Source organism: Haemophilus parainfluenzae (assembly GCF_900450995.1).
GTDB classification, from domain to species: Bacteria; Pseudomonadota; Gammaproteobacteria; order Enterobacterales; family Pasteurellaceae; genus Haemophilus_D; species Haemophilus_D parainfluenzae_O.
Window position 1 is genome coordinate 115,343 of the sequence record NZ_UGHY01000002.1, and the last position, 57,671, is coordinate 173,013.

Consider the following 57,671-nt stretch of genomic DNA (forward strand, 5'->3'; position numbering starts at 1 on the left):
CAGGTACTGAGGCAACCATGACTGCTATTCGTCTTGCGCGTGGTTATACAAATAGAAGCAAAATCTTAAAATTTGAAGGTTGTTACCACGGCCATTCTGATTCACTTCTAGTAAAAGCAGGTTCGGGCGCGTTAACACTTGGTCAACCAAGCTCACCAGGTGTGCCTGAAGATTTTGCAAAACATACTTTAACCGCAGAATATAACAATCTTGATTCTGTTAAAAAATTATTTGAAGAATTCCCTAACGACATTGCTTGTGTGATTATTGAACCTGTTGCAGGCAACATGAACTGTATTCCGCCAAAAGAAGGATTTTTACAAGGCATTCGTGAAATCTGTGATCAATATGGTGCACTTTTCATTATTGATGAAGTCATGACGGGTTTCCGTGTTTCACTTGCAGGCGCACAAGCTTACTATGGTGTAACACCTGATCTCACCACATTAGGTAAAGTCATTGGCGGCGGTATGCCAGTGGGTGCTGTTGGCGGTAAAAAAGTGATTATGCAACACCTCGCACCAACCGGTCCTGTTTATCAAGCAGGTACTCTTTCTGGTAACCCGATTGCAATGGCTGCCGGTTTAGCCTGTTTAACCGAATTGAAAAAAGCAGGTAACGAACAGCACCTTGCAGAATTAACCATTAAACTTTGTGACGGCTTAAAAGCATTAGCTCAAAAACACAATGTGCCATTTGTGATTAATCATGTAGGCGGCATGTTTGGTATTTTCTTCACTGACCAAAAACAAGTTACCTCTTATGCAGAAGTCATGAAATGTGATACCGAAAAATTCAAAGTGTTCTTCCATAAAATGCTCGATCAAGGCGTTTATCTTGCGCCTTCAGCTTTTGAAGCAGGCTTTATGTCTTTAGCACATACAAATGAAGACATTGAAAAAACGCTTGCTGCCGCTGATATTGCATTTGCCGCAGTGGCTTAAAATATAAAAAAGTGCGGTTAAATTGATCTGCACCCCAAAACCTGGACACCTAATTTGAGGTGCAGATTATGTCCTACCCTTATCAATTTCGTTTGAAAATTATCAAACTCGTCACCGAACAGGATTATGGTATCCGTGAGGTGGCTAAACTTCATCAAATTTCCCACGCTCTCGTCATTTATTGGCTAAAAGCATTTCGGGAAAGAGGGCTTGATGGCGTAAAATCGCCTTATAAAAACCTTCAAACACCGAAAATAGCGAAGCCAAAGATGAAAAAGAAAGACATTGAAATTCCAGAAACCACAGACTTTTCACCTAAAGCGTTTAAAAAGTTACAACGAGAGCTCGCCTTGGCTCGTGCGGAGATTGCTTACCTAAAGGAGTTGGAGAAGCTCGACCGTCAAAAACAACGACAGAAAAAAGAAAAATCATTGAAAGATTGAAGCCAAACTATGCATTAAATAATTTACTTAGTGTGGCTAAAATGCCTCGCTCAAGCTTTTACTATAAAGAGGTTAAGCGAAATTATCACGAGGTAAAAGAGGCTATCTTATCGCTGTATAAAAAGAACAGAAAACGAGATGGTTATCGCCCCATGACGTTTAAATTACGCCAAATGGGTTTTAATTTGAATCATAAAACGGTGTTAAAGCTGATGAACGAGTTAGGTATTCATTCCATTTTACGCAAGAAAAGACATGGAAAACGTGGAAAAACATCGCATATTGCCCCGAATTTGCTGAATCGTGATTTTACAGCAACGGCACTCAATCAAAAATGGGTAACGGATGTAACGGAATTTCATGTTGGTCAAGAAACGCTTTATTTTTCACCGTTGATGGACTTGGCTAACCGAGAAATTATTGCCTATAACTTTGCGACACGCCCGAAGTTTTCATTGGTAAAAAAGATGTTAGAACAAGGGCTTAGTCGGCTTAAACCGACAGAATGCCCGATTATTCATAGTGACCAAGGTGTATTGTATGGCACGGCGGAATGGGTGAAAATGTTGGAAGGTAAAGCGGTTCAAAGTATGAGTCACCGAGGAAATTGCTACGATAATGCGGTGATTGAAAGTTTTTTTGCGATACTAAAATCAGAGTGTTTTTACTCTCGGACTTATCATTCAATTGCTGAATTACAGGCTGAAATTGAAGAATATTTAGTGTATTACAACCAAAAATGCATTAAACTTGCTTTCAAAGGATTGAGCCCAGTGCAATACCGAGCTCAATATTTAAGTTAACTAACCTGTCCAACTTTTTGGGGCAGATCACTTAACAAATTACTGGCGCGCGTTCTTAACGCGTGCTTTTCTTTTTTTTAATAAAACAATGAATTTACAAAAACTTTTATTGACTCGTCGTTTCTTTTCTACCCTTGCATTCTTTTCCATGCAAACGGTATTTTTCATCTATTTACAAGGAAAAGGCTTAAGTAACAGTGAAATAGCCTTTTCACTCTCGTTGCTTTTCTTCTGCAACCAAGCATTAGCGATTTTAGCCGGTATCTGGGGCGATCGTTTTGGACTGGCTAAAATGATGTTACTCGGCTGCTTTTTAGATGTGATCGCCTACATCTTCTTTCTCTCTGCTGACAATTATATTCTGCTTTTAATTGCCACCACCTGTTTTGGCTTAGGCAGCTGTTTGTTTGGTACCAATGCGAAAGCCTGCCTATTGGTGCTCGCGGGTAAAGAATACAAAGAGAAAACTCGATTACAGGGAAAATATTTAAAAGTCACCTCCATGTCGTCTATGTTTGCGCCTTTATTGGTGATTCCATTTATCAAATACAATCACATTGAATCGCTGATTTGGGTCTGCTTTGCGATGGAAGCGATTCTCTTTGCCTTAATGGTTAAACCGTTTTATCAAATCCAAACCTTGCAGACCTTAGTGAAGTTTCGCTTTGCTCAAGTTAAAGAAATCATCACCAAAGAATTTTTATTTGTGCATTTGATGTTGTTTATTCCTCTTTCCATTGCAACATCATTCTTTGTGATCTTCCCGTTTCTTTTTGATAACAAATTAGGCATGCCAGAACACTCCCCCATTGCACTTTTTGTAAATGGTTTGTTGACTGTGTCACTACAAAGTTATTTCTCTCGAAAAATTAATTTAACGATTAAACAAACCCTATGGGTGGCGCCGATCTTGACTGTTGGTATTATCTTGCCTTGGTTTATTACGTTGAAATATATTTCTGTGGTTTCTGCTTATATTTACTTAGTCATCTTCACGGTGATTGAAGTCTATGCCTTAACGGCGATGGCGAATTTATTAGTAAAATTTGATAATGGCACTAACCGAGGTTTTATCTTTGGCTCATCACGATTATTGCTTTCCATCGCGACAGTTATCGTCATGAACTTAGTGCCACATTTATTTTTATTGTAAAAAAACGTATTGAGTAAATATCTCAATACACTTTTGTTAAACTATATCAATATTATACTCTAAATTTTTCTTCAATTTCTCTTAATACCTGAATAGGATCTAAATCAAGTCCTTTGCAATATTCGATGAATTCAAACACATCTAAACGACGATCTCCTGTCTCTACTTTTCCAATAAACGAATGTACAACGCCCAATTTTTCTCCAAATGCGCGTTGTGATAAACCTAGCTCTTTTCTTCGATTAAGCAATAATTCTCTTAACCAAATATATTCATCGGAATGAATAGATAATCTTAATTTTGTCATTGCACCTATTTTAGGTGCAGGTTATACTTGTACCCGTTTTAGGTTCAACCATAAGGAGATGTTATGTCATTTTTATCTAAGACTCTTGGTGGCTTATCAAAAGCTTACTATATTCGTCAATTTTTATTCGGGTTAATCTTTTTCGCATTTATGGTTGTTATGGGATATGACAGCTATAGTCGTACTGGTAACCCATCTATATTTCTTACTAATATAATCCTTGGATTGGTTTGTTTATTCTTATATCCTTATTCTCGATTTGTTTATGAAAGTATTATTGAATATATTTTAGGAAATAATGCTTTCTTTGTTAATGCTGTACTAATGCTTATAATTAAATTTATAACTATGATGCTGTGTTTTATGTTCGCAATATTTATCGCACCAATTGGCTTAACATACCTCTATTTTTATCATTCAAAACAAGAGAAACTTCAAAATCAGACTCAAAATGAAAAACAATAGCAAAAAGGACGCTATAACGCGTCCTTTCCTTTATAAAAAGTTTAATTTTTAACTGCTATTTTACTTCACATCTAATTCGACATTATCAAACAATTTCTTAACCGCATTGTTATCACGCAATCTCTCGGCTTTTTCAACCATTGGTCGGGTTAAGTGTGGAGAGAAAAATTCGATAAAATCGTACATATAGTTGCGTAAGAAAGTACTGTGTTTAAAGGCAATTTGCGTCATACTCGCACGGAACAAATGCCCTGCATCAATCGCCACTAAATCCTTATCTGCTGGAGTATGCGCCATAGATGCCATAATGCCCACACCTAATCCTAAACGCACATAAGTTTTAATCACGTCTGCATCCGTTGCGGTAAACACAATATTCGGCAGAATCCCCGCTCGGTTAAACGCATAGTCCAAATCAGACACGCCGGTAAAACCAAAGGTATAAGTGACTAACGGATATTTCCCCAACTCCTCAACAGTAAGATTTTTCACTTTTGCCAAAGGATGGTCAGGTTTAACAATCACCGAACGATTCCACAAATAGCAAGGCAATTGAATCAAATCATCAAAAAGATATGGTGCTTCTGTCGTAATTGCTAAATCTACTTCACCAGAAATCAACGCATCGTGAATTTGCGTCGGTGAACCTTGATGAATATGCAAGCTCACATCCGGATATTGTTTAGAGAAACGTTCTACCACAGCTGGCAGCATATAACGCGCTTGTGTATTGGTTGTTGCGATGCGTAACACACCATGATTCGGACAAGTATATTCATTGGCTATTGATTTAATGCTTTGCGCTTTCACTAGAAGCTCACGAGCAATAGCGACGATCTTTTTACCCGCCGGCGTGATAGATTTAATGTGTTTACCATTACGCTCAAAAATCTCTAAACCTAATTCATCTTCTAACAAGCGAACTTGTTTACTAATACCAGGTTGAGAGGTGTAAAGCGCATTCGCGGCTTCAGTCACATTTAAATTTTGGTTTACAATCTCAACAATGTAGCGAAGTTGCTGCATTTTCATCGCGAATACCACCTATTTTTTATAGCGTTTACTTAACTCAGTATAACGTTTTACTGCTTTACGAATTTGACCTGATTTTGGTCGGCGACGAGGTTTTGTTACGTCTAATTTGGTTTCGGTTTCTGGTGGTAAGCCCACTAACTCACGTAGATAGTTGACGTTTTCCAGATCCATTTCTTCCCAGCCACCACGCGGTAAGCCTTTCATTAGCTTAATGTTGCCGTAACGAATACGAATTAAGCGACTCACTTGAATACCTTGTGATTCCCATAGGCGACGCACTTCACGGTTACGACCTTCCATTAAGGTCACATCGTACCATTGGTTAATTCCAACACCGCCCGCAAATTTGATTTCTTTGAAATTGGCTGGACCATCTTCCAACTGCACGCCTTTACGTAAACGCGCTAACATGGCATCGTCCACTTGACCAAATACACGCACGGAATACTCTCGCTCAACTTCACGGCTTGGGTGCATTAAACGGTTAGCTAATTCACCATCTGTCGTGAAAAGTAATAAGCCAGAAGTATTAATATCTAAACGACCGACTGCAATCCATCTTGCACCATTTAAGCGTGGCAAACGGTCGAATACAGTTGCGCGACCTTCTGGATCGCTACGAGTACAAAGTTCGCCTTCGGGTTTGTAATACATCAACACTCGGCATACTTCTTTTTGTGCTTGTTGAAGATTGATGATACGACCATCAATACGCACTTTTATACCAGAATGTACATCGATACGATCACCAAGAGTCGCCATTTTGCCATCGACACTCACACGATTTTCAGCAATCATCGCTTCAATTTCACGACGAGAGCCTTGTCCTGCACGCGCAAGCACTTTCTGTAATTTTTCACCTTCTACAGTCGATTGATGAGATGGTTTAGCTACCTTAGCTTTAGGGGTTGATTTGATGTCAGAATTGACCGCTCTTTTACGTTCTTTACGCTCAAAGTTCGGCTGCTTTCCCGCTTGTTTTTCACGTTCTTGTCTGACTGGTTTTTGGATAGGTTTCATCTGTTTTCCTTTGTCGCTTTCCCAAGCGTCTAAAATAAGTTAAATGAAAGGAGCGGTACTACCACTTCCTTCACGTAAAATTACTGGCGATTCTTCCGTTAAATCGACCACCGTTGTTGGCTCTTGACCTAAATAACCACCATGAATAATTAAATCCACTTGACGTTCTAAATATTCACGAATCTCTTCTGGATCGGAATAAGTCATATGTTCATTATCAGGCAACATCAGTGAGCAAGATAGAATCGGCTCACCTAATGCGTTCAATAAATCTAAAGCGATTTGGTTATCCGGCACACGCAAACCAATGGTTTTGCGTTTTGAGGTCATTAATCGACGTGGAAGTTCTTTCGTTGCCGTCAAAATAAAAGTATAACGCCCCGGCGTATTGTTTTTAATTAAACGATAAGCCGAATTGCTCACCGTTGCGTAGGTTGAAAGCTCGGATAAATCGCTACATACCAACGTAAAATTATGCCCTTCTGGCAATTTACGAATCGCCACGATACGATCCATCGCATGTTTATCACCTATCATACAGCCTAAGGCATAGCCCGAATCTGTCGGGTACACAATGATACCACCTTGATGCAAGATTTCTACCGCTTGATTAATCAAACGCGCTTGCGGGTTTTCAGGGTGGATATAGAAAAATTGGCTCATAATTTTGTCCTTAAAAAACTGACGAGATTATACACCGATTTAGATGCAGGTTATAAGAATTTGTTATAAAAAACGACCGCACTTTGAAAACTAATCCAAAGTGCGGTCCATTTTTGAAGTATTTTACTTCAATAATTCACGGAGGGCTGAACCGATTTCAGCAAGACTTCTCACCGTTTTCACGCCAGCCGCTTCAAGTGCAGCAATTTTATCTGCAGCCGTCCCTTTTCCGCCACTGATAATCGCACCTGCGTGTCCCATACGCTTGCCTTTTGGCGCTGTCACACCTGCAATATAAGCCACCACAGGTTTTGTCACATGAGATTTAATGAACGATGCCGCCTCTTCTTCTGCTGAGCCTCCGATTTCACCAATCATCACGATAGCTTCAGTTTCAGGATCTTCTTGGAATCGTTTAAGAATATCAATGAAGTTAGATCCTGGAATAGGATCGCCACCGATCCCTACGCAAGTAGATTGACCAAAACCTTCATCTGTTGTCTGTTGTACCGCCTCATAGGTTAAAGTACCCGAACGAGAAACTATCCCTACTCTGCCTTTTTTATGGATATTGCCCGGCATAATCCCAATCTTGCATTCATCTGGTGTAATCACGCCTGGGCAATTCGGGCCGATCATCACCACACCCGTTTCATTTAACTTTTGTTTTACCAACAGCATATCCAATGTTGGGATACCTTCTGTAATACAGACCACTAATTGAATACCAGCATCAATGGCTTCTAAAATAGCATCTTTACAAAATGGTGCGGGCACATAAATCATAGTTGCCGTAGCCCCTGTAGTTTGCACCGCTTCACGCACTGTATTAAATACCGGCAAACCTAAGTGAGTTGTTCCGCCTTTATTCGGTGAAACGCCACCCACTAACTTTGTGCCATAAGCCAATGCCTGTTCGCTGTGAAATGTCCCTTGGACACCAGTGAAACCTTGGCAAATTACTTTTGTCTCTTTATTAATTAAAATCGCCATAAATTATTCTCCTTTTGCCGCTTTCACTGCCGCTTGTGCTGCTTCTTGTAAACTATGTGCTGCAATTAAATTCACTCCACTTTCGGCTAAAATTGCTCTGCCTTGTGGGGCATTGGTTCCTTCTAATCGAACCACAACAGGCACTTTTACACCGACTTCTTGAATCGCCGCTACGACACCTTCAGCAATAAGATCACAGCGTACAATTCCACCAAAAATATTTACTAAGACTGATTTCACATTTTTATCGGTAAGAATAATCTTGAAGGCTTCAGCAACACGTTCTTTCGTTGCACCGCCACCAACATCAAGGAAGTTTGCAGGGTTACCACCATATAATTTCACGATATCCATTGTACCCATAGCTAGTCCGGCGCCATTAACCATACAGCCGATATCTCCTTCTAAGGCGACATAATTGAGCTGATATTTTTCTGCTTCTGCTTCGCGTGAATCACTTTGATTTAAATCGCGTAAGGCTAACAAATCAGGATGACGATAAAGTGAGTTATCATCAATGCCTACTTTCGCATCGAGACAAATTAAATGACCTTCTTTCGTCACCACGAGTGGATTCACTTCAACTAAAGAAAAATCTTTTTCGATAAAAAGCTGCGATAATTTCACAAAAATAGCAGCAAATTGCTTATTTTGCTCGCCACTTAAACCTAGTTTAAAGGCTAATCCACGACCTTGATATGGCATTCCACCAACCAAAGGATCAATGGCGACTTTATGAATTAGCTCAGGTGTTTCTCTTGCCACATCTTCAATATTCATGCCTCCCGCTGAAGACGCCATAAAAACAACTTTCTGTGAAGCACGATCAATCACCGCACTTAAATAAAGCTCCTTATCAATCTGGCTGGTTTCTTCAATATAAATGCTATTAACGGGTTGGCCTTTTTTATCGGTTTGGAAGGTAACTAAATGTTGGCCAAGCCATTTATGTGCAAAAGCACGCGCTTCTTCTGCATTATGCACGAGCTTCACACCACCGGCTTTTCCGCGGCCACCTGCGTGAACTTGACATTTCGCTATCCAAACATCACCATTCAGCTGAAAAAGTGCCATTTCAGCTTCATCTGGCGTTTGGCACACGACACCCTCACTCACTGGCAGAGCATATTGCTTAAAAAGCTGCTTAGCTTGGTACTCATGTAAATTCATATTTCCTTCCTATTTTTGATGCTGTTTAGCGAAACAAACAAAAATTTGACCGCACTTTGTTTTATTTTAAATCTGGACTTGCCCTTTCTATATTAAGTTATATACTGGGACAGAATAACCACAACGCTTGTTAAGGATAACAACATGCAAACGAAAAAATCAAGCAATCTTGCAATTGCGCTCATTTGGTTTACTGCTGCTATTTCAATGGCAGAAATTCTCACCGGTACTTGGTTTGCGCCACTAGGGTGGCAACAAGGTTTAATTGCCATCGTCGTTGGACACTTTATTGGTGGTTCGATGTTTTTCTGTGCAGGTTACATCGGTGCAAAAACCCAAAAAAGTGCCATGCAAACGGTACAAATATCATTTGGTGAAAAAGGTTCTGCGCTTTTCTCTTTACTCAATGCCATGCAACTGATGGGATGGACTGCTGTCATGATTTATATGGGGGCTGACGTCATTTCTATCTTAAATCAAACAGCTGATGCTTCCATCTTTCCATTCCTAACACTTGGCTTAGGCATACTCATCATACTTTGGCTACTACTCGGCTTCACTAAATTAGGTATCTTCAAAAGCCTCTCACTTGTCACCATGTTTTTACTGATGCTGTGGCTAAGTATTCAAGTAGCTAATAAGCCATTTATTACCATGGATGTTGCACAAAATATTAAATTTGGTACTGCTGTAGAAATTGCTGCCATCATGCCACTTTCTTGGTTACCAGTAGTATCTGACCACACGAAGAACAGCGAAACACCATTTAAAACGACAGCACTTTCAACGCTAACTTATACCGCGACCAGCTGCTGGATGTATGCTCTCGGCTTAGGTGCAGCATTAGTGACCGGTAAATCTGAAATCTCACAAATTCTTTCCCTTGCTGGTGTAAGTGTTATTGGTGTATTAATTGTCATCGCCTCTACCATGATTAACACTGCACTTCCCGCCTATTCCACCGGCATGAGTTTAAACAACATTTTCCCTCAATTAAAAGTCACGCCAGTCTCCGTACTTACCGTGATTGTAGGCATTATATTAGCCTCAACCTTACCAGTGACAGAATACGAACATTTCTTGTTCTTTATTGGTTCAGTATTCGCGCCAATGATCGCTGTGCTTATCGCTGATTTCTTTGTGCTTAAACAGCATGATGTTAAAAAATCTGTTGATAGTATCGGACTCGGCGTTTGGTTTGTCGGCTTCGTACTCTATCGTTTCCTCATGACAAAAGGTTGGGAAACCGATTTAGGTCTGACTTTCCCTGTTATCATCATTACCTTTATCTTAGCAATCTTAGTACGCAAAATAGCTAAATAAAGATCGGATTTTAACTATAGAAAGGCGGGCATTGTTCCCGCCCTTTTATTCACATCAATGTAAAAAAGGCTTTTTCCCTGAAAAGAGAAAAAGCCTATGTGCTTAGATTTCTAATAATAAACGAGTTGGGTCTTCTAATAAGTCTTTAATCGCCACTAAGAAACCGACTGATTCACGACCATCAATTAAGCGGTGGTCATAAGATAAGGCTAAATACATCATCGGACGAATCACCACTTGGCCATCTACCGCAACCGGGCGATCTTTGATGGCATGCATGCCTAAAATTGCACTTTGCGGTGGATTGATAATTGGTGTAGACATTAAAGAACCAAATACACCGCCATTAGTAATGGTGAAGTTACCACCTGTTAAATCTTCAACGGTTAATTTACCATCGCGGCCTTTTTCTGCTAGTGCTTTAATTTGTTTCTCAATATCTGCCATGCTCAGTTTATCGCAGTTGCGTAATACAGGTGTTACCAAACCACGCGGCGTTGAAACGGCAATGCTAATATCAAAATAGTTGTGATACACAATGTCATCACCGTCAATTGAAGCATTCACCTCAGGATAACGTTTTAACGCTTCAACTACGGCTTTAATGTAGAAAGACATAAAGCCTAAACGCACACCATGTTGTTTCTCAAATTTCTCACCGTATGTTTTACGTAATTTCATAATCGGCTGCATATCCACTTCATTGAATGTAGTGAGCATTGCAGTGGTATTTTTCGCTTCCAATAAACGTTCCGCAATACGTTTACGTAAACGGGTCATTGGTACGCGTTTTTCTGAACGAGAGCTATATGCCACGGTGCTAATGGTATTCTGCTCTGTCGCTACATCTTGTTTCGCTTTTTGAGCATCACGTCTTGCTACTTCGCGAGCAATATCTTCACGGGTAATACGGCCTCCCACACCAGAGCCTTGAATTTTCTCTGCATCTAAATCGTGTTCAGCTAATAAACGACGAATAGCTGGACCTTGATCCGCTGAATTATTATGGCTATTTTCAATGGCTGCTCTTTGACGATCGGCTGGTGTTGGCTCATTGTCTTTCACCGTTTCAGTTGAAATATCGCCCGCCTGTTGGGTTGAAAGTTTACCTAAAAGCTGTTTACTTACTACCGTTGCCCCTTCTTCTTGAAGAATTTCAACCACCACACCATCGCTTAATGCCGGCACTTCAAGTACCACTTTATCTGTTTCGATTTCCACTAAAACTTCGTCACGTTTTACGGTATCACCGACTTTTTTATGCCATGTTGCAACAGTTGCATCCGCAACGGATTCTGGTAAATCTGGAACAAGAATTTCGATTGTCATTTTATTTTCCTTTAAATTATTCTTTTTTTTAAATTACTAAAATTTTGACCGCACTTTTACAGTGTCAGTGCATCTTCTACCAATTGTTTTTGCTGTTTGGTGTGTAAAGACATGTAACCTACCGCTGGTGAAGCTGAGGCTGGACGTCCTGCGTATTTTAACTTCACATGCTCAGGAATTGAGCTGTCAAAGTTATGTTTACTGCAATACCAAGCCCCTTGGTTTAATGGCTCTTCTTGACACCACACAAAATCTGTCACATGAGAATAAGGCTCTAGGGCTTTCTTCACATCTTCATGTGGATACGGATAAAGCTGCTCAATACGAATAATCGCCACATCTGTTTGGTTATTCGCTCGACGTTGTTCCAAGAGATCGTAATACACTTTACCTGAGCATAGGACTACGCGTTTAACTTGTTTCGGATCGATGTTATCAATTTCACCAATGACTGTTTGGAATGTGCCATTTACTAATTCATCTAAACTTGACACGGCAAGTGGATGACGTAATAAAGATTTTGGTGAAATACCAATTAATGGACGACGCATTTTACGGATCGCTTGACGACGTAACATGTGGTAAACCTGTGCTGGTGTAGATGGGATACACACTTGCATATTCTGTTCTGCACAAAGTTGTAAATAACGTTCTAAACGAGCTGATGAGTGCTCTGGACCTTGGCCTTCATAACCATGTGGTAATAACATCACTAAACCACACATTCTGCCCCATTTTTGTTCGCCAGAACTAATAAATTGGTCAATCACTATTTGTGCACCATTTGCGAAGTCACCAAATTGTGCTTCCCAAATGGTTAATGTTTTTGGATCTGTCGTCGCATATCCATATTCAAAAGCCAATACGGCTTCTTCGGATAAGACTGAATCCCACACCTCAAAACGACCTTGGTTGGCATGTAAATGTGTTAATGGCACATAACCTGTACCGTCATTTTGATTGTGCACAACCGCATGTCGATGGAAGAACGTACCACGTCCCGCATCTTCACCCGATAAACGAACATTAGCGCCTTCATCTAATAAGGTTGCGTATGCCATAGTTTCCGCCATACCCCAATCGAACAATTTCTCACCTTTTGCCATTTCACGGCGATCTGCATAGATTTTTTCGACACGAGAATGCGCACGCAAGCTTTCTGGATATTCACTGACACGCTCCGCTAAAGTTTGGAAACGCTCTTGCGGGAATTTACTTTCGTAAGGGGATGTCCAGTCATAGTTAAGATATTGCAACCAATCCATTTGGGCGGTATCCATTTCTCGCCATTCTTTCACTACGCGATCACCATTATCTAAGGCATCACGATAGAGATTCATCATTTCAATGGCTTCTTCTTCGGTAATCACCCCTTCAGCAATTAAACGATCTGCATAGACTTTACGTGGCGTTGGATGTTTTTTAATGATGCTATACATCATTGGTTGAGTGGCTAATGGTTCATCAGCCTCATTATGACCATGACGACGATAAGAAATCAGATCAATGAAGATATCGCGTTTGAATAAATTGCGATATTCCACCGCCATTCTCGCGGCAAAAGCAACCGCTTCTGGATCATCACCATTCACATGAATAATCGGTGCCTGAATCATTTTCGCGATATCAGTACAATATTCTGTTGAGCGGGTGTCATTTGGGTTAGAGGTGGTGAAACCAATTTGGTTATTGATCACAATACGGATTGTTCCACCAACGGTATAACCACGTGCATTGGACATATTTAAGGTTTCTTGTACGACACCTTGTCCCGCTACTGCGGAATCCCCATGAACGGTAACCGCTAATACTTGATTACGCTCTGTATCATTCTTTTTCGTTTGACGAGAACGTACCGCACCAATAACCACTGGGCTAACAATTTCTAAGTGCGACGGGTTAAATGCAAGGGTTAAATGCACACGACGCTCACCGACTGCGAAGTCAGAAGAGAAACCTTGGTGGTATTTCACATCACCTGTACGCTCGCCTGAATGTTTACCCGCAAACTCGTCGAAAAGATCTTCTGGTTTCTTACCGAGCACGTTTACTAACATGTTTAAACGACCACGGTGTGCCATACCAAACATCACATCTTTTACGCCTTGTTTGCTCGCATGGCGAATAATTTCTTTCATCAATGGAATAAAGGCATCACTTCCCTCTAAAGAGAAACGTTTTGCCCCTGGGAATTTTGCACCGAGATAACGTTCTAAGCCATCTGCAGCGGTCAATTCGCTTAATAAATTAATTTTTTCTTCTTTGGTAAAGAGCGGTTTATTTAATTGGCTTTCTAATTTGCTTTGTAGCCAACTTTTTTGCTCCATATCCTGAACATGCATAAACTCAAGACCAATTGAGCCACAATAGGTCTCTTTCAGCATTTCAGCTAAATCACCTAATTTGATGTTATCGCGATGATAGACATAGTGATTAATATTGAAGGTTTCATTGAGATCCTGTTCGGTAAAACCATAATAACGGTAATCCAACTCAGGGACGGTGGAGACTTTCCAACGATAATAATTGATTGGGTCAAGTTTTGCTTCTAAATGACCACGGAAGCGATAAGCATTGATAAATTGGAGGACTTTAACTAATTTTGCACTGGCTTCTGGATCGATAACCGTCACGGCTTCTGTTATATTTTCTCTCGCTAAGCGACGGAAATAATCACGGACTGGTGAATGTGGTTGCTCTACTGCGGTTGTTTTCGGCAATGCATCAAATGTAGCTCGCCAACTTTCATCGACTGAAGATGGATCTTCTAAATAACTTTCGTATAACTCTTCAATATACGATTGATTCGCCCCACCTAAAGCAGTTGAAGCCAACCATTCATCAAAGGCATTATAATGCTGCATATCTACCCCTTGTATTACATGATGTTATCTGTACATTATACATAGGATGTAAAAAGAAATAATCCTCCAAATCACACTTTGTTACAATTTTGTGATCTACTTCAATAAAAAAACCGCACAGAAAGTGCGGTCTGTTTTATCTATGTTTTCTTAGAAACTTAAGAATGGTGTGATTTTTTCAATTGTGGCTTCACCGATACTATCAATATTTGAAAGTTCGGCAGCACTTTTGATTTTGCCCACTTTGTTACGATAATCAATAATCGCTTGTGCTTTTTTCTCACCGATACCAGAAAGTTTTTGTAAGGTTTCTGCATCCGCTTTATTGATATTTACTTTTGCAGAAGAAGCCACTTTCTCTTTAGCTGACTCTTTTGTTGAAGCCGCCTTTTCTTTTGCTTCTTTTACTTTATCTGCTGCTTTTGTTTTTGCATCAGTTGCTTTTTCTTTTAGCGCTGATGCTTTCTCTTTTACCGCATCTTTTGCAGAAGTCGCTTTTTCTTTAACCTCTTTTACTTTATCTAATGCAGTTGATTTTGTTGAACTTGCACTATCTGTCATTGATTTAAGCTTATCATTTGCTGCATTTTTCATATCAGCTTTTGTGCTTTCAACCATTGATTTTGAATTTGTTACAACATCTTCTTTTGTTGGCAATACGGCAATATTCGTTGCCAATGCAGAACCTGATACCGCTAATGCGAGTGATGTTAATGTTAAAAATGATTTTAAAGATTTCATAAAAACTCCTGTTTTATTATTGATAGGTTCCACGAGCAAACCTGTATGCTAAGACTTCTCTTCAGAAAATTAGTTCAAAACAAAAAACGCCCCTAATAAGGAGCGTCTTTAAATTTAATACTGACTAGTCATCGCTTGAGAAGATAGAAAGTAATCTTAATAAGCTAATGAACAAGTTGTAAATTGATACATAAATATTCACAGTTGCACGAATATAGTTTGTTTCACCACCGTGAATAATATTGCTGGTTTCATAAAGGATTGTCATCGTTGAGAACACCACAAACAATGCACTGATCCCGACCGCTAGTGCAGGAATTTGGAAGAAGAAGCTTGCCACAATCCCTAACAATAACACGATAAATAATGAGAAAATTGCGGTAGAAAGGAAAGACATATCTTTCTTCGTAGTGAGCACATAAGCTGAACAAGCAAAGAAGACGATTGCTGTACCTGCGAAGGCAAGCATAATTAAATCTTCCATTCCTCTCGCCACATACATGTTTAAAATTGGCCCGATGGTATAGCCCATAAACCCAGTAAATGCGAATGCAGCTAAGATTCCCCACGCACTATTTGCTAAACGGTTTGTGACAAAAAGTAAACCATAAAAACCTACAAGTAACACGATAAGATTTGGATAAGGCAAGTTCAAACTCATAGAAATATAAGCAACAACTGCCGAAAATGCCATCGTTAATCCCAATAAGAAATAAGTATTACGTAGCACTTTATGTGTGCTAAGTAGTGATTCTTCCTGTGAATTAACAACAATGCGAGATTGCATAAAAGCTCCTTATTTTACAAAGAATAAAGTTGATGAAACATCAATCCGTAAAGTAAGGGCTATAGGTCAAAAAGTCAATGGTAAATCAAGAATTTGTTTTAATTTTTAAATTTAAGAAGGTAAAAGTGCGGTCAATTTTAAAGGTTATTTTCTATATGTGTTATAGCAAATAAATTAACTTACTCAACAAGCCGAATTACATTATAATGAACCTCATTTTTACATATATTGTATTCATGTATTTCTAGCATGATTACACTAGTATCTACGACACAAGCATCGTCTAGAAAAAATTGCGCTTAGTTGTCACTATTGAATAATATTTACTAAACATTCATAAAGACAAAGTGCGGTTAATTTCATCATTAAATTTGACCGCACTTTCTTTTGAAAAGGAATAAGATATGCAACTCCCTACCCTACAATCCGCAAAATTAATTCGCCGCTATAAACGCTTTTTAACCGATATTGAATTACCAAATGGCGAAGTGATCACGATTCATTGTGCAAATACTGGTGCAATGACTGGCTGTGGTGAAAAAGGGGATACCGTTTGGTACTCTCATTCTGATAGCCAAACTCGTAAATATCCACACAGTTGGGAATTAACGCAATTAGCAAATGGCCAACTTGTTTGCATTAATACTCACAGATCCAATCAGTTAGTCTTTGAAGCCTTGCAAAATAAACAAATCAAAGAACTCGCTATGTATGATGAAATTTATCCTGAAGTGAAATATGGTGAAGAAAATAGCCGTATCGACTTCTTACTTAAAGGTGAGGGCTTGCCAGATTGTTATGTTGAAGTGAAATCAATCACTTTTGTAAAAGGCACATTAGGGATGTTTCCCGATGCGGTGACTACTCGTGGACAAAAACATGTTCGCGAGCTTTTAGCCATGAAAAAACAAGGACATCGCGCCGTTGTTCTCTTTGCTGGATTACATGATGGCTTCGATCGTTTTAAAATCGCTGAGTTTGTAGACCCTGAATATGATCGTCTTTTAAAGGACGCCAAATCTCAGGGCGTTGAAGCTTATGCTTATGCGGGAAAATTTGACATTTCAGATGGCATTCCGACCGCACTTTCTCTCACAGAAAGTGTACCTTACATCGATTAAAAAATAATTGAGAATTATTTGCATTTTGTTATTGACAAGACATTTGATAATAGTTATCATCTAACTATTCCAAAAACAAACAGATAATCACTCCAACTTCACGCCTATTTCCCCACAAATAGGCGTTTTTTTTCATCTCAATCTTTTCATTTCAGCCATATTCTCTATAATGTAGCCTTTAATATTAAAATAACATTAGGAAATAGAATGACTGATATTAATACCGTTCTCGCAGAACTAAAACGCGGTACTGATGAGATTCTTTCTGAAGCAGATTTAATCGAAAAACTGAAAGAAAATCGCCCACTTAAAATTAAACTTGGTGCAGACCCTACTGCTCCAGATATTCACTTAGGGCATACCGTGGTATTAAACAAACTTCGTCAATTCCAACAATTAGGCCACGAAGTCTATTTCTTAATCGGTGATTTCACGGGGATGGTCGGTGATCCATCTGGTAAAAATACCACTCGCCCACCGCTCAGCCGCGAAGATGTGCTTCGCAATGCGGAAACCTATAAAGAACAGATTTACAAAATTCTAGACCCACAAAAAACGAAAATCGTATTCAACTCTGAATGGTTGGGTAAATTGGGTACTGAAGGGATGATCCGTTTAGCAAGTAACTACACCGTAGCGCGTATGCTAGAACGTGATGACTTCAAAAAACGTTTTGGTAACAATCAACCTATCGCAATTCACGAATTTATTTATCCTTTATTACAAGGTCATGACTCTGTTGCATTAGAAGCTGACGTGGAACTTGGTGGTACTGACCAAAAATTTAACTTACTTGTTGGTCGTGAATTACAAAAATCAGCTGGTCAGAAACCACAAGTAGCGATTACGCTTCCATTACTTGTTGGTTTAGACGGTGAGAAGAAAATGTCTAAATCATTAGGTAACTACATCGGCGTGACAGATGCACCAAGCGATATGTTCGGTAAAATTATGTCGATCTCGGATGAATTAATGTGGGATTGGTATAACTTACTTTCTTTCCGTCCACTCACTGAAATTGCTGAATTAAAAGCAGAAGTAGCAAATGGTAAAAACCCACGTGATGTGAAGATTTTATTAGCCAAAGAAATCATTGCACGTTTCCATGATGAAGCAGCGGCAGAGACGGCTGAGCAAGAATTTATTAACCGTTTCCAAAAAGGTGCAATGCCAGATGAAATGCCTGAATTCACCTTTGAGGGCGAAATGGGTTTAGCAACCTTATTAAAAGAAGCGGGACTGGTTCCTTCTACTTCTGAAGCGATTCGATCAGCGAAACAAGGTGGTGTAAAAATCAATGGCGAAAAAGTCGAAGACATGAAAGCCAATGCGCCAAAAGGTACAAACGTTTACCAAGTCGGTAAACGTAAGTTCGCTCGTGTAACCATCGCATAAAACACCTATGAAAATGACCGCTCTTTTTAAGTGCGGTTATTTTTTAACTGATATCCACAATAGAGGGAAAATAATATGAGCCAAAAAATCTGGGTAACCGGCGATGCGGTTGTCGATCTTATTCCTGACGGTGAAAATCATTATTTACGCTGTGCCGGTGGTGCGCCAGCAAATGTGGCTGTTGGCGTAGCTCGATTAGGCAGCCAAAGTGCCTTTATTGGTCGAGTAGGTAACGATCCGCTTGGCCAATTTATGCAAGATACCTTAAATGCGGAAAATGTGAATACACAACATATGATTTTAGATCCGCAACATCGAACCTCTACGGTTGTGGTTGGTTTAGATAATGGCGAACGCAGCTTTACCTTTATGGTAAATCCAAGTGCAGATCAGTTCTTACAAGCTAGCGATTTACCGTCTTTCCAACAAGGTGAATGGCTACATTGCTGCTCTATCGCGCTGATTAATAATCCATCTCGCGAAGCGACTTTCGAAGCCATTCGTCGTATTAAAGCTGCTGGCGGTTTCTTCTCTTTTGACCCAAATTTACGTGAATCACTTTGGTCTAGCCTAGAAGAAATGAAAACCGTGGTAATGGAAACGGTTGCATCAGCTGATGTATTGAAATTCTCTGAAGAAGAATTAACGCTTTTAACCAATACTGACAGCCTTGAAAAAGCCTTTGAAAAAGTGACCGCACTTTATCCTGAAAAATTGATTATCGTGACCTTAGGTAAAGATGGCGCGCTCTATCACTTAGAAGGTAAAAAAGATGTGATTGCAGGAAAAGCCTTACAACCGATTGATACAACGGGTGCAGGCGATGCCTTTGTTGGCGGCCTGCTTGCAGGACTTTCACAGCATCCAAACTGGAAAGAAAATGATGTGCTTGTGCAAATTATTCGTCAAGCCAATGCTTGTGGTGCCCTTGCTACGACAGCAAAAGGGGCGATGTCTGCACTACCAAATAAAGCACAATTAACAGCGTTCCTAGCCCACTAAGGATCAAAGGTGCAAGTTATTGCACCTTTTACTTACCCGATCACATTAACGAGGCACGATCACGATGATTATTTTCAATAATGGCAAATACAAAAGCATCCTAGCCGCAGAAAAAGGCGAACTCGCAGAAATTGCTGAAACCGTGCAAAAAGACAAAGATTTTCGACCGCACTTTCATATTGCCCCACCAACTGGCTTAATGAATGATCCGAATGGTTTGATCTTTGATGGTGAAAAGTATCATCTGTTCTACCAATGGTTTCCATTCGATGCAATTCACGGGATGAAACATTGGAAGCATTTAATCACGAAAGATTTCCAATATTATCAACCAGCAGATGGTCTGATTCCTTGCGAGCTTTTTGAGTCTCACGGCTGTTATTCTGGTGGCGCTTTAAAAGTTGATGACAAATTGGCCATGTTCTATACCGGCAATACTCGTCGACCAAGTGATAATCAACGCGTGCCTTATCAAAATTTAGCAATGTTTAATCTTAATGGGAAATTGCTTAGCAAACGTCCGTTAATTGAAAATGAGCCTGAAGGCTATACAGAGCATGTTCGTGATCCTAAACCGTATTTTACTGAAGACGGAAAAATCCGTTTTATCTGTGGTGCACAGCGAGAAAACCTCACAGGAACAGCCATTATTTTTGAAATGGACAATCTTGAAGATACGCCTCGTTTATTAGGTGAGCTTTCCTTGCCTGCTTTTGATAATAAAAACGTGTTTATGTGGGAATGCCCTGACCTATTGAAACTCGGTGATAAAGATGTGTTTATTTGGTCACCACAAGGTAAAGATCGAGAAGCACATCAATTCCAAAATAATTATCATGCGACTTATGCTGTGGGTAAATTAACAGATTTAACCTTTGAAGCAGAATATATCGGCGAATTAGATCAGGGCTTTGATTTCTACGCACCACAAACGTTTGGCGGCTTAGATAATCAAACTCATGCCGTGCTTTTCGGTTGGATTGGTTTACCTGATTTAACTTACCCAACAGACAAATTTAAATGGCATTCAGCTTTAACCTTGCCAAGAGAATTGTGCTTAGAAGGGACAAAAATTTATCAACGTCCGATTGCAAAAATATACGAAAATCTGACCGCACTTTCAGCGCGTCATCTTGGTGAGAAAGCGGATATTGCCAATTTAGATCGTGCCTATCTTAAATTTGAGGCAAATAACCAAGCCTTTGACTTAACCTTCTTACAAAATGAAAAAGGACAATCACTGCGCCTATCTTATGAAAATGGCTTGATCTGCTTAGATCGCAGTCAAAGCGAACAAACGGAATTAATGGAGAAATTCGATACAAAACGCTTCTGCGAAATTGAAAATCTTCAGACTGTTGAAATTTTCTTTGATCGCTCAATTATTGAAATTTTCTTTAATCATGGTGAAAAAGCCATGACATCAAGATTTTTCATTGAGAACAGAAAAAATACAATAAGCAGTAGCCGTCCATTGGATTTAACGATCGGTTATTTACCAGCTATTCATTATGACAAATAATCAGCTCAAGTGCGGTTAAAATTAACCGCACTTTGATCTGCACCCCAAAACCTGGACACCTAATTTGAGGTGCAGATTATGTCCTACCCTTATCAATTTCGTTTGAAAATTATCAAACTCGTCACCGAACAGGATTATGGTATCCGTGAGGTGGCTAAACTTCATCAAATTTCCCACGCTCTCGTCATTTATTGGCTAAAAGCATTTCGGGAAAGAGGGCTTGATGGCGTAAAATCGCCTTATAAAAACCTTCAAACACCGAAAATAGCGAAGCCAAAGATGAAAAAGAAAGACATTGAAATTCCAGAAACCACAGACTTTTCACCTAAAGCGTTTAAAAAGTTACAACGAGAGCTCTCCTTGGCTCGTGCGGAGATTGCTTACCTAAAGGAGTTGGAGAAGCTCGACCGTCAAAAACAACGACAGAAAAAAGAAAAATCATTGAAAGATTGAAGCCAAACTATGCATTAAATAATTTACTTAGTGTGGCTAAAATGCCTCGCTCAAGCTTTTACTATAAAGAGGTTAAGCGAAATTATCACGAGGTAAAAGAGGCTATCTTATCGCTGTATAAAAAGAACAGAAAACGAGATGGTTATCGCCCCATGACGTTTAAATTACGCCAAATGGGTTTTAATTTGAATCATAAAACGGTGTTAAAGCTGATGAACGAGTTAGGTATTCATTCCATTTTACGCAAGAAAAGACATGGAAAACGTGGAAAAACATCGCATATTGCCCCGAATTTGCTGAATCGTGATTTTACAGCAACGGCACTCAATCAAAAATGGGTAACGGATGTAACGGAATTTCATGTTGGTCAAGAAACGCTTTATTTTTCACCGTTGATGGACTTGGCTAACCGAGAAATTATTGCCTATAACTTTGCGACACGCCCGAAGTTTTCATTGGTAAAAAAGATGTTAGAACAAGGGCTTAGTCGGCTTAAACCGACAGAATGCCCGATTATTCATAGTGACCAAGGTGTATTGTATGGCACGGCGGAATGGGTGAAAATGTTGGAAGGTAAAGCGGTTCAAAGTATGAGTCGCCGAGGAAATTGCTACGATAATGCGGTGATTGAAAGTTCTTTTGCGATACTAAAATCAGAGTGTTTTTACTCTCGGACTTATCATTCAATTGCTGAATTACAGGCTGAAATTGAAGAATATTTAGTGTATTGATCTGACCCCAAAAAGTTAGACTGTTATTTAAAGGATTGTTTTCGATATTGTATCGGACTCAGTCCTTTTAATTTTAGTTGAATCCGTCGATGATTATAGTAATCCAAATAATCTCTGACAGCATCAACTATCTCTTCTTTTGTTTTAAATTCCCGACCATAAAAACATTCCGTTTTTAATCGCCCAAAGAAACTTTCCATCGCAGCATTGTCCAAGCAATTCCCTTTTCTCGACATACTTTGAATGATGCCATGTTCAGCCAAGATTCGACGATAAGCTACCATTTGATATTGCCAGCCTTGGTCTGAATGTAAAATGCTACCACTTGTTTTATTTAATCGCTTAACCGCTCGCTTTAACATCTTCTCCACCTGTGCCCAGTTTGGGGAATAACTGAGGGTATATGAGACTATCTCATTGTTAAATAAATCTAATATTGGGGATAAGTAGACTTTACTACCATCTTTTGCTTTAAACTCAGTCACATCCGTTACCCACTTTTGGTTCGGCTTGGTAGCCGTAAAATGGCGTTCTAGATGATTGGGTGCGATATGGCCAATCGTCCCTCGATACGTCGTCAAATTTTTGCTTTTTCTTACCCGCACTTGAAGTTCAAGCTCTCGCATTAAACGTTGGATTTTCTTATGATTCACGCTCAGTAAACAGGCGTGAACCCGTCGATAACCATAATCGGGATGCTTTGCTTTAATCTCGATAATCGCAGCTTTAAGTCCTTTATCCTTATCCGGCTTAACCTGGCGTCGAACAAAAAACGTACTGCGCGCTAAGCCTGCAATACCTAATAGCGCTACCTAATAGCGCTTTCAGGGGATAATGGGCTCTTAACTTTTGGATAACTTCCGCTGCCTGGCTTCTTCCTGAAGTCTGAGCTTTCTCAACTCCTTTAGGTAAGCGACCTCCGCTTCAAGCTGTAAAATTCTCAGGCGCAAGCGGTCTTCTTCTGTTTTAGGTGGAGGAGGCATTCTGGCGTATTTAGGTTTCATTGGCGGTCGTCCTGATGGTTTATAAGGAATAAGCCCTTTTATGCCACTTTTTTCAAAGCGTTTCAACCAGGTTCCGACTAATGTGTCAGAGGGAATATTGTAAAAACGAGCTGCTTCTCGAATGCTCATTTTTCCTTTTAGAATAGGTTGAAGGACCTGTAATTTAAATGCTATTATGTCGTATTTACCCATAAAAAATCTGCACCTCAATTGTTGGTTTGTTGAGTCCAACTTTTGGGGTGCAGATCAAATTTAACCGCACTTTTTTATTTCACATTATAATCGCTCATAGAGCACGTTTTCTAACAATCTTCTTTCCTCTTCGGTTAATGCGGTGCCTTTCTCATTTGTTAGAATAAAAAAGTCTTCGGCTTTTTCTCCCACTGTCGTGATTTTTGCATTACAAATATTGAGTTTTAACTCTGTAAAAATTTGACTGATTTGAGCCAATAAACCTGGTTTATCTAAAGCCACCACTTCTAATTCGGTATGCTCTTTTTTAGTTTCTTTCAAAAAACATACATCTGTTTTTACGGTGAAATGTTGCAACTGTCGATTATTTGCAAAAGACATTGACGGCAATTTTTCGCCTAATAAAACAGAAGTTAATACCGTCTCTAATTCTCGGCGACGTTCTGAACGAACCAATTCACCATTTAATTCTGTGATGATAAAGCTGTCGAATACATAGCCATCATCGGATGTTAAAATTTGCGCATCATGAATACTGAATTTTTTCGCACCAATAGTTGAGACCACTTTATTAAACAAATTAGCTTGATCGGGGCAATAAACGAAAATTTCAGTCCCACCGCTAGAAAAACGGTTACTGATTTTAACGAGTACTTCACCATCAAATTCGGTTAATAACTCGGTATGCCACGCAATTTGTTTTGGGCTATTTCGTAAAAAATAATCATCTGGACAACCTTGCCAGAGTGCTAAAATTTTTTCTTCTGATAATTCTGGTTGACCTTCAGATAAAATTGCCAGTGCCAATTGGCGATTTTCAAGGATCTTTTCTTTATTATCTAATAATAAATTCATCCCTTGTCGGAATTGTTGTGACGTATAATCATAGAGTGAGGCAAATAAAGAACGTTTCCAGCTATTCCACAAGGTACCGTTTGTTGCACAAATATCGGCAACAGTCAAACAAGTGAGATAATCTAAACGCACATGATTTTGTACACTTTCCGCAAAGCTCATGACGACTTCAGGATCATGAATATCTCGACGCTGTGCGGTAATTGACATAAGCAAATGCTCTTTCACTAGCCAACCCATAGTTTCAATTTCTCGACGATCAAAACCATGCAAACGGGCAAATTCAACAATATCTTCAGCACCTAGCTCTGCATGCTCCCCTCCTCGACCTTTCGCAATATCATGGAAAAGTGCGGCAACATAAAGCAAAGTGCGGTCAGGAATTTGAGTAAATATTTGATGGCAAATCGGATGGGATTCTGCCTCATCTTCGGCTAAGAAACTTTCCAATTTCAACATCACTCGCAAGGTATGCTCATCCACCGTGTAAATATGGAAGAGATCAAATTGCATCAAGCCTTCAATCCCCTGCCATTTTGGCAAATAAGCCGTTAACACACCATATTGGTGCATTGAGAGGAATGCTCGCTGAATCGCTTTTGGTTGATTAAATAACCGAATAAACTTCTCCCTTGCTTCAGGAATATCACATAATTTCTGTGCCAAACTTTCCAACGCAATCTGTAATTGACGTAATGTTGAAGAATGAATTTCGGCTTGTTCATGCTGCGTAAGATAGAAAAAAAGATCCAAAATACGATCTGGATAACGTAAAAACAGATCGTTTTTACGTAAACACAAACTTTGATTCACTAATTCAAAATTCTCATCCAAAGGATAAATAGAGAGCTCGCCATCTGTTGATAAAAAATGCTCTTTATAATGCTTAATCAGGATATCGGTCAGACGAGAAATCGTGCGTAAAGCTTGGAAAAAACGTTTCATCATTTTTTCGACACCACGGTTTCCCTCGCCTTCAAAACCAAGCATCTTGCTCACTTTAATTTGACGCTCAAACAGTAGTCGGTTGTCATAACGTTTTAAAATCAAGTGTAAAGCGAACCGCACTTTGAATAAAAATTCTTGGCTTTCTAATAATTGTTGGTGTTCTGATGGGTAAATAAAGCCGCTTTCCAAAATGCCATCAAGGGTCATTTCTCCGGTATGACGTAATGCGATCCAATATAAAAGATGAAGATCCCGCAAGCCACCAGGGCTGTATTTTAAATCAGGCTCTAAATTGTAACTGGTGTTGTGATAACGCTGATAACGCTCAATTTGCTCTTGAACTTTAGCATCAAAGAATGGTTTTACCGCCCAAAAATCTGGCTTTTTCAGTATTTCCTCTAAAGCATTGAAAAGGGATACATCTCCCGATAAATAACGAGACTCAAGCAAATTGGTTGCAATGGTAATGTCCTGTTTACCTTCCTTTTCACATTCTTCTAAAGAACGAACACTATGCCCTACGTCGAATCCACAATCCCACAAGAACTGCACAAACTGAGCAATTTTTTCTTCCGTTTCAATGCCTCTTTCTTCTTTTGAAAGAATAAGAACATCTAGGTCAGATAAAGGAAACATTTCTTGTCTGCCATAACCGCCTACCGCAATTAAGGTAAGATAAGCTTTATCTAGTTCAAATTGCTGCCAAAGCTGTTTTAACAAATCATCACAAAATTGTGTACGGTTAGCAATCAGCTCAAAAACAGAATAATCAGAAAAATGCTGACGTTCCAATTTCTTCAAATTTTCACGCTGAATTTTGACCGCACTTGGCGTGAGTGGAGAATCGAAATGATAAGGAAAAAGCATAAGTATTCCACAAACAAAACAATTATAAAAAAAAGCCCACTATCGTAGGCTTTTAGCTGAATTTAAAGGTTATTCATTATACGTTGAATTCGGCCTTCCGCAATTTCTTCATCGCGGATTGTCATGACTTCACAACCGGTTTCGGTCACGACAATTTGGTGTTCATATTGCGCTGAATGGCTACGGTCTTTGGTTTTTACTGTCCAACCATCGCCCATAACGCGTACTTCTTTTTTACCCGCATTGATCATTGGCTCAATGGTGAATACCATGCCAGGTTTTAAAACTACACCACCATCATCAGCATAATAGTGTAATACTTGAGGTTCGCAGTGGAATTCAGTTCCCACGCCGTGGCCACAGTACTCACGTACCACGCTAAAGCCTTGGCTTTCAGTATATTTTTGTACCGCTTTACCAATTTCATTTAAACGAATACCAGGCTTAACCGTACGTAATCCCACATAAAGCGCTTCTTGTGCGGCTTCAACCAATTTTTGGCTACGAATATTGGTTTTACCCACGACATACATCTTAGAGTTGTCTCCGAAATAACCGTCTTTAATCACGGTCACATCAATATTGACAATATCGCCCTGTTTTAATTTTTTATCGTCGCTTGGAATACCATGGCAAACCACCTCATTTATAGAAATACAGGTTGCTTTCGGGAAACCATGATAATTTAAGCAAGCAGGAATCACTTTTTGTACATTCACCATGTAATCATGACAAATGCGATCCAATTCACCTGTGGTAACCCCTTCTTTTACATAAGGTTCGATCATAACCAAAACATCAGACGCTAATTTACACGCTTCACGTAACTTAACAAGTTCTTCTTCAGTTCTTAATGGAATGCCCATTATTTCTCCTTATTTAATTCTGATTTATTCGCATATAATAGCACTAATTCCGTGAAAAATCTTGAATGAATTAACAGGTTATTAGATAATACAAGGATTATTTTTAGGAAAGTGGGGATAGATATATGTCAGATTCAGATATGGCCGTACCGCTAACTTTTACTGATGCGGCAGCCAATAAAGTAAAAAGCTTAATTAGCGAAGAAGAAAACAACGAATTAAAATTACGCGTGTACATCACTGGTGGTGGCTGCAGCGGTTTCCAATATGGTTTTACCTTTGATGATAAAGTCAATGAAGGCGACCTGACGATTGAAAAAGCCGGTGTGCAATTAGTGATTGATCCAATGAGTTTACAATACTTAATTGGCGGCACCGTTGATTACACTGAAGGCTTGGAAGGTTCTCGTTTTGTGGTGAACAACCCAAATGCAACCAGCACCTGTGGTTGTGGTTCTTCATTCAGCATCTAATATGGATTTTCAATTTACCCATTATCTAGGCAATGTGCACGCCAAATGTTCAATGGAACACATTGCGCTAGCCAATTGGTTTAATTCAGAAGTGCGGTCAAATCCTCAAGCGTTTTTGACCGCACTTTCTGCCTGTGAGCAGATTAAAAATAATGATGAAGTCACGCTGATTGGTGCCGAATACACGCTTTTTATCAATACCGATGAAGTGATGATTCGCGCCAATAACCTTGCGATTGAAACAGATGAAATTTTAGAAGACGACTTCCATTATTATGATGAAGAAAGTATTGCCTTCTGCGGTACAACAGACTTCATCCACTTTCTTAATGCCTATTTTGAATTTATTGCTTAACCTCATTCTCTGAAGCTAACTATTATGTCGGAAACGGAAAACACCTCACCTGAACAACAAGAAACACAAGCGCCAGATAAGCGCCGTTCTTGTAAAATCTTTTTAGCTAAAGCAGCCTTTACTTTAGGGACGCTTGCCGTATTTTATGGTGGCTATTTAGACTGGCAAATTCGCTCAAAAATGGATGGCCAAATTTGGCGTTTACCGGCAGAAGTGTATAGTCGTTTAGAAAGCGTAAAACTTTCTGATAACCTTTCTTTTGACGAAGTCATTCAAATCTTACTCGATAACGAATACCGTCAAACGACTATGATTGCAGCACCGGGCGATTTTAAGCTCGAAGAGGATACCATCGTGTTACTTCGTCGTGCGTTCCCTTATCCCGATAAACCTGAACCACAACGTGTATTACGTTTACGTTTTACGGATAACAAACTTTCTCGTATTGAAGACTTGGTCAACGTAAAAGCCGTTGATGAATTCCGTCTTGCGCCTAAATTAATTGCAATGTTGGAATCAGATAATGAAGATCGTTTAGCCATTCCGTTACAGCAATACCCTCGCTTACTCATTGATGCCTTATTACTGACAGAGGATCGCCGTTTTTACGATCATAACGGGATTAACCCTGTCGGTATTATGCGTGCAATGATTGCCAATATAAGAGCGGGTCAAACGGTTCAAGGCGGCAGTACACTGACTCAGCAACTAGTTAAAAACTTGTTCTTATCGAGCGAACGTTCTATTACCCGTAAAGCCAATGAAGCGTTGATGTCATTAGTATTAGATTGGCGATATGATAAAAACCGTATCTTAGAAACCTATCTTAACGAAATTTACCTTGGTCAAAATGGTGATATCCAAATTCACGGTTTTGCATTGGCAAGCCAATTCTATTTTGGTCGTTCTATCCGTGAAATTAGCCTAGACCAAATTGCCCTTTTAGTTGGCATGGTAAAAGGACCATCCCTTTATAATCCATGGCGAAATCCACAATATGCACTCGATCGCCGAAATGTTGTGTTAAAACTGATGCTTGATCACCAAATGATTGGGGATGAGTTGTATGAGATGTTGAGTAAACGTCCATTAGGCGTGCAAGCTAAAGGTCAAATTTCTCGTAAATACCCTGCTTTCATTCAAACATTGCAAGCCGATCTTCGCCGTCAATTAGGGGAAAACAAAACCTCTGCGCTACTTGGTGCGCGTATTTTCTCCACCATGGATTTAAAACAACAGGAACAAGCTGAAAATGCTGTGCTGAATACGGTTAATCAATTACAAATACAAACTAAAAATCCACATTTAGAAGGCGCAATGATTGTCGCGGATTATCACTTGGGTGAAATACGTGCTGTTGTCGGTGGATTACAAACAGAATATGCTGGATTTAACCGAGCCTTAATGTCAAAACGTCAAATTGGTTCTTTGGTAAAACCATCCATTTATTTGACCGCACTGATGAATCCGGAACAATTTCGTTTAAATACTCCAATTCAAAACCAGCCAATCACGATTTATGTTAAAGGTAGCCAACCTTGGCAACCTCGTAACTACGATCGCAAATACAGCGGTTCGGTGATGTTGATGGATGCCCTTGCTCGCTCGCTGAATATTCCAACGGTAAATATTGGAATGAAAGTCGGTTTAAGCAAAGTGATCGATACGCAAAAAGCCATGGGATGGGATAATGTAACGATTCCAAAAGTGCCTGCAACCTTGCTTGGTTCTTATAGTATTTCACCTTATGATGTGACCAAACTCTATCAAACCATTGCAAATCAAGGTGGCAAAATTGAGTTAAGTACTATTCAAAGCATTGCCGATCGTCAAGGGAATATTATTTATGAACACAATACCGTGCCGGATCAAGTGGTGCCGAGAGAAGCAGCTTATCAAACCTTGTATGCAATGCAACAAACCGTAGAACGTGGTACCGCACGTAGCTTACAAAATGATTACGCGGATCTTCGCCTTGCAGGTAAAACAGGCACGACCAATGATGCCCGTGATACTTGGTTTGTCGGTATTGATGGTAAAAATGTCAGCACCATTTGGCTAGGTCGTGATGATAACGGTGAAACCAAATTGACGGGAGCCTCAGGTGCATTACAAATCTATAAAGATTATTTAAACCGTGTCGTTATTGAAAAACTGAAACTCGGTCAACCTTCTACGATTAAATGGGTTGGCATTAATGCTTACGGTAGTTGGAGCTGTGGTAGTAATCGAACAATTCCAGTTTGGGCAAATAAAGATCAAAACTTCTGTGCGTCTGCACAAACAACGAGTACGGCAACTGCTACCGCTGCACAAACTACGCAATCGCCACAACCTGAACAACCAGAATCACCAAAACCAGAAAGTGTATGGGATGTGTTAGATAATAAAGCGCCTGTTGAAGAAGCAGCACCCGCTCAATAAACTCGCTTATTTTTGACCGCACTTTTATATCTCCATAAAGCGCCTAACAAAGGCGCTTTATTCTTTTAAGCATACAATCACCCTCTAGACATTTCCAACTCTTGTGAATTTTTTGATCTCCATCACAAAAATTAAAATTATTTATTGTCATTTCACTGATATCAAAGGATAATTATAAATAGGAGTTAATTTGATTTTAGGTAATGAGGTAAATAGACGATGCTATTCCGTTCTATTCGATTTTTCTTTTTAATTTTTTCACTCGCCTTCTCTTCTTCACTCTTTGCGCAAGACAACTACCAACAGTGGGTTAATGATATTACGTCTCGCTTAGATAAAACGTCTCAACTTATCCAACAAGGCAATACAGATGACGCCCGTACTGAAGTGCAAATGGCTTATTTTGAAGTCTTTGAAAATCTAGAAGGTCCAATTCGTATCAATTTCTCAGCACAAAAAAGCTACCAAATGGAAGCGACTTTTGGCGAGATCCGTAAAATGATCAGTGAAGGCAGTTCACAACAAGAGATTCAGGCTAAAATCGATCAGCTCAAAAAAGAATTACAAGAAGTGTTGCCATCATTGATTGAAGGTCATCAGCTCAATGCCGATGGTCAACATGGTGTTTATGATAATCAAGAGATCGCCCCTTATTGGCAACAAAGTTTTAAAACTATTGATGATTTGCTCGCTCAAGGGCTTGAAGCGTATCAAAATGGTGATCTCGATAACGCAAAAAAATTGTTCCAGCAAGCGCAGTACGATGGCTATAAAAATTCAGAAATGGAAATGTCCATTCGCCAAAATCGCTCTGCAGAAACTTCAGCAGCGATTAATCAACAGTTTTACAACATCATTCGTTTAAGTGAACAAGCCGATCAAATCACAGAAATTGGCTATCAAAGTACGCAATTGTTACAAGATATTGAAGAAAACTTGCCTAACCTGCCAACGACACGTGAAGAACAAAATGTTCAATCCAATGCAGCACAGCAAGCAACAGATAATCAACAAGAGCAAGATTGGAATAAAATTAAACAAGAGATCAACCAACGTATTCAACAAGCTATTACGCTCTATCAACAAGGTGAAAGCAAAAAAGCAATTCTTTCCGTACAAGACACCTATTTCGACGTGTTTGAAAGTACAGGAATGGAAAACAAAGTGGGCTCCCGTGATAGTAACTTTAAAGCGGAACTTGAAGGCTACTTTACTCGTCTCGTCAGTTTAATGAAAGCTGATCAAGGCGATAAATTACAAGCGCAAGCAGATGGTCTAAACCAGAATTTAACTAAAGCAGTTGAAATGTTACAGGGTGAAGAACAAAGCGATTGGTCTATGTTCTTATATAGCCTTTTAATCATTCTTCGTGAAGGTTTAGAAGCCTTATTAATTGTTGCGGCTATTGTGACTTACTTAATTAAAAATAATCACCAAGATAAATTGCCGGTTATCCGTCAATCTGTTTATGTGGCATTAATTGCCAGTGTGATTACCGCATTTATCTTCCAACTTATCTTTGAAAATTCAGGTCAAAACCGCGAATTGCTCGAAGGCTTTACGATGATTTTTGCTGTAGTCATGCTGTTTATGATGAGTTACTGGTTATTGTCTAAAGTCGAAGCACAAAACTGGAAACGTTATTTAGAAGGTAAACTCTCTACGGCCCTCACTACAGGCTCACTCATTGGCTTATGGCTTACCAGCTTCTTAGCCGTATATCGTGAAGGGGCGGAAACCGTATTGTTCTACTATGCCCTCGTGGGTGATGCGAAAAGTGCGGTCAGTTTTATCTATCTTTTCGCAGGTATCATTGTCGGCGCAATTATTCTCACCATTTGCTACTTCGTGATGCGTTATACCGTGGTAAAACTACCACTTAAACCATTCTTTATGTTCACGGGTTCTTTCATGTATTTAATGGCCTTTGTATTCGCCGGCAAATCTGTTTTAGAACTCATTGAAGGCAAACTTTTCGAGCCAACGCTGATTAGCGGTGTGCCTGAAATTTCGTGGTTAGGTATTTATCCTTATATGGAAACCCTAATCCCACAAGCAATCTTACTCATCGCAGCCGTATTTGCTCTGTTCATTATGAAATATCAAAGCAAAAAAGCCGCGTAATACCCAACAATCCTTTAGGAGAAAAACAATGAAAAAAGCACTTTTAGCAACAGCATTATTTGCGGGTATTTTTACCGCGTCTACTGCAAACGCATTCCAAGAGTATCCAATCGGCGAAGCGGTAACCATGAATGAAATGGAAATTGCAGCGGTTTATCTCAAACCAATCGATATGGAACCACGTGGCATGGGTTTACCTGCTGCGAAATCAGATATTCACTTAGAAGCGGATATCCACGCAGTAAAAGGTAACAAAAATGGCTTTGGTGATGGTGAATGGATGCCTTACTTAACTATCAACTATACTTTAGTAAATGCTGATACTGGTGAAAAACAAGAAGGTACCTTCATGCCAATGGTAGCGGGTGACGGTCCTCACTATGGTGCAAACGTGAAAATGATGGGCGTGGGTAACTATAAATTAACTTACCACATCGACCCTCCATCAAAAGCAGGTATGCACCGTCATACCGACTCTGAAACGGGTGTAGGTCGTTGGTGGAAACCATTTGATGTAAGCTATGAATTCAAATTCACTGGCATCAAATAATCTCAGGTAAATCTTGATTTTACCGACTTGCCTTCCCTTGTTTGTCTGGGGAAGGCAATAGCATTTCATTTAACCTTAAAATATCGTCTGTTTTATCCTATTAAATGGTCAAACTATGAATTATTTTTTTACTTTCCTGCTTCAAGCACTTTTACCTTTTTCATTATTGCTCGGTGTTTATCACAGTAAACAATCCACTGTAAGTGCAAAAAAAATAATTTGGCTTAGCCTATTCGGTTTTATTGCCGGTATCGTACTGCGCCTTAGTTTACCTGCGGGACAAATAACCAATTTAATCGTCAATGCGGTGATATTGGCGCTATTGATTATCTTTGCCTTATGTTTAATTTTCGGCAAAGGTCGCTTACCTGCCTTTTGGCAAACGGTATTAATGCTCATCGCTGGAAGCTTCTGGGCAAAAGATCCTAACATTACTGCCCTCGTTTCTACTGATGTTATCAATACCGATTCGATCTTACATATAAGTGCTGTCATTTTTGCCTTTGTTTTTTGTTTATGCTTACAAGGCTGGATCGATTTACTTCTAAAACAAGCGGTAAAAACACAACAAAAATCAACCGCACTTTTAAAAGGTGCTATTAGCCTTCTCTTAGTTTGCTTGCTTGTTCCACTTATCGGTGAACTCTTATTAATTTTAATGAAACTTCAAGTACTTGAGCTTACCAAGCCTCGTTTAAGTTTTGTTGCGAAATCAGGCGAAATCACTCGTTGGTTAAATTACATCTGTGCCGCATTGCTCTTAGTTGTACTTGCCATCTTTTACGGCAAAATTCATTTATCACGCAAGCAACAAGTTAATGCCACACAAGAACCGATTGAAAAACGCCAAAAATTAGCTGCATTACGTACGTCCTCTCACTTACTTGGTTGGGGATATTTAGCTTTAGCAATTATTTTTGCTACACAACTTTATTGGGAACAAATTGCTTCTCGTCCACCACAACTTTCAGAAGCAATTCCTCTGACTTTAGATGAAAAGCAACAAGTTCATATTCCAATTGAGCAAGTAAAAGATGGCAAATTGCACCGTTTTGTTTGGATTGCTGATGATGGTAAAGCTGTACGTTTCTTTGTTATTAATCGTCAGCCAGACAAATTGAGTCTAGCCGCGGTATTTGATGCCTGCTTGCTTTGTGGTGACCAAGGTTATGTGATGGAAGGCAACCAAGTGGTTTGTGTTGGTTGTGGCGTACATATGTTTATTCCATCTATTGGTAAACCGGGTGGCTGTAATCCTGTACCGATTGAAGATTGGCAACAAACTGAGACTGAAATTCTCATTAATCGAACCGGCTTAGAAGAAGGGCTGAATTTATTTAGCACGATTGTTGAAATCGATGTAAAAGATCCTATTAGTGGCACCCAAATGAAAAACACTAAAACGGAGCACAAATACAATTATGAAGGTAAAACTTACTTCTTTGAAAGCGAGAAAAACCTCGATTCATTCCGTGATAACCCTGAAAAATATTTAGGTAAGGGGGAATAATGCTAGCAAGAATGTTATTCCAATCTTGGCGTTTTAGCATAAAACGTAAGTTTTTAGCAGTGGTGACTATTTTCTTGGCGGCTGGATTAGTCTCTGCACTATTGGCTGTTTCCATTGATATCGGCGACAAAATGGCGAAAGAACTAAAATCTTACGGTGCCAATATTTTAGTCGAACCTGCGAGTAATGCAGCCTTACCTGATGAGCTCAGTCACAACACAGATTTAAGTAGCCAAGATTTCCTCGATGAAAAAGAACTGCCGAATATTAAAGATATTTTCTGGCGAAATAACATTGTGGGATTTGCGCCATTATTAAGTGCAAATGTGAAAGCAGAAATTCTTTCTGATAAAACTCATGAAAAATCGACCACACTTGAACAAATTAATGTGCTTGGTACATTTTTCGATCACAACATTCCTGTACCAGATGAAGACGATTTCCATACTGGCCAAAAAATTATTAGTCCTTATTGGCATGTTGAAGGGGAATGGGTCAACGACCTTGAAACGCCTGAAGGTGAATTTATTCCTGCACTCATTGGTGAACAATTAGCGCAACGAACTGGTTTAAAACAAGGCGATAAGATCAAGCTCCACTATCAAAATGATAAACTTGATAATCAAAGTGCGGTTGAAATTACCGGGATTTTATCTACTGGGGGTGCTGAAGATAATCAATTAGTCATGCCACTCAGTGCTGTACAAAAATTACTGGGTTTAGAAGGGAAAATTCAATCAGTTAAAGTCTCTGCGCTTACCGTGCCTGAAAATGACCTTTCTCGTAAAGCACGTGCCAATACCGATGCATTGGATGCTGAAGAGTACGATCGTTGGTATTGTACAGCTTATGTTTCGTCTATTTCACATCAGTTAGAAGAAGCTATCTCTGGTGCCATTGTTCGCCCAATTTGGCAGGTTGCCGCATCAGAAGGTGTCGTCATTGGTAAAATCCAGTTATTGCTTGCTGTCGTGACTCTTGCTGCCTTAATCGCCGCTGCTATGGCATTGCCTCATTAATGAGTACTGGGATCATTGAGCGTTCAAAAGAAATTGGTCTGATGAAAGCCTTAGGTGCATACCAATGGCAAATCGCCTTATTATTTTATTGCGAAGCCATTATCAGTGCCTTAATTGGTGGTTCGCTTGGTTGTATTGCAGGTTGGGGCTTAGCAAGATTTATTGGTTCGGCCCTATTTGGCGTTCCACTAAGTTTTGCTTGGATTGTAATCCCTTGCGTATTGATGCTGTCTATTTTAATTGCTGTGGTGGGCACTTGGTTCCCAGCCCATCGTATTGCCAAACTTTACCCTGTGGAGGTGCTGTATGGCCGCCAATAAAAGTATGTTTTGGCGTTTAATCTTCCAAGCATTACGCCTACGTTTACAACGAGTATTTATTATCTTCTCTGCGTTGACTGTCGGTGCGTCTATTGTTACCGCAATGGCAGCGGTATATTTTGATATTAATACCAAAATGAGCCAAGAGCTCCGTACTTTTGGTGCAAACTTTTACATTGGTGCAGCTAATGGTGGTTTGATGAAAGAACGCCAATTAAAGCAAATTCTTCATCATGCGCCCGATAATTTCATCACGGCAGCCAGCCCTTATTTATATGGCGTTGCGCGAAGTGATTTAGAAAAAATCGTCATTATGGGCGTGTGGTTTGAAGATATGCGTGTGCTTGCGCCTTATTGGCAAATTACCGGCTCAGCTATTAATGTCAATTTTGACGATCGCAATGCCATGATTGGTAAAACCTTGGCGGAACGCCTTAATTTAGGTGTTGGAAGCAAATTAACTCTGTCTAAAAATGCCGTTGAAAAACATGAATTCACGATAAAAGGTATTGTTGAGGCAGGCGATGCCACAGACAACATGTTAATCGTTAGCTTAGAATTTGCACAAAGTTGGTTAGATAAAGAAGGATTGGCAAACAACGCCTTGCTCAATGTCAAAAATGAACAAGGTAACGTCGCACAATTTGCCCAAGACATTATGCAACGCCAACCCGATCTAACTGCTCGCCCAATTCGAAAAGTCTCAGCATCTGAAGGGCAGATTTTAGATAAAATTAAAGGATTGATGGGCTTAATCTCATTGGTCATTTTGATTCTCGCCACCCTTTGTGTGAACACCACGTTGATTGCGATTGTTGGTGAGCGAGCAAAAGAATTTGCACTACAAAAAGCCTTAGGCGCTAAACAAAGTGACATCATTAAACAGATTAGTACTGAGATTCTGATCATTGCACTTTGTGCTATTGTTGCGGGACTGATTCTCGGCTACATTTTGGCACAATTACTTGGATTAACCGTATTTAAATCTTACATTGATATGCGTCTACCGGTTATTCCTATTACTATCGTCTTATCGTTATTGGTTGCCTTTATTGCGGTGATTGTACCAACCAAACGAGCTTTAAATATTCAAACCGCAAATGTGTTGAAAGGGGAATAAAATGAGTGAATTTGTGATTGAAACGCAACATTTATATAAACGATTCGGGCAAGTCACTGCTTTAGAAGACATTAATATTCAAATTCGCCAAGGTGAATTTATTGCCATCATGGGGGCATCGGGTTCGGGTAAAACTACGCTCATGAATATTCTAACTGGCTTAGATACCGCCAGTGAAGGTAAAGTCATTTTAGATGGTGTCGATGCCGCACAACTGGATGAAATTGGTCGTCAGCGTTTTCGTGCAGAAAAAATTGGTTTAGTCTTCCAACAATTCCATTTAATTCCTTATTTAACCGCTCTTGAAAATGTAATGCTCGCACAGCACTATCATAGTGTGATTGATGAAGCGGCGGCTAAAGCGGTACTCGAACAAGTGGGATTAGGTCATCGTATTGATCACCGTCCAAGCCAACTTTCTGGAGGCGAACAACAACGGGTATGTATTGCTCGTGCATTAGTGAACCAACCTCCGGTTATTTTTGCCGATGAGCCTACGGGTAACCTAGACGAAAAAAATGAAGCACTTGTACTGGATTTACTACAAGAATTAAATCGCCAAGGTCGAACCATCGTCATGGTTACACACAATCCTGAATTGGGTGAGTTAACCGATCGTGTTATTTATCTCCATCACGGAAAATTTGTAAAAGAGGACATTCATGAAAAATAAATTCGTAAAATTACTCGCGATAAGTGCGGTCATTTTCGGCAGTATTTCTTGTAAAGACGAAGTCGCTGCAATTGGTCAAAAAGCACCAGATATTGCAGCCTATGATTTACAAGGTAAAGAAGTGAAACTTGATGATTGGAAAGGCACTCGCCTACTGACATTCTGGTCTGAAACCTGTGGTCGATGTGTCGCTGAGTTAAAAGAATTTGAAAAATTGGCTGAAGCTAATTCAAATAAAGTTCAGCTTATCGCTATTAACGTAGATGGTGATAAAGTGGATACCAAAGCCGTGGTCGCCAAACGTCAGCTTACGCTCCCGGTTATCAAAGACCAATTAAAAATCACAGCGGAACGCTATCAGCTTATCGGCACGCCAACAAGCTTTGTGATTACACCTGAAGGTAATATTCAGGCTAAATATGAAGGCGCGATTCCCGCAGAAGATTTAGATAAATTATTTAAAGGCTAGCCAAAATGCAAAAACGAATTTACTTACTCTCTATTTTTTTACCCGTTTTAGGCTTTTTATTTGCAACCCCTGCCCTTTCTGCCGAAGCTGACTTAATGAAAGCAGAAAAGATATATAAACGCTCTTGTGCTACTTGTCATGGGAAACAAGGCGAAAAACCAGCAATGGGTGAGTCTAAAATTATTAATCAACTAAAACCAGAAGAAATTTCAACCGCACTTTCAGAACGAAAAGCGGGAAATATTACAGGTGCAGGGAGTCCTGCAAAACAACGTTTAAGTGAACAAGATATTCATAATTTAAGTGAATATATTCAAACACTAAAATAGTTTTTGAAATTTTTTTAAACTAATTTTAGAATGTAAGGTCTTAGAAAGGGCTTAGTTTTTATAAGCTAAGAAATTTTTTATATATCAATAAAGGATTGTTTATGAACAAATTTACTAAAATCAGTGCAACTGCATTATTTGCATTATTCTTAACTGCTTGTGATAAACCAGCAGATAAACCGGCTCCAGCAAAACCTGAAACTACTCAGCCTGCGCCAGAAGCTAAACAAGAAGCAGCAAAACCAGCTGAAGCGACCCCCGCTCAAGAACAAGCTGACTACAACAAATTACTTGAATGGAACGCAAGCCAAGCGCAAGCTCAAATGGCTGCACAACAAACACTTCAATCTGATTTAACTGCTGCGGTTCAAGCAAAAGATGATAAAAAAATTGAAGAAGCAATCAAAACTTTCAACAAAACAGTTGAAGATACTATTGCAAGCTTAGATAAATTAGATATTACTGCGCCTTCAGTGAAAAGTATTAAAGATCAAAATAAAGAAGTGCTTGCATTATCAAGCGAATTATTAGTTGATCAATTAAACTTAGCAACTAAAGCACCAACTGAAGAACAAACTAAAGCTTACCAAGCTAAAGTTGAAAAACTACAAGCTGCAGTAGCTAAATTACAAAAAGACGGTGCTGATTTAGCACAAAAATTTGCACCTGCAGCACCAGCTGCTCCAGCTGCAAAATAATTAATCGTTAAGATGAAAAAAAACCTTACTGTAAAAAGTAAGGTTTTTTTATGCACTTATTTTAGTATTTTACTTTTCAACACATCTACAAATCGTTCTGTTGCCTCTTCCCAACGATCTAAATATAACGCAGGCTCAATCAACTCTAATTCATTCAATAAAAATGTATTGTCAATAATCGTTCCATCTACTCGTGCATAGACGGGCATTTCAGGCAATTTATGTAAAACATGGCATGCTGTTTCAATAATATGCTCATCAACCTCGACAGGGAAAATTTCAACTTTATATTGTGAATTCGCTCGCCATTCATTTTGAGGTGGCTGTCGGCGAATAGCATGACTAAATACACCATTGAAAAAAATCAAGCTAGTTTCACCATTTATTGCTACTTCAGGAATAAACGGCTGTAACACAACTTGCTCACCATACGCAGAAAGATTGGGTAACGCTTCACCTTGTTTGAGTTTTGTCACCAAATTACCACTCTGCCCTACAGCAGGTTTAATGACAAATTCAGGCCAATCTTGGCTTTCAAGTGCGGTCAACATTTCAGATGTTTTTGTTGAGCAAATAAGAGTAGGAATAACATTGACACCCCAATTCTGCAAATCACATAGATAGCCTTTATGGCTATTCCATAACATTAATTCAGTAGGATTGATGAATGCATTCTTATGCTGTTTAATCCATTGAGTAAATTCATCATAGAAATTTGCATAATCCCATGCTGCTAAAGGCAGAATAAAATGGCTATGTAATGTTTCTTGCCAAGGTAAAAATTGAGTAGAAATACCTTGATTAGAAAGTTGTATTTGTACAGGGATAAGATTTTGAGGGGCCGAAGGATAAGTTTTGCAAGTAGTGATCGTAAGCATGGTAAATAATGACTGGTTTGAGCATAAAGAAGATGCGCCAATCATTAAACTAGCGCATCGATTTCAATAATTATTTTACTTGAGCAAAATATTTTTCAAGACGACCTTTGTTCGTCATGGATTTCTTCTCAAGATCTTTCACCACTTTCTCTGCTTGTTCTTTGTTTGGTAGATTATCACCTACTTGAATCACACCATTCATATTCATCGAGCGGTGTACAGGGCAAGTATAAACATAAACGCCTTCTTTATCTAAAGTGATCGTAAGCTCCTGATCTTCTTCAGATTGGAATTTTTGTGCGCCTTCAGGAATTGCTTTGCTGTGCACAAAGTGGCTTTTATTTTCTGGACGAAATGTCACTGTATCACCTGGTTGTACTTTTAAATAACCCGGTTCAAAAACCATTGATCCTTCACTATTTGAATTTAACATTTTAATGTCATAATGAGCGGCTTGAGCAGCAAAACTTAAACCTAATAATGCTGCAAGTACGATTTTCTTCATTTTCATTTCCTTCTAAGAATGTGCTGATTTACGTTGTGGACGAACCACTGGCAAACCGGCACTACATTGCAATAATTCAACGTTTACACGATATAAACGATTAATGGTTTCTACTTGTAAAACATGATGAGCGTCGCCCACACCTTGCACTTTACCTTCACCAAGTAAAATCAACTCATCTGAAAATTGAGCAGCAAGACTTAAATCATGTAATACCATTATAGTAATCAGATTTTTCTGTTTCGTATAGGTGTAAACTTCTTCTAATAGATTAAGCTGATGATGCATATCTAACGCACTCACCGGCTCGTCCAACATTAAAATCTGTGGCTCACGTAATAAAACCTGAGCAAACATCACCATTTGACGCTGTCCACCACTGAGATTCAAAATATCACGATGGGCTAAATGACCAATACCTAATTGAGCCATAATACTTGCTGCTTCAGTGAGAAGCTCATCGCTCACTCGCATCGTTAGACTATCCATTCGTCCCAAAAGGACAACTTCAAGTGCGGTCAAGCTTGCATCTACCCGGCTATCTTGAGGCATATAGCCAATTGGTTTACGCCAATCCGCTAACTTCGTCCGTTCTAGCTGTTTGCCTTGATAGGTAATCATACCTTCATGTGGCAATTCACCAAAAATGGTTTTCAGCATGGAGGATTTCCCCGTGCCGTTTGGCCCAAGCACCGTATACACTTTGCCTTCCTCAAAACGAACATTAATGTGATCGGCTACGGTGAGTTCACCTCGTTTTACCGTAAGATTCTTTAATTCTAACATTATTGTCCCCTCTTGTTATTTAAAATAATCCAAAAGAAGAAAGGCACTCCAATAAAAGAGGTAACAATCCCCACTGGGAACAATGCTCCAGGGATAATAACTTTGGACAATACCGAAGAAAGGGATAAGAATGCTGCACCAACTAACATTGCGCCCGGTAAGAAGAAACGTTGATCTTCACCAAGTAACATTCGAGCAACATGTGGTGCAACTAAGCCAATAAAGCCAATCACGCCCACAAAACTAATTGCTGTCGCCGTCATCATTGCGACAAGAACTAAAACCTTGATACGTAATACTTGCAAATTGATCCCAAGACTCGCTGCACGATCTTCACCTAAACGAAGTGCGGTCAATTTCCAAAGCTCTTTTGAAAGTAATGCTACGCATATCGTCGTCACAACAGTAATGATGATTAAACTTTGCCACGTGGCTTTATTTAAGCTACCGAATAGCCAAAACAGAATTTGTTGCGAGACTTCGGGAGCCGAAATAAATTGTACTAATGAAAGTAAGGATTGAAAAATAAAGAGCAATGCAATCCCTACCAACACGAGCATTTCAGAATTAAAACGACGTTTAGACGCGAACAAGAAAAGAATCCCTGACGCAAGCATGGTCATGACAAACGCACCAATTGGCACTGCAACTTGTACCGGTAAACCAAAACTTCCGAAAGCAATCACAACAGAAGCCCCAAAACCTGCCGCAGCCGCAAGACCTAATGTATAAGGACTCGCCATAGGGTTATTTAATAAGGTTTGGATCTCTGCCCCACCTACAGCCAGTGTTGCCCCGACTACAAGCGCCATCAATGCCATAGGTAAACGTAAATTATGCACAATATTGTCTGTCATTTTATCGACTTCACCGATACCGAATAACGCATTCACAACTTCAGATACCGATAGCATCGCTGGGCCTGTCATCACGTCGAGAATAAGGCTAACCATGCCAATCACAAGAAAAGATAAAATAACAAACCAGCGTTTGCGTTCAAGCTTACGCTGGTTAGCCACAATATCTGCTACAACAGAATTGTTTTTCATTGATTAGTATTTCCCTTATTTGGTTTCTGGGAAAAGATAAATCGTACCTTCCGGGGTAACCGGTAAGTAGTTTTTATAGAAGTTTAAGTAAGTTTGTTGTGGATCTAAATCTTTAAACAGATCAGGATACGCCGCTTTAGCTACAAACTGAACTGAAGCACTGTCTGATAGAGTACGAGAGTTCGCATGATAGGCTGCGTAAACACGGTTGTTTTTTACTGCCGGTAATTCAGCCCAACCTGCACGATGTTTAAATGCGTTTAAACGACGTTCTGCTTCTGCTTTTTCAATACCAAAGCCCATTACCATACCATCTTGATTTTTCTTCAATTCAGTTTCACGGCCTGTAATAATAATCGCATCCGGTTTCGAGGCTAATACTTTTTCAGCAGCTAATGTACCCCATTTACCAATTTCTGCAGGAGCAACGTTTTCTGCGCCTACAAGGCTAATCATAGAGCCCCACATGCTTGAGAAGAATGTCATCCCTTGTTCAGCTGGGCCACCACGACCAAACTCGACATACACTTTTGGTTGTTTTGCTAATTTCGCATTTTTAACCGTCGTTTGAATATGTTCTACAATGTCTTTGTATTCTTTAGCCATTTTCGCGGCACGATCTTTCTGCCCCGTCAATTGACCAATAATTTCCGTTGATTTGATGTGTTTATCTAAGGTTTGAGCGTTGTAATCTAATACAACAATTGGAATACCCGCTTCATTGATAGCATCTAAATCAGATCCTAGCATTTCGTACTGCCAATCAGCTAAGACTAAAAGATCAGGTTTTAATGAAAGCACTTTTTCCACAGAGAACGTGCCTTCCTCTACTTCACCCACATCATCTAATTGATTTAATTTTGGCACCGCCTTGCTGAATAACTCCCAGCTTGCTGGTGCCCAAGAAGACTATACTTTCTTAGAAAAACCGACAACGTTATCTAACGCTTTGTCACCACCAACTGCCATATAATCTTGGTAATAGAAACCAAGTACCACACGTTTTGCCGGTAAATCTACAGTGACTTCACGATCAAGTATATCTTTTACTTTCACGGGATCAGCATTGGCAAAACCAGCACTTAAACCAAGAATAGTGGCAATCGCTAAAGTTGAAAAACGTTTTTTCATAAGAAAAATCTCCTAAGTAAAATTAAACAATTTAAATGATAATAATTATCGCCACGTATAGTAGCGAAAACGATTGCTAAATTCAACTCAGACGTTTAATTATTCTTCGTAAGCTTCGTCAGTTAATGTTTTTAAGAATGCCTCTAACGCATTAATCTCTTCATCTGTTAGCGGTTTGGCTTTTAAAACATCAGGATTAATGGTTTGAGCATATTCGGCTTTATCCCACGCTTTTCCTGTTTCAGGATTAATTTTACGATTAGGATTATTGAAACTGTCTTTAAATAACAAGACGGTTTTTAGATCACGGAAAACGCCGTTATGCATATAAGGTGCAATGACACTAATGTTACGCAATGTTGGCACTTTAAATTTACCTTTTTGTTTTTCATCGCCTTTCACCATCGGATTATCCAATAGTCCATTATCCACATAATCAGTCGCAAGTTTATTCAACTTAATTAACGCTTGGTTACTTGGCACGCCGATATTGTAATAGCGATAATTCGTAAAGGTTTCTTTTGCTGAATTCGCTTCACTTGATTGGTGGCAGTTACTGCAGTTTGTTCGTGTTTTATCAAAAAATAATGCCTTACCTTCGGCTTCAAGTGCGGTCAATTCTGCTTCACCTTTTAGAGTGCGATCATATTTTGAAGAGAATTGCGCAAATAATTCATGCTTTTCGAACTCCGCAATGGCTTTTTCCATAATGGCATAGATTTTGTCGGTATCTGCCCAAATGCTTTCACCATAAATATCCGTAATTGCCTTGTAATAAATTGAATTCGCTTTTAGACGTTCGACAATCGATTTTTTATCTGGCATGCCCATTTCTACAGGATTAACTGGTGGACCACCTGCTTGCTCGGCTAAATCTTTTGCACGACCATCCCAGAATTGCCCCCCCACATAATCTTGAATTTTTTCATCAAAATGAAAATCTGGTGAAAACATCGCATAAAGTGCCGTGTTGGCATTACGATTGCCATGAAGATGCGGATTATCCCCCTCAGAGACCATTTGATTTGCCGAATTTTTACGTTGATCCACAAAGGCGGTACCCGGGTTGTGACAAGTTGAACAGCTTTGTGTTTTATTAAAAGAAATCGATTTATCAAAAACAGAACTTCGCCCAATCCTTGATAATTCAATTCTTTTTCCTTAGCTTGATCAGCTAAGGAATAATTGCTTTGCATCAAAGGTGCAAACAATAAAATAGAAAGCCATTTTTTTTGCATCGTGTTCTCCAAATATTCAAATTATAGATAAAAAATAATCCAACAAAGCTTTGTTGGATTATAAAAGGAAAATAATTTTCTACAAGCCGGTTGCCATCTTAATGCGATCAGCAAACATACCAATACTCACGCCAAAATAGTTTGATTTATTCCAATCTAAAATTGTGCGGTAGTTATTGGAGACCAAGAATGCACGCCCAACTTCTTTATCAGGACGAACTAACCAAAGATCGGCTTGCGAAAGTGCGGTCAATTTATCTTGTTCTTGTTGGCTGAAGCTCGCTAAGGTGATACCTTTAGACTGCCAATCACTTAATGAACGTGCTTTGTTCTTCTCAATACCAGACAGCGATAAATCTAATGGTTGATTTAATGTGACTTCAACGCCCCAAGGCAATTTGTTATCCCAACCCACAGTGTGAAGATAATTTGCAATTGAAGCAAACGCATCAAATTGGTTATTCCAGATATCCTTCACGCCATCATTATTACCATCTGCTGCATAATTCAAGAATGCACTTGGCATAAATTGAGTTTGTCCCATTGCGCCCGCCCAAGAACCTAACATTCTGTGGCGTTGAATATGATCACGTTCTAACATTTTCATCGCATTCACAAATTCTTTACTGAATAAGGCTTCACGTCTACCATCAAAGGCTAATGTGGCTAAAGCTGAAAGTACATCATAGCTACCTTGGTAGTGACCAAAGCTACTTTCCATTCCCCATAGGGCAAGGATGTATTCCTGTTGAACACCATAACGTTGGCTTGCTTGTTGTAATGGCGCTTGTACTTCCCAATAACGCTCTTCGGCAATATCCACTTTATTTTGAGTCAGTACTTTATTCAGATAATTGGTTGTGCCGTTTGGATTGGGTAACTGTGGTTGATCTGCATTACGCTTGCTTCTACCCGCTTGGGCACGGTCTAAATCCACCGCCTTTTGCATATATTGAATATTATTTTGTGCATTCAATACAGAAGCAGACACGCCTTCAGCTGCCGCTTTACCTTTTAAGAACTGCACGTAATCATTAAAGTTATCTAAGGTTCTTGGCTTGCTGTAAACAGCGTTGCTACTTACCGATGGAATACTTTTGGTTGATGACGTTGTTGTACTGCTCGAACAACCGACTAATAAAAGTGCGGTCGATAACGCAGTCATTTTTAACGTTGAGATTAAATTCATTTCTTTTCCTTTTTTAATTATCAAAATATCGCATTATTTGCGTAAAAATTGGTTATAAACGGCTTTCAATAATGAGGTTGGTAATAAGCGAGAACCTGAACGCAAGGCAAAGGTGAATAGGCCAGAAAATAAGCCTTGAATACCTAAGCGGTGCTTCAATTTAAATAAACGCCATTCTGCTTTCGCTTGGTTTAAACCTCGACGACGCCCTACCATACCATTGCCTACGCGGGCATAAACTAAAATATCCGGCAAGTTTGCCACTTTTTGACCTTGTGCCACAAGCTTAATCCACAGGTAATAATCTTCCTGTAAATCTTCATATCCACCACAATTAATGACCGCACTTTTTTGATATGCCACCGTCATGTGATTGAAAGGACAACGTTTTTGCGTAAATTTAACGATATCTTGTGCTTCAGTCGGTACATTACGATATGCCACGATGTCTTGAATATTTTCGCCAAACTCAGCAATCTGCCCACCGAAAATAATCGTATCCGGATGTTGTTCAATAAACGCCACTTGTTTCGCAAAACGCTCAGGCACACAAATATCATCGGTATCCATACGGAAGACCCAATCGTGAGAACAATGTTTTAATCCTTCATTGAGCGCTTTGCCTAAGCCTAAGTTCTTTGGCAACTTCACTAAGTTTAAGGGTAATTTGGTTTCGAATTCAGAAACCACGGCTTCCAATTCTGGCGTTACCGCACCATCAAACACCAACACAATCTCATCTGCAGGATGGGTTTGAGCCACTAAACTTTCAAAACATTCTCTTAAATATTGTGGATTTTCCTTAATGTATAAGGACATTAAAACTGAAAATTTCATACTTCTCTATCTAATAAGTTATCTACATAAACCGTTTCAAATTAATTGCCAATTTAGGTGAAATTAAAACCACAAAGGCAATGACTAGCTGCTTAACACTTTTCGTTAATTTAAAAATTTCAAAATAGTAAAAAGCCGCTTTACGGGATAAATTCATAATATGTGGGTAAGCCAACATATATTGTGCGTTGATGGCAAAATTCTTTTCTTGCTCTGCCGTTTTCACATAATTTTCACGGATATAATCAATCGCTTTTTGCGTATTCGTCGTATCCGTTGATACGCTAGAACGCTTAGTATGGAAGGTACAATAAGTTAATGGTTCTGCTACTTTGTACGCTTTAAACGTTGGATCTTGCACAAGTTTCAGTAAGAAATCATAGTCTTCCAATGAACGAAGTGCGGTCGATAATCCACCGATTTTTAAAAATAGATCTTTTTTCACCCCAATCATCGGCATACCACCGATTTTATTCGCCAGTAAAATTCGCTCTACGCTAATCTCTTGAGGCTCAATCGGGTTGGTCACATAGCTAAAGCCTTCATTCACCATTTCACATTTAGCTGGATGATAAACAAAATTAACATCGGGATGCTCGGCAATAATATCCGCCAATTTTTGACATTTGTCGTTAGCAAAACGATCGTCATCATCAAGGAATAACAACCAATCATTATCGGCATTTCTTGCCCCGATATTACGGCTTTCTGCTGCACCTTGATTGGTTTCGTTACGAATCACTTTAACTGCAAATGGATATGCTTGTGTCACTTCAACAGGTTCTTTCGAGCAGTCGTCCACAATCACCACATCAAAATTATAGGTGGTTTGTTTGGTTAAACTTTCCAATAACGCAGGAATTTCTTCTTTTCGATTATAAGAAGGCACGATGATACTAAACATCTTTCGGCTCCTTTTGTTTAAATAAAATAAGTTGTTTACCGTGAGTGCCAAAAAGCGATAAGAACATCAACATCACGAACATAATGCCAGGGAAAGCAAAGGTGTCTGCTTTGATGTTACAAAATGCCAAAATCACAAAGGCAGAAAGAATAAATTTCCAGCTGCCATCAAACCAATTTAACGCTACTTTGCGCACAAAATAGAATGTCACGGCAAAACACACTAAGGCATAAGATACGCCACCATAAAGAATCTGACGTAAGAAACCGGAATCCGTATGACCATAATAACGGCCGACTTCCAACTGCCCTGTCATATACATGCCATCACCATAAATAAACTGTTTAAGCGTTGGCATGAACAGGTGGTTTTTCATCAATGTATCCGTTGACGAACTGACAAATCCTGCACCGTGTAATAAATTGATCACCGGTTCTAAAGCATGTGCCACATAAGGATTTTCTGGTAAGAAATACGCCAATAACAATACCAAAATAGCAAATGCAATGAGTGATGGAACATAACGCCATTTGAAATACACTAAAATGCTCACAACCGATAACAGAAGGAATGTACGTCCTGAAATTAATCCGATACATAGCATAAAAAACACTAAAATACTTGGAAGTGTATTATGTTTAGCGTTGTAAGCCAGTAAGAAATGCAACAGCATCAAATAGAATAAACTCAGTTGGAAAAAGGCGGTTGCGGTGATGTTATATAAGCGATATTCCTGCTCTGAACCATAAAAACGTGCGGGCAACACCGCATTGGTTGAAAGCAAGAAATCAATCATAAATGATACACCGAGTAAGCCAATCATACCAACAGCAAACTGCACTACCACACCAAGTTGTAAATCACGCACCACGTTCTGTTGACCATTTACATTGGCATAGAAAGCATTATAAAGTCCCACACCAAAGATAAATAAAATCAGCGCTTTCACATACATAATGATGACGGAAAAATCTCGTGTACCATTGACTAAAAGCGGAATCACGCTAAATGCAATCAGCCCAATGATAACGGCTAAACTATCCAATGGCACAGTGATACCTTGGGGTTTCTGTTTTTTAAGGTATTGATAAGCCAGTACAGCCAATGCTGCTAAACCCGCGACGAATGACATTCGTACAACATGAAATAGCCAAGGATCGTAAAGATAAAAAAGGTTAAAAAGTGCGGTCATTTTTACGTTATTTTCCTAAATTCTTTTTCACCGCTAAGATTTTTTTGAGCGGATATTTAATTAATTTCTTCACTAAATTATTGGATTTTGAACCACGAATCGCTTCCAAATTACTCACTAATTGTGGATTTTCAATCGCCACAAGTGGACGAACTACATTGTTATTAATCTGGAATTGGGTTTCAAATAATAAGAAATCATCAGCAAGCCAAAACGGTTTTTCTTGTTCGAGTTGGTTTAAAAATGCACGTGCCGCTGATTTTTTAATTAAGTATGCTACCGTGCCTGCAAAATAACTTTTATATGGATAAGCTACGGTGACATCACCAACTGTTTGACGTAAAAATGAGAAGGTTGTCGGATAATTAATTTCCAATTCCACATCATCAAATTCCGCAATTTTTGATTGCCCGATTAATACAATATCCGCATCGCATTTTTCGGTTAAAAGTGCGATCGTTTTTGGCGATAAATTAGCATTAAATAACGCATCATCTTCACAGACTAACGCATAGTCATTTTCCGTCACATTTTGATCTTCTACGATCTGGCGATAAACCGCTAAATGGCTTAATGTACAACCAATTTCGCCTTTTGTGACGTTGCGTCCATAATGCTGTTCAAACTTCGTTGGATTGAACACTTCAGCCAATTCTTCCCATTCTTTTTGCATAGTATTAATCGCTGAAAATACAGCAAAATCAGCGGTATCTGGTTGAGCAAAAAACAACTCACGACGCTGAACATCTTTATCTAGTGAAATCAAATATTTATTCATAATTATCTCAATTTAGTTTTTGCGTTATTTTGATTGCAACAAACGAAAATAGTTGCAAATTATACTAAAGAAATAGTCTGTTGGCATTGCTTTTAGCTCAGAGACAAAAAACAACCAAAAAAATAACCGCACTTTAATTGCTTAAAGCGCGGTTAATCCTAAATATGTTTTTCTTTCGATTAGAAAATTGCAACTGCTAAACCAACCACAACACTTAAAGAAAGCACTACAGCTAACATTGCATAACCAAAATCACTCATTTAAATTTCCCACTTGTTTAGTTAAAGATACCCCATTCTAACAATAAAGCGCGTTTTTTCAAAAATTTTTTATAATTTACTTAACCTATTTGGTGACAGTCTTTATAATGGGAAAAATTCTCCAGAGGCAAAATTATGGCAACAATTAAAGATGTCGCAAAAATGGCTGGCGTTTCCACCACCACTGTTTCACACGTAATTAATAAAACCCGTTTTGTAGCAAAAGAAACCGAAGAGGCGGTGATGCAAGCCATTAAAAGCTTGAAATACTCACCAAGTGCTGTTGCTCGGAGTTTGAAAGTCAACACGACAAAATCCATTGGGATGATTGTGACCACCAGTGAATCCCCTTATTTTGCTGAAATCATTCATGCCGTTGAAGATCATTGTTATCGTCAAGGTTATTCACTTTTTTTGTGTAATACACAAAATGATCCTGAAAAAATTAAAAATCACGTCGAAATGCTCGCCAAAAAACGTGTTGATGGTTTATTGGTGATGTGTTCTGAATATACGCAACATTCACTTGATGTGCTTTCAGGTTTCTCTTCCTTACCTATGGTGGTAATGGATTGGGGTCCTAATGCTGATACCGATATCATTGAAGATAATAGCTTTACCGGCGGTTATATTGCGACTAAGCACTTAATTGATTGTGGTCATAAAGCCATTGGTCTTATTGCGGGGGAATTGGATAAAACTACTGCAAGAACGCGTTATGAAGGTTTTGTGAAAGCCATGAATGAAGCCAATCTTCCAATTCATGAAAATTGGATTATGGAAGGTTTCTTCGAGCCAGAAGATGGTTACGAGTGTATGAATAAAATTCTCGTACAAGACAACCTGCCTACTGCCGTATTCTGTTGTAATGACGTGATGGCATTAGGGGCAATCTCTGCGATTACGGAAAAAGGTTTGCGCGTACCTGATGATATCTCGATTATTGGCTATGATAATATTCACTCATCACGTTTCTATGCACCGCCACTCACCACAATTCACCAATCGAAATCTCGTCTAGGTGCACAAGCGGTTAATCTTTTATTTGAGCGTATTGCAAATAAAGATAATGAGAATCACGAAAAACACCGAATTGCGATCCATCCTGAACTCGTCATTCGAAAATCAGTTCGCAACCTTAAATAAACATTAAACTTTTTGACCGCACTTTAAATTTCATCTAAAAAAGTGCGGTATTTTTTTACTTATTTTCAGCTTTTTTGATCTAATACAAGTTTTCGACGTATAGCATTTGATCCCAATACATATTTTTGATTATATCTCTCCTGGTTTTATTTTTTCTTTATCGGAGTTCATATGACTGATGAGTATCGCACTCTCCGCCATAATATTAATATGTTAGGGCGTTTTCTTGGAGAAACCATTAATGATGCGCAAGGCGAAGACATTCTTACCTTAATTGAAAATGTTCGCCAATTATCCAAACAATCTCGAGCGGGCGATAGCCAAGCACGTAAAACATTGTTGGATACTCTTTCCACCATTTCAAATGAAAATATTATTCCTGTAGCGCGTGCATTCAGCCATTTTCTTAACTTAACAAATATTGCTGAACAATACCAAACCGTCTCTCGCCAACATAAAGATTTACAATCTTCTAATCGCTCACTAAGTGCTTTATTTCAACGCTTAAAAGCATTAAATGTTTCAAAAGAAGAAGTTTACAAAACCGTTGAAAACTTGCTCATTGAGCTAGTATTAACGGCTCACCCAACCGAAACTACGCGTCGTTCTTTAGTGCATAAACACGTTGAAATCAATAAATGCTTAAGTAAATTAGAGCATGATGACTTAACACCTAAAGAACGCAGCATTATTGAACGCTTATTGCTTCGTTTGATTGCTGAAGCTTGGCATACCAATGAAATCCGTACTGTTCGCCCTACCCCATTCGATGAAGCCAAATGGGGCTACGCCATGATTGAGAACAGCCTATGGCAAGGAGTACCAGAATTCTTACGTCAACTAAATGAACACGCTCGTGAATTCTTAGGCTACGATTTACCGATAGGCTTACGTCCTGTCAGAATTTCTTCTTGGATGGGCGGTGACCGTGATGGTAACCCATTTGTTACTTCAAAAATTACTCAACAAGTCCTCTATCTTGCTCGTTGGAAAGCAGCGGATTTATTCTTAAATGACATCAAATCCCTTGCCGATGAATTATCTATGGTGAAATGCACGCCAGAATTTACCGCAAAATATGGTGAGCATTTAGAGCCTTATCGTTTTGTGGTCAAAGAACTTCGTGCAAAACTTATCGCCACCCTTGATTACTTTGAAGATAGCATGACAAATCGTCCACCACGCGTAAGCCAAGCGGATATCATCATGGAAGATAATCAACTTTGGGAACCGCTCTATGACTGCTATCAATCATTAATGGCGTGTGGCATGCGGATTATTGCCAATGGTTCATTATTAGATATTTTGCATCGCATTCGCTGTTTTGGTGTCACTCTTTCACAAATGGATATCCGTCAAGAAAGCACGCGTCATACCGATGCGATTGCTGAAATCACACGTTATCTTGGTATTGGTGATTATGCACAATGGAGCGAAGCAGAAAAACAATCTTTCTTGGTACGTGAATTAAATTCTCGCCGTCCATTAATTCCACCCCATTGGGAACCGTCTGCAGAAACCCAAGAAATTTTAGAGACTTGCAAAGTCATTGCACAACAAAAACAAGGCGTAATTGCTTGCTATATTATTTCCATGGCAAGAAGTGCCTCTGATGTGCTTGCTGTGCATTTATTATTAAAAGAAGCGGGCGTGCCTTATCACATTCCTGTCGTACCACTTTTTGAAACCTTAGATGACTTAGATGCCTCTGAAGGTGTCATGCGTCAATTGTTTAATATTGGTTGGTATCGTGGCGTGATTAACAATCATCAAATGGTGATGATTGGTTATTCTGACTCAGCCAAAGATGCGGGAATGATGGCAGCTTCATGGGCACAATATCGTGCACAAGAAGCATTAGTCAATTTAACCGAAGAACTGGGTATTGAACTCACTTTATTCCATGGTCGTGGAGGTACGATAGGTCGTGGTGGTGCACCTGCACATGCAGCATTACTTTCTCAGCCTCCACGTTCACTCAAAAATGGTTTACGTGTGACTGAACAAGGGGAAATGATACGCTTTAAACTTGGTTTACCTGAAGTTGCCGTTGAAACCTTTGATCTTTACGCGAGTGCAATTTTAGAAGCAAACCTACTTCCACCGCCTGAACCTAAGGCAGAATGGCGCACCGTCATGGATGAGCTTTCAGATACCTCATGCGATATTTACCGGAGTGTTGTTCGTGGCGATAAAGACTTCGTGCCTTATTTCCGCAGTGCTACACCAGAACAAGAACTGTCTAAACTGCCACTTGGATCTCGCCCTGCAAAACGTAATCCAAATGGTGGCGTAGAAAGCTTACGTGCCATTCCATGGATTTTTGCTTGGATGCAAAACCGTTTAATGTTGCCAGCATGGCTTGGTGCGGGTGCAGCAATTCAAAAAATTGTAGATGAAGGCAAAGGTCATATTATTGAAGAAATGTGTAAAGCGTGGCCATTCTTCTCTACTCGTGTAGGTATGTTAGAAATGGTGTTCAGTAAAACCGATACTTGGCTTTCAGAACAGTATGATCATAACTTGGTGAAAAAAGAACTTTGGTACTTAGGTGAAAATCTGCGTAATCAACTCAATGCAGATATTAAAACCGTGCTTTCGCTTTCTCACAAAGATGAATTAATGGCGGATTTGCCGTGGATCGCAGACTCTATTGCGTTACGTAATGTTTATACGGATCCGCTCAATCTCCTTCAAGTGGAATTGCTCCGTCGTTTCCGTGAATCGCCTGAAAACCGAAGCCATGATGTCGAAAAAGCCTTGATGATTACCATCACAGGTATTGCAGCAGGTATGCGAAATACGGGCTAGTTAGGGCAACTAAAAATAAGTGATCTGCCCCTCAAAAGTTGGACAGGTTAGTTAACTTAAATATTGAGCTCGATATTGCACCGGGCTCAATCCTTTGAAAGCAAGTTTAATTCGTTTTTGGTTGTAATACACTAAATATTCTTCAATTTCAGCCTGTAATTCAGTGATTGAATGATAAGTCCGTGAGTAAAAACACTCTGATTTTAATATTGCAAAAAAGCTTTCAATCACCGCATTATCGTAGTAATTTCCTCGGCGACTCATACTTTGAACCGCTTTACCCTCCAACATTTTCTCCCATTCCGCCGTGCTATACAATATACCTTGGTCACTATGAATAATCGGGCATTCTGTCGGTTTCCCATTCTTTGTTGTGCTAGATTGACTATCGGAATCTTTACTATACACCAATGCAGGGTTTAGGTTTAATAGTAATATTCACTTTTCAGCAAAGGCGAAGTAAACGGTCATCGCCGTTTAGGTGTGTTACTCGCTCGTGATATTTCTGTGGAAAAAGCATTGGAAAAAGTAGAACGAGCTTATGCGAAGTTGGATGTGAAATTATAAGATTTGCTTAACATAAATATCATTGAAAATACAAAAGTGCGGTCAATTTTTGAGTGGTTTTAAAACTCTTTGAAAATTGACCGCACTTTCAAACATTAAATTCTACGAATACTTTTTCATTAATTCATAAATTGGTTTTAATTGAGGCTCATTCTCTGTAGGTTTATAACTTTCAAGAATAGTTTCATCCTCATTTACTAAGTAATGCACATTTGCCCCTTTTTGAAACATAAGCTCTAAAACATCCAATCTCTCTGGGATATATCCAATCATAGATAAAGGGATTAAACTATCTTGATTCGGTAAATTAGGATTTGCTCCTGCTTTGAGCAACGCTATCGCCGCCTCAGCATTTTTACTCCGTAATGCATAATGCAAAGGAGTCATTCCATATATATCCTGAGCATTAATATCTATACCCTTATTAATTAGATAATTAATAACATCAGAGGATGGTTTATTTGAGTCAAATCCTAATAAGGCTTTATGCAACCAATTCCAACACTCTACAGGAGTTACTTCCATGATATTCCTTTCCTTATTTTGAAAAAGCTCTTCCAATAAAGTTAAATCACCAGAATCCATTGCATCTAAAATTTTTATGCCCATCTCTAACTTATTATTCATTTATTTTCCTCTTTCAAAGTTTTTCATATCACGAACAATTCGTTCAATATCATCTTTACCAGGCATCTCATTTCTATGACTTCGATTTTCAGACATATTTTCTAACCTAAATTTATTAGGTCTTGCATTTATATAATCATTAAATTGTTTTTGACTCCAATTTAATTCTTTAGCTGCAAGAGATAATCGTCTATGCTCCTATCCTGAATATTTTGTCTTAGGGTAATTATCATCTACACTTGTTTCACTATCAATCACTGAGTCTGCAAGATGCATATCTATTAAAAAGTGCAGTCAATTTTTGAGAAGTTTTAAAACTCTTTGAAAATTGACCGCACTTTTATTATCATTACCGACCTATCTACCAAACAGCGAAGCCCAAAATCCTTTTTTATTTTCAACTTTCTTTTGCTCTGCTTCTTCCATTCTTTGTTTGACATAATTTACCCAAACTTGATGAGGGGCATCAAAATCAAATGATTTCATAAACTCATAAGGAGTTTTATATTCTTCTAATGGATTTATATCAATCAATTCTTTGGGCGCTATAGGGCTATCAATACCCAAATCAAAACCGTGGATTGCTGCGATTTTGGCATACATTAAAACTTGCGGTTGCAAGTAAAAATCAAAATGTAAAAGTGTGTCTTTTGCTGCTCGTTTAGCAAGCTTAAGTTCAAGTAATTTATCTAAAGCCTCTTGCATTCCTTTTATATTTTTATCTGCTAGTGCCACATAAAATTCATGATCAGGAATGCGCTTTAAATCACTACGGTTTTTTTTCTCATCATTTAAGAACGTAAGTGCGCGTTCTTTTAATAATTGCCAATCGCCACTTAATGCCAATAAAGTGTTCGCATTAAAAAAAGGTCTGGTATCAGTTCGTTTATAGGGGACTGAAATATCCACAATTTCATCACGATGTTTAATCAGATAATCAATCAACTTTTGATTATCTGAAAGTAAGATCATGAAAAAGAAGTTAGTATTAAATCCATTATATGCCCATTGAAAATCATATTCAGACAGAATACCTAAGAAACCTGCAATAGAAGCATTTTCTTTAAATCCTGAAATATCATTTTCTAATAAATGCTTAGAGGCTAATGCACGATGAAAATCATTTAAATAATCAATTAAAGAAAAAACATTACCTGTAAAATTATCTATAGGAGCTAACGTTGAAAACAATTCTTTATAATTGAATTTAACATATTCCTCAACTCTAGCTAGAGTAAAATTCTTAGCTTCATAATAGGTTTTAGCAATCTCACTACCTAAAAACACTTTATATTTTTCCATATTTACACCTCTTACGACTAATTCTTATTAGGAATTCTAACTGGTAATAACACAACCTTACCATTTGATTTATCCACACCAGCTATAATTGTTTTAATTGATTTACCATTTTTTTCCGCATTTTTTATTGCTAACTTAGTCGGATCATTTTCAGATAATTCACGCAGAACTGCATTTATCCATTTACTAGACAATTGATTGGTACCTTTAGCTCCTTTAGAACTCACCTGAATTGCCCCATTAGTTTTTATTTGTTTACTATCAATAATGACTACTGAACCATCTTTGCCTACTAACACATGATCAAAGCCATTATTTGAGCCATATTTTCCGCCTTGTAATGGTTCATAACCTGATCGTTTTGCTAAATCATGAATTAACGACTCTGTTTTTCCGCCTTTAATATCACCATTTTTGACAATATCATCGATTAAAGCTTGCTCAGCTTTACTAGTCGCTTTTATTTCACAACTTGCTCCACAAACTTTAGTGGCATTGATAAATCCTTTATCAGTTGATACAGCGATATTATCAACTTCATTAATTACTCGATTCAAAACAGTGTGATTAACCACTCTATTTACTTGATTTTTAGTAAAATCAACCACACCGTTTTTCAGTGCACCCATTGGCTTAACTAACGCCAATCCCGCACCACTGAGAACCACTCCTCCAGTTGAAACACCTTTCATTTTGCCTTGGCGGTAACCTTGCATTTTACCCGCGAGTTTTGGATTTTCTTGAAGGGCACGCGCATAAGCCTCATCCCAATCTTTCAACGAGACCACAACATTATTATAGGTTTTCTCTGGATTTGAGATTGCTTCCCATAAAGACACAACAGTATCATCTAAATTGACAACCGCATCTGCTGTTTCCTTAACACTATCAAGTTGCCCTTGAGCTTCTGCAATCTCTAGGCCTTCTTGATATTCTTTAGCTTTATCTTCATCTCCATTGAATAAAACCTTGGCATACATTTCAATGTTTTGCTTACGCTCATCACTAGGATGAACGTCATCAGCCATGCTGTTATTCTCCACTGAATCTTTCGCTGTTTAGGTGTCTTACTCGCTCGTGATATTTCCGTAGAAAAAGCATTGGAAAAAGTAGAGCGTGCTTACGCGAAGTTGGATGTGAAATTATAAGGTTTTCTTAATATAAGCATATTTGAAAATACAAAAGCGCGGTCAATTTTTGAGAGGTTTTAAAACTCTTTGAAAATTGACTGCACTTTGTATCTAAAGATTTTAAATTATATGCTTTTCAAATGTTGAAAGGCATATAAATCTATCGCCCCAAAGCAATATATTTTGGGAAGATATTTCAATGCTCTTGTAACTTATACCCAAGGCTTAGCATACGGTTTGCAGTGTTTTTTTCGCCATTGAACACAAAGAGGTTTATCCCA

The 57,671-nt window shown here is 38.9% G+C and carries 53 protein-coding genes and 5 pseudogenes (1 of these 58 cut by a window edge); 28 read left to right on the forward strand and 30 right to left on the reverse strand.

What is annotated here, in order from left to right; genetic code table 11:
• The 4 genes from hemL to DX522_RS00665 form a co-directional block, all read left to right on the forward strand.
• Nucleotides 1-944, forward strand: partial view of a glutamate-1-semialdehyde 2,1-aminomutase gene (gene hemL / locus DX522_RS00650; protein WP_111316099.1) — the 3' portion only. The gene continues 340 nt to the left of window position 1, outside the view; the window shows 944 of its 1,284 coding nt (coding positions 341-1,284); the start codon falls outside the window, past its left edge; the stop codon is at nucleotides 942-944.
• 68 nt (nucleotides 945-1,012) lie between these two features.
• Nucleotides 1,013-1,387: a transposase gene (locus DX522_RS00655; RefSeq protein ID WP_115179457.1), complete on the forward strand. Its 375-nt coding sequence runs from the start codon at nucleotides 1,013-1,015 to the stop codon at nucleotides 1,385-1,387.
• Complete coding sequence (locus DX522_RS00660) at nucleotides 1,384-2,190, forward strand: IS3 family transposase (protein WP_262054123.1); 807 nt, start codon at nucleotides 1,384-1,386, stop codon at nucleotides 2,188-2,190. Before DX522_RS00655 ends, DX522_RS00660 begins: the two co-directional genes overlap by 4 nt.
• An 88-nt stretch (nucleotides 2,191-2,278) precedes the next feature.
• On the forward strand, nucleotides 2,279-3,343 hold the full coding sequence (locus DX522_RS00665; protein ID WP_115179459.1) for an MFS transporter: 1,065 nt from the start codon (nucleotides 2,279-2,281) through the stop codon (nucleotides 3,341-3,343).
• A 52-nt stretch (nucleotides 3,344-3,395) separates the two neighbouring features.
• Here the strand turns inward: DX522_RS00665 and DX522_RS00670 are convergent, their stop codons facing one another.
• The gene (locus DX522_RS00670) at nucleotides 3,396-3,650 is read right to left on the reverse strand and encodes a helix-turn-helix domain-containing protein (RefSeq protein WP_049364110.1); all 255 of its coding nucleotides are present in this window, start codon (nucleotides 3,648-3,650) and stop codon (nucleotides 3,396-3,398) included.
• 63 nt (nucleotides 3,651-3,713) lie between these two features.
• Between DX522_RS00670 and DX522_RS00675 the strand changes: the two genes are divergently transcribed.
• A complete protein-coding gene (locus tag DX522_RS00675) occupies nucleotides 3,714-4,115 on the forward strand; it encodes a membrane protein (RefSeq protein WP_049364109.1) in 402 nt (133 codons plus the stop codon).
• Between the two features lie 60 nt (nucleotides 4,116-4,175).
• Here DX522_RS00675 and cysB read toward each other — a convergent pair whose 3' ends face one another.
• From cysB to sucC, 5 genes are all read right to left on the reverse strand, one after another.
• A complete protein-coding gene (gene cysB / locus DX522_RS00680) occupies nucleotides 4,176-5,147 on the reverse strand; it encodes an HTH-type transcriptional regulator CysB (protein WP_115179460.1) in 972 nt (323 codons plus the stop codon).
• Between the two features lie 12 nt (nucleotides 5,148-5,159).
• Entirely contained in the window at nucleotides 5,160-6,170 is a 1,011-nt protein-coding gene (gene rluB, locus DX522_RS00685; RefSeq protein ID WP_115179461.1) for a 23S rRNA pseudouridine(2605) synthase RluB, read from the reverse strand.
• Nucleotides 6,171-6,209: 39 nt separating this feature from the next.
• Complete coding sequence (locus tag DX522_RS00690; RefSeq protein WP_115179462.1) at nucleotides 6,210-6,833, reverse strand: L-threonylcarbamoyladenylate synthase; 624 nt, start codon at nucleotides 6,831-6,833, stop codon at nucleotides 6,210-6,212.
• Between the two features lie 123 nt (nucleotides 6,834-6,956).
• Nucleotides 6,957-7,826: a succinate--CoA ligase subunit alpha gene (gene sucD, locus DX522_RS00695; RefSeq protein WP_115179463.1), complete on the reverse strand. Its 870-nt coding sequence runs from the start codon at nucleotides 7,824-7,826 to the stop codon at nucleotides 6,957-6,959.
• 3 nt (nucleotides 7,827-7,829) lie between these two features.
• Complete coding sequence (gene sucC / locus DX522_RS00700) at nucleotides 7,830-8,996, reverse strand: ADP-forming succinate--CoA ligase subunit beta (RefSeq protein WP_115179464.1); 1,167 nt, start codon at nucleotides 8,994-8,996, stop codon at nucleotides 7,830-7,832.
• A gap of 144 nt (nucleotides 8,997-9,140) precedes the next feature.
• Here sucC and cytX point away from each other — a divergent pair, with 144 nt between their 5' ends.
• Nucleotides 9,141-10,319, forward strand: a complete 1,179-nt coding sequence (cytX, locus tag DX522_RS00705; RefSeq protein ID WP_115179465.1) for a putative hydroxymethylpyrimidine transporter CytX — start codon at nucleotides 9,141-9,143, stop codon at nucleotides 10,317-10,319.
• A 102-nt stretch (nucleotides 10,320-10,421) separates the two neighbouring features.
• Here cytX and odhB read toward each other — a convergent pair whose 3' ends face one another.
• The 4 genes from odhB to DX522_RS00725 all read right to left on the reverse strand — a co-directional run bounded on the left by odhB (nucleotide 10,422) and on the right by DX522_RS00725 (nucleotide 16,040).
• Nucleotides 10,422-11,648, reverse strand: coding sequence for a 2-oxoglutarate dehydrogenase complex dihydrolipoyllysine-residue succinyltransferase (gene odhB, locus DX522_RS00710; RefSeq protein WP_115179466.1), 1,227 nt, complete (start codon nucleotides 11,646-11,648; stop codon nucleotides 10,422-10,424).
• Between the two features lie 56 nt (nucleotides 11,649-11,704).
• Nucleotides 11,705-14,512, reverse strand: a complete 2,808-nt coding sequence (sucA, locus tag DX522_RS00715; RefSeq protein ID WP_115179467.1) for a 2-oxoglutarate dehydrogenase E1 component — start codon at nucleotides 14,510-14,512, stop codon at nucleotides 11,705-11,707.
• 150 nt (nucleotides 14,513-14,662) lie between these two features.
• Nucleotides 14,663-15,253, reverse strand: coding sequence for a ComEA family DNA-binding protein (locus DX522_RS00720; protein ID WP_115179468.1), 591 nt, complete (start codon nucleotides 15,251-15,253; stop codon nucleotides 14,663-14,665).
• Between the two features lie 124 nt (nucleotides 15,254-15,377).
• Nucleotides 15,378-16,040, reverse strand: a complete 663-nt coding sequence (locus tag DX522_RS00725; RefSeq protein ID WP_049375273.1) for a Bax inhibitor-1/YccA family protein — start codon at nucleotides 16,038-16,040, stop codon at nucleotides 15,378-15,380.
• Nucleotides 16,041-16,444: 404 nt separating this feature from the next.
• On the opposite strand from DX522_RS00725, the gene sfsA reads away from it, so the two are divergent.
• The 6 genes from sfsA to DX522_RS00755 all read left to right on the forward strand — a co-directional run bounded on the left by sfsA (nucleotide 16,445) and on the right by DX522_RS00755 (nucleotide 22,264).
• A complete protein-coding gene (gene sfsA / locus DX522_RS00730) occupies nucleotides 16,445-17,161 on the forward strand; it encodes a DNA/RNA nuclease SfsA (protein WP_111315962.1) in 717 nt (238 codons plus the stop codon).
• Between the two features lie 207 nt (nucleotides 17,162-17,368).
• Nucleotides 17,369-18,556: a tyrosine--tRNA ligase gene (tyrS, locus tag DX522_RS00735; protein WP_115179469.1), complete on the forward strand. Its 1,188-nt coding sequence runs from the start codon at nucleotides 17,369-17,371 to the stop codon at nucleotides 18,554-18,556.
• Nucleotides 18,557-18,631: 75 nt separating this feature from the next.
• The gene (locus DX522_RS00740) at nucleotides 18,632-19,558 is read left to right on the forward strand and encodes an aminoimidazole riboside kinase (protein ID WP_115179470.1); all 927 of its coding nucleotides are present in this window, start codon (nucleotides 18,632-18,634) and stop codon (nucleotides 19,556-19,558) included.
• A gap of 64 nt (nucleotides 19,559-19,622) precedes the next feature.
• Nucleotides 19,623-21,080 carry a glycoside hydrolase family 32 protein gene (locus DX522_RS00745; protein ID WP_115179471.1) on the forward strand — a complete coding sequence of 486 codons (1,458 nt, stop codon included), beginning with the start codon at nucleotides 19,623-19,625 and terminating at the stop codon, nucleotides 21,078-21,080.
• Nucleotides 21,081-21,158: 78 nt separating this feature from the next.
• On the forward strand, nucleotides 21,159-21,533 hold the full coding sequence (locus DX522_RS00750) for a transposase (RefSeq protein WP_115179472.1): 375 nt from the start codon (nucleotides 21,159-21,161) through the stop codon (nucleotides 21,531-21,533).
• A complete protein-coding gene (locus DX522_RS00755; protein ID WP_262054124.1) occupies nucleotides 21,530-22,264 on the forward strand; it encodes an IS3 family transposase in 735 nt (244 codons plus the stop codon). Before DX522_RS00750 ends, DX522_RS00755 begins: the two co-directional genes overlap by 4 nt.
• 23 nt (nucleotides 22,265-22,287) lie before the next feature.
• Here DX522_RS00755 and DX522_RS00760 read toward each other — a convergent pair whose 3' ends face one another.
• From DX522_RS00760 to map, 4 genes are all read right to left on the reverse strand, one after another.
• Nucleotides 22,288-23,061, reverse strand: coding sequence for an IS3 family transposase (locus DX522_RS00760; protein ID WP_115179474.1), 774 nt, complete (start codon nucleotides 23,059-23,061; stop codon nucleotides 22,288-22,290).
• A gap of 45 nt (nucleotides 23,062-23,106) precedes the next feature.
• A complete protein-coding gene (locus DX522_RS00765) occupies nucleotides 23,107-23,460 on the reverse strand; it encodes a helix-turn-helix domain-containing protein (protein WP_115179475.1) in 354 nt (117 codons plus the stop codon).
• A gap of 84 nt (nucleotides 23,461-23,544) precedes the next feature.
• Nucleotides 23,545-26,130 carry a bifunctional uridylyltransferase/uridylyl-removing protein GlnD gene (gene glnD, locus DX522_RS00770; protein ID WP_115179476.1) on the reverse strand — a complete coding sequence of 862 codons (2,586 nt, stop codon included), beginning with the start codon at nucleotides 26,128-26,130 and terminating at the stop codon, nucleotides 23,545-23,547.
• Between the two features lie 62 nt (nucleotides 26,131-26,192).
• Entirely contained in the window at nucleotides 26,193-26,996 is an 804-nt protein-coding gene (gene map / locus DX522_RS00775; protein WP_049363100.1) for a type I methionyl aminopeptidase, read from the reverse strand.
• Nucleotides 26,997-27,121: 125 nt separating this feature from the next.
• On the opposite strand from map, the gene erpA reads away from it, so the two are divergent.
• The 12 genes and pseudogenes from erpA to DX522_RS00835 all read left to right on the forward strand — a co-directional run bounded on the left by erpA (nucleotide 27,122) and on the right by DX522_RS00835 (nucleotide 39,060).
• Nucleotides 27,122-27,469, forward strand: a complete 348-nt coding sequence (gene erpA, locus DX522_RS00780) for an iron-sulfur cluster insertion protein ErpA (protein WP_115179477.1) — start codon at nucleotides 27,122-27,124, stop codon at nucleotides 27,467-27,469.
• 1 nt (nucleotide 27,470) lies between these two features.
• Nucleotides 27,471-27,824, forward strand: a complete 354-nt coding sequence (locus DX522_RS00785) for a YacL family protein (protein WP_197570528.1) — start codon at nucleotides 27,471-27,473, stop codon at nucleotides 27,822-27,824.
• 24 nt (nucleotides 27,825-27,848) lie between these two features.
• Complete coding sequence (gene mrcB, locus DX522_RS00790; RefSeq protein ID WP_115179479.1) at nucleotides 27,849-30,248, forward strand: penicillin-binding protein 1B; 2,400 nt, start codon at nucleotides 27,849-27,851, stop codon at nucleotides 30,246-30,248.
• 219 nt (nucleotides 30,249-30,467) lie between these two features.
• Nucleotides 30,468-32,372, forward strand: coding sequence for an FTR1 family protein (locus DX522_RS00795; RefSeq protein ID WP_115179480.1), 1,905 nt, complete (start codon nucleotides 30,468-30,470; stop codon nucleotides 32,370-32,372).
• A gap of 28 nt (nucleotides 32,373-32,400) precedes the next feature.
• Nucleotides 32,401-32,922, forward strand: coding sequence for an iron transporter (locus DX522_RS00800; RefSeq protein ID WP_049357398.1), 522 nt, complete (start codon nucleotides 32,401-32,403; stop codon nucleotides 32,920-32,922).
• A 115-nt stretch (nucleotides 32,923-33,037) separates the two neighbouring features.
• Entirely contained in the window at nucleotides 33,038-34,432 is a 1,395-nt protein-coding gene (locus DX522_RS00805) for a Fe-S-containing protein (protein ID WP_115179481.1), read from the forward strand.
• Nucleotides 34,432-35,771, forward strand: a pseudogene (locus DX522_RS00810) (ABC transporter permease). The gene DX522_RS00805 and the pseudogene DX522_RS00810 overlap by 1 nt, the downstream one beginning before the upstream one ends.
• Nucleotides 35,758-36,891, forward strand: a complete 1,134-nt coding sequence (locus DX522_RS00815) for an ABC transporter permease (RefSeq protein WP_115179482.1) — start codon at nucleotides 35,758-35,760, stop codon at nucleotides 36,889-36,891. The pseudogene DX522_RS00810 and the gene DX522_RS00815 overlap by 14 nt, the downstream one beginning before the upstream one ends.
• Before the next feature lies 1 nt (nucleotide 36,892).
• Nucleotides 36,893-37,564, forward strand: coding sequence for an ABC transporter ATP-binding protein (locus DX522_RS00820; RefSeq protein WP_049363110.1), 672 nt, complete (start codon nucleotides 36,893-36,895; stop codon nucleotides 37,562-37,564).
• Nucleotides 37,554-38,033 carry a TlpA family protein disulfide reductase gene (locus DX522_RS00825; RefSeq protein WP_115179483.1) on the forward strand — a complete coding sequence of 160 codons (480 nt, stop codon included), beginning with the start codon at nucleotides 37,554-37,556 and terminating at the stop codon, nucleotides 38,031-38,033. The genes DX522_RS00820 and DX522_RS00825 overlap by 11 nt, the downstream gene beginning before the upstream one ends.
• Before the next feature lie 5 nt (nucleotides 38,034-38,038).
• Nucleotides 38,039-38,362 (forward strand): c-type cytochrome, encoded by a 324-nt coding sequence (locus DX522_RS00830; protein ID WP_115179484.1) that lies wholly within the window; start codon nucleotides 38,039-38,041, stop codon nucleotides 38,360-38,362.
• Between the two features lie 101 nt (nucleotides 38,363-38,463).
• Nucleotides 38,464-39,060, forward strand: coding sequence for a lipoprotein HlpB (locus DX522_RS00835; RefSeq protein ID WP_115179485.1), 597 nt, complete (start codon nucleotides 38,464-38,466; stop codon nucleotides 39,058-39,060).
• A 56-nt stretch (nucleotides 39,061-39,116) separates the two neighbouring features.
• Here DX522_RS00835 and DX522_RS00840 read toward each other — a convergent pair whose 3' ends face one another.
• The 11 genes and pseudogenes from DX522_RS00840 to DX522_RS00890 all read right to left on the reverse strand — a co-directional run bounded on the left by DX522_RS00840 (nucleotide 39,117) and on the right by DX522_RS00890 (nucleotide 49,547).
• On the reverse strand, nucleotides 39,117-39,938 hold the full coding sequence (locus DX522_RS00840) for a RimK family alpha-L-glutamate ligase (protein ID WP_115180864.1): 822 nt from the start codon (nucleotides 39,936-39,938) through the stop codon (nucleotides 39,117-39,119).
• A 70-nt stretch (nucleotides 39,939-40,008) separates the two neighbouring features.
• Nucleotides 40,009-40,443, reverse strand: a complete 435-nt coding sequence (locus tag DX522_RS00845) for a pseudoazurin (RefSeq protein WP_115179486.1) — start codon at nucleotides 40,441-40,443, stop codon at nucleotides 40,009-40,011.
• Between the two features lie 12 nt (nucleotides 40,444-40,455).
• Entirely contained in the window at nucleotides 40,456-41,229 is a 774-nt protein-coding gene (locus DX522_RS00850) for an ABC transporter ATP-binding protein (protein WP_115179487.1), read from the reverse strand.
• A complete protein-coding gene (locus DX522_RS00855; protein WP_115179488.1) occupies nucleotides 41,229-42,278 on the reverse strand; it encodes a FecCD family ABC transporter permease in 1,050 nt (349 codons plus the stop codon). The genes DX522_RS00850 and DX522_RS00855 overlap by 1 nt, the downstream gene beginning before the upstream one ends.
• Nucleotides 42,279-42,293: 15 nt before the next feature.
• Nucleotides 42,294-43,409 (reverse strand): annotated as a pseudogene (locus DX522_RS00860) (ABC transporter substrate-binding protein).
• A 99-nt stretch (nucleotides 43,410-43,508) separates the two neighbouring features.
• Nucleotides 43,509-44,561: a cytochrome-c peroxidase gene (locus tag DX522_RS00865; RefSeq protein WP_115179489.1), complete on the reverse strand. Its 1,053-nt coding sequence runs from the start codon at nucleotides 44,559-44,561 to the stop codon at nucleotides 43,509-43,511.
• Nucleotides 44,562-44,726: 165 nt separating this feature from the next.
• Nucleotides 44,727-45,836, reverse strand: a complete 1,110-nt coding sequence (locus tag DX522_RS00870) for a lytic transglycosylase domain-containing protein (protein ID WP_115179490.1) — start codon at nucleotides 45,834-45,836, stop codon at nucleotides 44,727-44,729.
• 33 nt (nucleotides 45,837-45,869) lie between these two features.
• Complete coding sequence (locus DX522_RS00875) at nucleotides 45,870-46,673, reverse strand: glycosyltransferase family 2 protein (protein WP_262054127.1); 804 nt, start codon at nucleotides 46,671-46,673, stop codon at nucleotides 45,870-45,872.
• A 22-nt stretch (nucleotides 46,674-46,695) separates the two neighbouring features.
• Nucleotides 46,696-47,577: a glycosyltransferase family 2 protein gene (locus tag DX522_RS00880; protein ID WP_115179491.1), complete on the reverse strand. Its 882-nt coding sequence runs from the start codon at nucleotides 47,575-47,577 to the stop codon at nucleotides 46,696-46,698.
• Nucleotides 47,570-48,769 (reverse strand): hypothetical protein, encoded by a 1,200-nt coding sequence (locus tag DX522_RS00885; RefSeq protein WP_115179492.1) that lies wholly within the window; start codon nucleotides 48,767-48,769, stop codon nucleotides 47,570-47,572. The genes DX522_RS00880 and DX522_RS00885 overlap by 8 nt, the downstream gene beginning before the upstream one ends.
• 7 nt (nucleotides 48,770-48,776) lie before the next feature.
• Nucleotides 48,777-49,547, reverse strand: a complete 771-nt coding sequence (locus tag DX522_RS00890) for a glycosyltransferase family 25 protein (RefSeq protein ID WP_115179493.1) — start codon at nucleotides 49,545-49,547, stop codon at nucleotides 48,777-48,779.
• Between the two features lie 395 nt (nucleotides 49,548-49,942).
• Between DX522_RS00890 and purR the strand changes: the two genes are divergently transcribed.
• Complete coding sequence (purR, locus tag DX522_RS00895) at nucleotides 49,943-50,953, forward strand: HTH-type transcriptional repressor PurR (protein WP_115179494.1); 1,011 nt, start codon at nucleotides 49,943-49,945, stop codon at nucleotides 50,951-50,953.
• 171 nt (nucleotides 50,954-51,124) lie between these two features.
• Nucleotides 51,125-53,764 carry a phosphoenolpyruvate carboxylase gene (gene ppc, locus DX522_RS00900; protein WP_115179495.1) on the forward strand — a complete coding sequence of 880 codons (2,640 nt, stop codon included), beginning with the start codon at nucleotides 51,125-51,127 and terminating at the stop codon, nucleotides 53,762-53,764.
• Between the two features lie 51 nt (nucleotides 53,765-53,815).
• Here ppc and DX522_RS00905 read toward each other — a convergent pair whose 3' ends face one another.
• Nucleotides 53,816-54,172 carry an IS3 family transposase gene (locus DX522_RS00905; RefSeq protein WP_151197593.1) on the reverse strand — a complete coding sequence of 119 codons (357 nt, stop codon included), beginning with the start codon at nucleotides 54,170-54,172 and terminating at the stop codon, nucleotides 53,816-53,818.
• Nucleotides 54,173-54,205: 33 nt separating this feature from the next.
• Here DX522_RS00905 and purT point away from each other — a divergent pair.
• Nucleotides 54,206-54,331: pseudogene (purT, locus tag DX522_RS00910) on the forward strand (phosphoribosylglycinamide formyltransferase 2); the annotation flags it as partial.
• Nucleotides 54,332-54,433: 102 nt separating this feature from the next.
• Here purT and DX522_RS00915 read toward each other — a convergent pair.
• The 4 genes and pseudogenes from DX522_RS00915 to DX522_RS00930 all read right to left on the reverse strand — a co-directional run bounded on the left by DX522_RS00915 (nucleotide 54,434) and on the right by DX522_RS00930 (nucleotide 57,288).
• Complete coding sequence (locus DX522_RS00915) at nucleotides 54,434-54,958, reverse strand: ankyrin repeat domain-containing protein (protein WP_115179497.1); 525 nt, start codon at nucleotides 54,956-54,958, stop codon at nucleotides 54,434-54,436.
• Nucleotides 54,959-55,156 (reverse strand): annotated as a pseudogene (locus tag DX522_RS11575) (GH-E family nuclease); the annotation flags it as partial.
• Between the two features lie 159 nt (nucleotides 55,157-55,315).
• Complete coding sequence (locus tag DX522_RS00925; protein WP_115179498.1) at nucleotides 55,316-56,260, reverse strand: immunity 49 family protein; 945 nt, start codon at nucleotides 56,258-56,260, stop codon at nucleotides 55,316-55,318.
• Nucleotides 56,261-56,277: 17 nt separating this feature from the next.
• A complete protein-coding gene (locus tag DX522_RS00930) occupies nucleotides 56,278-57,288 on the reverse strand; it encodes a hypothetical protein (RefSeq protein ID WP_115179499.1) in 1,011 nt (336 codons plus the stop codon).
• 24 nt (nucleotides 57,289-57,312) lie between these two features.
• Here DX522_RS00930 and DX522_RS12025 point away from each other — a divergent pair.
• Nucleotides 57,313-57,408: pseudogene (locus DX522_RS12025) on the forward strand (phosphoribosylglycinamide formyltransferase); the annotation flags it as partial.
• Nucleotides 57,409-57,671 lie beyond the last annotated feature (263 nt).

Bases quoted from the DNA above. Each gene is read 5' to 3' on its own strand.
- DX522_RS00655 (WP_115179457.1), top strand. From the start codon at position 1,013: ATGTCCTACCCTTATCAATTTCGTTTGAAAATTATCAAACTCGTCACC.
- DX522_RS00665 (WP_115179459.1), top strand. From the start codon at position 2,279: ATGAATTTACAAAAACTTTTATTGACTCGTCGTTTCTTTTCTACCCTT.
- DX522_RS00670 (WP_049364110.1), bottom strand. From the start codon at position 3,650: ATGACAAAATTAAGATTATCTATTCATTCCGATGAATATATTTGGTTA.
- DX522_RS00675 (WP_049364109.1), top strand. From the start codon at position 3,714: ATGTCATTTTTATCTAAGACTCTTGGTGGCTTATCAAAAGCTTACTAT.
- cysB (WP_115179460.1), bottom strand. From the start codon at position 5,147: ATGAAAATGCAGCAACTTCGCTACATTGTTGAGATTGTAAACCAAAAT.
- rluB (WP_115179461.1), bottom strand. From the start codon at position 6,170: ATGAAACCTATCCAAAAACCAGTCAGACAAGAACGTGAAAAACAAGCG.
- DX522_RS00690 (WP_115179462.1), bottom strand. From the start codon at position 6,833: ATGAGCCAATTTTTCTATATCCACCCTGAAAACCCGCAAGCGCGTTTG.
- sucD (WP_115179463.1), bottom strand. From the start codon at position 7,826: ATGGCGATTTTAATTAATAAAGAGACAAAAGTAATTTGCCAAGGTTTC.
- sucC (WP_115179464.1), bottom strand. From the start codon at position 8,996: ATGAATTTACATGAGTACCAAGCTAAGCAGCTTTTTAAGCAATATGCT.
- cytX (WP_115179465.1), top strand. From the start codon at position 9,141: ATGCAAACGAAAAAATCAAGCAATCTTGCAATTGCGCTCATTTGGTTT.
- odhB (WP_115179466.1), bottom strand. From the start codon at position 11,648: ATGACAATCGAAATTCTTGTTCCAGATTTACCAGAATCCGTTGCGGAT.
- sucA (WP_115179467.1), bottom strand. From the start codon at position 14,512: ATGCAGCATTATAATGCCTTTGATGAATGGTTGGCTTCAACTGCTTTA.
- DX522_RS00720 (WP_115179468.1), bottom strand. From the start codon at position 15,253: ATGAAATCTTTAAAATCATTTTTAACATTAACATCACTCGCATTAGCG.
- DX522_RS00725 (WP_049375273.1), bottom strand. From the start codon at position 16,040: ATGCAATCTCGCATTGTTGTTAATTCACAGGAAGAATCACTACTTAGC.
- sfsA (WP_111315962.1), top strand. From the start codon at position 16,445: ATGCAACTCCCTACCCTACAATCCGCAAAATTAATTCGCCGCTATAAA.
- tyrS (WP_115179469.1), top strand. From the start codon at position 17,369: ATGACTGATATTAATACCGTTCTCGCAGAACTAAAACGCGGTACTGAT.
- DX522_RS00740 (WP_115179470.1), top strand. From the start codon at position 18,632: ATGAGCCAAAAAATCTGGGTAACCGGCGATGCGGTTGTCGATCTTATT.
- DX522_RS00745 (WP_115179471.1), top strand. From the start codon at position 19,623: ATGATTATTTTCAATAATGGCAAATACAAAAGCATCCTAGCCGCAGAA.
- DX522_RS00750 (WP_115179472.1), top strand. From the start codon at position 21,159: ATGTCCTACCCTTATCAATTTCGTTTGAAAATTATCAAACTCGTCACC.
- DX522_RS00765 (WP_115179475.1), bottom strand. From the start codon at position 23,460: ATGGGTAAATACGACATAATAGCATTTAAATTACAGGTCCTTCAACCT.
- glnD (WP_115179476.1), bottom strand. From the start codon at position 26,130: ATGCTTTTTCCTTATCATTTCGATTCTCCACTCACGCCAAGTGCGGTC.
- map (WP_049363100.1), bottom strand. From the start codon at position 26,996: ATGGGCATTCCATTAAGAACTGAAGAAGAACTTGTTAAGTTACGTGAA.
- erpA (WP_115179477.1), top strand. From the start codon at position 27,122: ATGTCAGATTCAGATATGGCCGTACCGCTAACTTTTACTGATGCGGCA.
- DX522_RS00785 (WP_197570528.1), top strand. From the start codon at position 27,471: ATGGATTTTCAATTTACCCATTATCTAGGCAATGTGCACGCCAAATGT.
- mrcB (WP_115179479.1), top strand. From the start codon at position 27,849: ATGTCGGAAACGGAAAACACCTCACCTGAACAACAAGAAACACAAGCG.
- DX522_RS00795 (WP_115179480.1), top strand. From the start codon at position 30,468: ATGCTATTCCGTTCTATTCGATTTTTCTTTTTAATTTTTTCACTCGCC.
- DX522_RS00800 (WP_049357398.1), top strand. From the start codon at position 32,401: ATGAAAAAAGCACTTTTAGCAACAGCATTATTTGCGGGTATTTTTACC.
- DX522_RS00805 (WP_115179481.1), top strand. From the start codon at position 33,038: ATGAATTATTTTTTTACTTTCCTGCTTCAAGCACTTTTACCTTTTTCA.
- DX522_RS00815 (WP_115179482.1), top strand. From the start codon at position 35,758: ATGGCCGCCAATAAAAGTATGTTTTGGCGTTTAATCTTCCAAGCATTA.
- DX522_RS00820 (WP_049363110.1), top strand. From the start codon at position 36,893: ATGAGTGAATTTGTGATTGAAACGCAACATTTATATAAACGATTCGGG.
- DX522_RS00825 (WP_115179483.1), top strand. From the start codon at position 37,554: ATGAAAAATAAATTCGTAAAATTACTCGCGATAAGTGCGGTCATTTTC.
- DX522_RS00830 (WP_115179484.1), top strand. From the start codon at position 38,039: ATGCAAAAACGAATTTACTTACTCTCTATTTTTTTACCCGTTTTAGGC.
- DX522_RS00835 (WP_115179485.1), top strand. From the start codon at position 38,464: ATGAACAAATTTACTAAAATCAGTGCAACTGCATTATTTGCATTATTC.
- DX522_RS00840 (WP_115180864.1), bottom strand. From the start codon at position 39,938: ATGCTTACGATCACTACTTGCAAAACTTATCCTTCGGCCCCTCAAAAT.
- DX522_RS00845 (WP_115179486.1), bottom strand. From the start codon at position 40,443: ATGAAGAAAATCGTACTTGCAGCATTATTAGGTTTAAGTTTTGCTGCT.
- DX522_RS00850 (WP_115179487.1), bottom strand. From the start codon at position 41,229: ATGTTAGAATTAAAGAATCTTACGGTAAAACGAGGTGAACTCACCGTA.
- DX522_RS00855 (WP_115179488.1), bottom strand. From the start codon at position 42,278: ATGAAAAACAATTCTGTTGTAGCAGATATTGTGGCTAACCAGCGTAAG.
- DX522_RS00870 (WP_115179490.1), bottom strand. From the start codon at position 45,836: ATGAATTTAATCTCAACGTTAAAAATGACTGCGTTATCGACCGCACTT.
- DX522_RS00875 (WP_262054127.1), bottom strand. From the start codon at position 46,673: ATGAAATTTTCAGTTTTAATGTCCTTATACATTAAGGAAAATCCACAA.
- DX522_RS00880 (WP_115179491.1), bottom strand. From the start codon at position 47,577: ATGTTTAGTATCATCGTGCCTTCTTATAATCGAAAAGAAGAAATTCCT.
- DX522_RS00885 (WP_115179492.1), bottom strand. From the start codon at position 48,769: ATGACCGCACTTTTTAACCTTTTTTATCTTTACGATCCTTGGCTATTT.
- DX522_RS00890 (WP_115179493.1), bottom strand. From the start codon at position 49,547: ATGAATAAATATTTGATTTCACTAGATAAAGATGTTCAGCGTCGTGAG.
- purR (WP_115179494.1), top strand. From the start codon at position 49,943: ATGGCAACAATTAAAGATGTCGCAAAAATGGCTGGCGTTTCCACCACC.
- ppc (WP_115179495.1), top strand. From the start codon at position 51,125: ATGACTGATGAGTATCGCACTCTCCGCCATAATATTAATATGTTAGGG.
- DX522_RS00915 (WP_115179497.1), bottom strand. From the start codon at position 54,958: ATGAATAATAAGTTAGAGATGGGCATAAAAATTTTAGATGCAATGGAT.
- DX522_RS00925 (WP_115179498.1), bottom strand. From the start codon at position 56,260: ATGGAAAAATATAAAGTGTTTTTAGGTAGTGAGATTGCTAAAACCTAT.
- DX522_RS00930 (WP_115179499.1), bottom strand. From the start codon at position 57,288: ATGGCTGATGACGTTCATCCTAGTGATGAGCGTAAGCAAAACATTGAA.